This window comes from Streptomyces vulcanius, from assembly GCF_042653945.1.
GTDB classification, from domain to species: domain Bacteria; phylum Actinomycetota; class Actinomycetes; order Streptomycetales; family Streptomycetaceae; genus Streptomyces; species Streptomyces mangrovi.
This window is the reverse complement of record NZ_JBHSFK010000036.1, coordinates 56,229-113,645: the sequence shown is the minus strand read 5'-3', so window position 1 is coordinate 113,645 and position 57,417 is coordinate 56,229. Positions and strand designations below refer to the sequence as shown.

44 protein-coding genes, 9 tRNA genes and 1 riboswitch (2 of these 54 running past the window's edge) are annotated in these 57,417 nt (G+C 71.0%); of the genes, 25 read left to right on the top strand and 28 right to left on the bottom strand.

What is annotated here, in order from left to right:
- Both ACFPIH_RS40845 and ACFPIH_RS40840 read right to left on the bottom strand, forming a co-directional pair.
- A protein-coding gene (locus ACFPIH_RS40845; RefSeq protein WP_381171452.1) for an AfsR/SARP family transcriptional regulator crosses the window boundary here: on the bottom strand, positions 1-2,263 show its 5' portion. It extends 1,334 nt beyond the left edge of the window; 2,263 of the gene's 3,597 nt are visible here — the first part of the coding sequence; the start codon lies at positions 2,261-2,263; its stop codon lies beyond the left edge, outside the window.
- A 332-nt stretch (positions 2,264-2,595) separates the two neighbouring features.
- Positions 2,596-4,722, bottom strand: coding sequence for an asparagine synthase-related protein (locus ACFPIH_RS40840; RefSeq protein WP_381171450.1), 2,127 nt, complete (start codon positions 4,720-4,722; stop codon positions 2,596-2,598).
- Between the two features lie 705 nt (positions 4,723-5,427).
- On the opposite strand from ACFPIH_RS40840, the gene ACFPIH_RS40835 reads away from it, so the two are divergent.
- From ACFPIH_RS40835 to ACFPIH_RS40820, 4 genes are all read left to right on the top strand, one after another.
- Positions 5,428-6,852, top strand: coding sequence for an MFS transporter (locus ACFPIH_RS40835; RefSeq protein WP_381171448.1), 1,425 nt, complete (start codon positions 5,428-5,430; stop codon positions 6,850-6,852).
- Between the two features lie 161 nt (positions 6,853-7,013).
- Positions 7,014-8,231 (top strand): L-2-hydroxyglutarate oxidase, encoded by a 1,218-nt coding sequence (gene lhgO / locus ACFPIH_RS40830; RefSeq protein WP_385878632.1) that lies wholly within the window; start codon positions 7,014-7,016, stop codon positions 8,229-8,231.
- Positions 8,232-8,320: 89 nt separating this feature from the next.
- Entirely contained in the window at positions 8,321-9,151 is an 831-nt protein-coding gene (gene trmB, locus ACFPIH_RS40825) for a tRNA (guanosine(46)-N7)-methyltransferase TrmB (RefSeq protein ID WP_381171446.1), read from the top strand.
- Positions 9,152-9,217: 66 nt separating this feature from the next.
- Positions 9,218-10,639, top strand: a complete 1,422-nt coding sequence (locus ACFPIH_RS40820; RefSeq protein WP_381171444.1) for a PrsW family intramembrane metalloprotease — start codon at positions 9,218-9,220, stop codon at positions 10,637-10,639.
- 13 nt (positions 10,640-10,652) lie between these two features.
- Here ACFPIH_RS40820 and ACFPIH_RS40815 read toward each other — a convergent pair whose 3' ends face one another.
- The 4 genes from ACFPIH_RS40815 to ACFPIH_RS40800 form a co-directional block, all read right to left on the bottom strand.
- Positions 10,653-11,603 carry an aldo/keto reductase gene (locus ACFPIH_RS40815; protein WP_381171442.1) on the bottom strand — a complete coding sequence of 317 codons (951 nt, stop codon included), beginning with the start codon at positions 11,601-11,603 and terminating at the stop codon, positions 10,653-10,655.
- Between the two features lie 111 nt (positions 11,604-11,714).
- Positions 11,715-12,755: a M23 family metallopeptidase gene (locus tag ACFPIH_RS40810; protein ID WP_381171440.1), complete on the bottom strand. Its 1,041-nt coding sequence runs from the start codon at positions 12,753-12,755 to the stop codon at positions 11,715-11,717.
- A 9-nt stretch (positions 12,756-12,764) separates the two neighbouring features.
- Positions 12,765-12,936, bottom strand: a riboswitch (cyclic di-AMP (ydaO/yuaA leader).
- Positions 12,937-13,169: 233 nt separating this feature from the next.
- Positions 13,170-13,243 (bottom strand) — tRNA-Met (locus tag ACFPIH_RS40805).
- A 17-nt stretch (positions 13,244-13,260) separates the two neighbouring features.
- Positions 13,261-14,391: a dihydrofolate reductase family protein gene (locus ACFPIH_RS40800; RefSeq protein WP_381171438.1), complete on the bottom strand. Its 1,131-nt coding sequence runs from the start codon at positions 14,389-14,391 to the stop codon at positions 13,261-13,263.
- A gap of 99 nt (positions 14,392-14,490) precedes the next feature.
- On the opposite strand from ACFPIH_RS40800, the gene ACFPIH_RS40795 reads away from it, so the two are divergent.
- Entirely contained in the window at positions 14,491-15,012 is a 522-nt protein-coding gene (locus ACFPIH_RS40795) for a MarR family winged helix-turn-helix transcriptional regulator (RefSeq protein ID WP_381171436.1), read from the top strand.
- Positions 15,013-15,143: 131 nt separating this feature from the next.
- Positions 15,144-15,770, top strand: a complete 627-nt coding sequence (locus ACFPIH_RS40790) for a GTP cyclohydrolase II (RefSeq protein WP_381171434.1) — start codon at positions 15,144-15,146, stop codon at positions 15,768-15,770.
- Here the strand turns inward: ACFPIH_RS40790 and ACFPIH_RS40785 are convergent.
- The 10 genes from ACFPIH_RS40785 to ACFPIH_RS40740 all read right to left on the bottom strand — a co-directional run bounded on the left by ACFPIH_RS40785 (position 15,757) and on the right by ACFPIH_RS40740 (position 26,934).
- The gene (locus ACFPIH_RS40785; RefSeq protein WP_381171432.1) at positions 15,757-16,416 is read right to left on the bottom strand and encodes an NUDIX domain-containing protein; all 660 of its coding nucleotides are present in this window, start codon (positions 16,414-16,416) and stop codon (positions 15,757-15,759) included. The two genes, ACFPIH_RS40790 and ACFPIH_RS40785, sit on opposite strands and share 14 nt — an antisense overlap.
- Entirely contained in the window at positions 16,413-16,826 is a 414-nt protein-coding gene (locus ACFPIH_RS40780) for a DUF4406 domain-containing protein (RefSeq protein ID WP_381171490.1), read from the bottom strand. Before ACFPIH_RS40780 ends, ACFPIH_RS40785 begins: the two co-directional genes overlap by 4 nt.
- Before the next feature lie 37 nt (positions 16,827-16,863).
- Positions 16,864-17,658, bottom strand: a complete 795-nt coding sequence (locus tag ACFPIH_RS40775; protein WP_381171430.1) for a DeoR/GlpR family DNA-binding transcription regulator — start codon at positions 17,656-17,658, stop codon at positions 16,864-16,866.
- A gap of 45 nt (positions 17,659-17,703) precedes the next feature.
- Positions 17,704-18,216, bottom strand: coding sequence for a helix-turn-helix domain-containing protein (locus ACFPIH_RS40770; RefSeq protein WP_381171428.1), 513 nt, complete (start codon positions 18,214-18,216; stop codon positions 17,704-17,706).
- A 169-nt stretch (positions 18,217-18,385) separates the two neighbouring features.
- Positions 18,386-18,458 (bottom strand) — tRNA-Lys (locus tag ACFPIH_RS40765).
- Between the two features lie 83 nt (positions 18,459-18,541).
- The gene (locus ACFPIH_RS40760) at positions 18,542-20,083 is read right to left on the bottom strand and encodes an amino acid permease (protein WP_381171426.1); all 1,542 of its coding nucleotides are present in this window, start codon (positions 20,081-20,083) and stop codon (positions 18,542-18,544) included.
- Between the two features lie 48 nt (positions 20,084-20,131).
- Positions 20,132-23,230, bottom strand: coding sequence for an FG-GAP repeat domain-containing protein (locus ACFPIH_RS40755; protein WP_381171424.1), 3,099 nt, complete (start codon positions 23,228-23,230; stop codon positions 20,132-20,134).
- 214 nt (positions 23,231-23,444) lie between these two features.
- Positions 23,445-25,727 (bottom strand): DEAD/DEAH box helicase, encoded by a 2,283-nt coding sequence (locus tag ACFPIH_RS40750; RefSeq protein WP_381171422.1) that lies wholly within the window; start codon positions 25,725-25,727, stop codon positions 23,445-23,447.
- A 230-nt stretch (positions 25,728-25,957) separates the two neighbouring features.
- Positions 25,958-26,497, bottom strand: a complete 540-nt coding sequence (locus ACFPIH_RS40745) for a hypothetical protein (RefSeq protein WP_381171420.1) — start codon at positions 26,495-26,497, stop codon at positions 25,958-25,960.
- A gap of 86 nt (positions 26,498-26,583) precedes the next feature.
- A complete protein-coding gene (locus ACFPIH_RS40740; RefSeq protein ID WP_381171418.1) occupies positions 26,584-26,934 on the bottom strand; it encodes a metallopeptidase family protein in 351 nt (116 codons plus the stop codon).
- 136 nt (positions 26,935-27,070) lie between these two features.
- Between ACFPIH_RS40740 and ACFPIH_RS40735 the strand changes: the two genes are divergently transcribed.
- The 8 genes from ACFPIH_RS40735 to ACFPIH_RS40700 all read left to right on the top strand — a co-directional run bounded on the left by ACFPIH_RS40735 (position 27,071) and on the right by ACFPIH_RS40700 (position 33,991).
- Entirely contained in the window at positions 27,071-28,510 is a 1,440-nt protein-coding gene (locus tag ACFPIH_RS40735; protein WP_381171416.1) for a metallophosphoesterase family protein, read from the top strand.
- A 106-nt stretch (positions 28,511-28,616) separates the two neighbouring features.
- Positions 28,617-28,689 (top strand) — tRNA-Glu (locus ACFPIH_RS40730).
- A 38-nt stretch (positions 28,690-28,727) separates the two neighbouring features.
- A tRNA-Asp gene (locus tag ACFPIH_RS40725) sits at positions 28,728-28,802 on the top strand.
- Positions 28,803-28,826: 24 nt separating this feature from the next.
- Positions 28,827-28,900, top strand: a tRNA-Phe gene (locus tag ACFPIH_RS40720).
- 69 nt (positions 28,901-28,969) lie between these two features.
- On the top strand, positions 28,970-29,266 hold the full coding sequence (locus ACFPIH_RS40715) for a hypothetical protein (protein ID WP_381171414.1): 297 nt from the start codon (positions 28,970-28,972) through the stop codon (positions 29,264-29,266).
- A 68-nt stretch (positions 29,267-29,334) separates the two neighbouring features.
- On the top strand, positions 29,335-33,279 hold the full coding sequence (gene hrpA / locus ACFPIH_RS40710) for an ATP-dependent RNA helicase HrpA (RefSeq protein WP_381171412.1): 3,945 nt from the start codon (positions 29,335-29,337) through the stop codon (positions 33,277-33,279).
- 94 nt (positions 33,280-33,373) lie between these two features.
- Positions 33,374-33,448: transfer RNA gene (locus ACFPIH_RS40705), tRNA-Asp, on the top strand.
- Positions 33,449-33,775: 327 nt separating this feature from the next.
- Positions 33,776-33,991, top strand: coding sequence for a DUF6274 family protein (locus tag ACFPIH_RS40700; RefSeq protein WP_381171410.1), 216 nt, complete (start codon positions 33,776-33,778; stop codon positions 33,989-33,991).
- A gap of 482 nt (positions 33,992-34,473) precedes the next feature.
- Here ACFPIH_RS40700 and bldC read toward each other — a convergent pair whose 3' ends face one another.
- Together bldC and ACFPIH_RS40690 are read right to left on the bottom strand one after the other, a co-directional pair.
- Positions 34,474-34,680, bottom strand: coding sequence for a developmental transcriptional regulator BldC (gene bldC, locus ACFPIH_RS40695; RefSeq protein WP_003949541.1), 207 nt, complete (start codon positions 34,678-34,680; stop codon positions 34,474-34,476).
- A gap of 631 nt (positions 34,681-35,311) precedes the next feature.
- Positions 35,312-36,154, bottom strand: a complete 843-nt coding sequence (locus tag ACFPIH_RS40690) for a DUF8083 family protein (protein ID WP_381171408.1) — start codon at positions 36,152-36,154, stop codon at positions 35,312-35,314.
- Positions 36,155-36,457: 303 nt separating this feature from the next.
- Between ACFPIH_RS40690 and ACFPIH_RS40685 the strand changes: the two genes are divergently transcribed.
- Both ACFPIH_RS40685 and ACFPIH_RS40680 read left to right on the top strand, forming a co-directional pair.
- On the top strand, positions 36,458-37,549 hold the full coding sequence (locus ACFPIH_RS40685; RefSeq protein ID WP_381171406.1) for a Leu/Phe/Val dehydrogenase: 1,092 nt from the start codon (positions 36,458-36,460) through the stop codon (positions 37,547-37,549).
- A 310-nt stretch (positions 37,550-37,859) separates the two neighbouring features.
- The gene (locus ACFPIH_RS40680; RefSeq protein WP_381171404.1) at positions 37,860-38,117 is read left to right on the top strand and encodes a DUF3073 domain-containing protein; all 258 of its coding nucleotides are present in this window, start codon (positions 37,860-37,862) and stop codon (positions 38,115-38,117) included.
- Positions 38,118-38,184: 67 nt separating this feature from the next.
- On the opposite strand, the gene purM is transcribed toward ACFPIH_RS40680, so the two are convergent.
- The 4 genes from purM to ACFPIH_RS40660 form a co-directional block, all read right to left on the bottom strand.
- Positions 38,185-39,294: a phosphoribosylformylglycinamidine cyclo-ligase gene (gene purM / locus ACFPIH_RS40675; RefSeq protein WP_381171402.1), complete on the bottom strand. Its 1,110-nt coding sequence runs from the start codon at positions 39,292-39,294 to the stop codon at positions 38,185-38,187.
- Between the two features lie 43 nt (positions 39,295-39,337).
- On the bottom strand, positions 39,338-40,864 hold the full coding sequence (gene purF / locus ACFPIH_RS40670; RefSeq protein ID WP_381171400.1) for an amidophosphoribosyltransferase: 1,527 nt from the start codon (positions 40,862-40,864) through the stop codon (positions 39,338-39,340).
- A gap of 253 nt (positions 40,865-41,117) precedes the next feature.
- Entirely contained in the window at positions 41,118-41,915 is a 798-nt protein-coding gene (locus ACFPIH_RS40665; protein ID WP_381171398.1) for a maleylpyruvate isomerase family mycothiol-dependent enzyme, read from the bottom strand.
- 136 nt (positions 41,916-42,051) lie between these two features.
- On the bottom strand, positions 42,052-42,702 hold the full coding sequence (locus tag ACFPIH_RS40660) for a TetR/AcrR family transcriptional regulator (protein ID WP_381171396.1): 651 nt from the start codon (positions 42,700-42,702) through the stop codon (positions 42,052-42,054).
- Between the two features lie 112 nt (positions 42,703-42,814).
- On the opposite strand from ACFPIH_RS40660, the gene ACFPIH_RS40655 reads away from it, so the two are divergent.
- On the top strand, positions 42,815-44,278 hold the full coding sequence (locus ACFPIH_RS40655; protein WP_381171394.1) for an MFS transporter: 1,464 nt from the start codon (positions 42,815-42,817) through the stop codon (positions 44,276-44,278).
- 112 nt (positions 44,279-44,390) lie between these two features.
- Here the strand turns inward: ACFPIH_RS40655 and purL are convergent, their stop codons facing one another.
- Genes purL through purS form a run of 3 tightly spaced genes read right to left on the bottom strand, consistent with a single transcriptional unit; the run spans position 44,391 to position 47,586 of the window.
- Positions 44,391-46,649, bottom strand: coding sequence for a phosphoribosylformylglycinamidine synthase subunit PurL (purL, locus tag ACFPIH_RS40650; RefSeq protein WP_381171392.1), 2,259 nt, complete (start codon positions 46,647-46,649; stop codon positions 44,391-44,393).
- Complete coding sequence (gene purQ, locus ACFPIH_RS40645) at positions 46,646-47,326, bottom strand: phosphoribosylformylglycinamidine synthase subunit PurQ (protein WP_381171390.1); 681 nt, start codon at positions 47,324-47,326, stop codon at positions 46,646-46,648. Before purQ ends, purL begins: the two co-directional genes overlap by 4 nt.
- Entirely contained in the window at positions 47,323-47,586 is a 264-nt protein-coding gene (gene purS, locus ACFPIH_RS40640; protein WP_093501106.1) for a phosphoribosylformylglycinamidine synthase subunit PurS, read from the bottom strand. The genes purQ and purS overlap by 4 nt, the downstream gene beginning before the upstream one ends.
- Positions 47,587-47,949: 363 nt before the next feature.
- On the opposite strand from purS, the gene ACFPIH_RS40635 reads away from it, so the two are divergent.
- The 8 genes from ACFPIH_RS40635 (at position 47,950) to ACFPIH_RS40600 (ending at position 52,658) form a co-directional block, all read left to right on the top strand.
- Complete coding sequence (locus ACFPIH_RS40635) at positions 47,950-48,267, top strand: histone-like nucleoid-structuring protein Lsr2 (protein ID WP_381171388.1); 318 nt, start codon at positions 47,950-47,952, stop codon at positions 48,265-48,267.
- 139 nt (positions 48,268-48,406) lie between these two features.
- Positions 48,407-48,478, top strand: a tRNA-Gly gene (locus tag ACFPIH_RS40630).
- Between the two features lie 80 nt (positions 48,479-48,558).
- Positions 48,559-48,634: transfer RNA gene (locus ACFPIH_RS40625), tRNA-Gly, on the top strand.
- Between the two features lie 133 nt (positions 48,635-48,767).
- Positions 48,768-49,721: an ABC transporter ATP-binding protein gene (locus tag ACFPIH_RS40620; protein WP_381171386.1), complete on the top strand. Its 954-nt coding sequence runs from the start codon at positions 48,768-48,770 to the stop codon at positions 49,719-49,721.
- Between the two features lie 158 nt (positions 49,722-49,879).
- Positions 49,880-50,623: an ABC transporter permease gene (locus tag ACFPIH_RS40615; RefSeq protein WP_381171488.1), complete on the top strand. Its 744-nt coding sequence runs from the start codon at positions 49,880-49,882 to the stop codon at positions 50,621-50,623.
- 20 nt (positions 50,624-50,643) lie between these two features.
- The gene (locus ACFPIH_RS40610; RefSeq protein WP_381171384.1) at positions 50,644-51,954 is read left to right on the top strand and encodes a sensor histidine kinase; all 1,311 of its coding nucleotides are present in this window, start codon (positions 50,644-50,646) and stop codon (positions 51,952-51,954) included.
- On the top strand, positions 51,951-52,559 hold the full coding sequence (locus ACFPIH_RS40605) for a response regulator (protein ID WP_381171382.1): 609 nt from the start codon (positions 51,951-51,953) through the stop codon (positions 52,557-52,559). Before ACFPIH_RS40610 ends, ACFPIH_RS40605 begins: the two co-directional genes overlap by 4 nt.
- Before the next feature lie 23 nt (positions 52,560-52,582).
- Positions 52,583-52,658: transfer RNA gene (locus ACFPIH_RS40600), tRNA-Gly, on the top strand.
- Positions 52,659-52,733: 75 nt separating this feature from the next.
- Here the strand turns inward: ACFPIH_RS40600 and ACFPIH_RS40595 are convergent.
- The 3 genes from ACFPIH_RS40595 to ACFPIH_RS40585 form a co-directional block, all read right to left on the bottom strand.
- Complete coding sequence (locus ACFPIH_RS40595) at positions 52,734-53,633, bottom strand: phosphoribosylaminoimidazolesuccinocarboxamide synthase (RefSeq protein ID WP_381171380.1); 900 nt, start codon at positions 53,631-53,633, stop codon at positions 52,734-52,736.
- A gap of 68 nt (positions 53,634-53,701) precedes the next feature.
- Positions 53,702-55,228, bottom strand: a complete 1,527-nt coding sequence (locus ACFPIH_RS40590) for a N,N-dimethylformamidase beta subunit family domain-containing protein (protein ID WP_381171378.1) — start codon at positions 55,226-55,228, stop codon at positions 53,702-53,704.
- A gap of 172 nt (positions 55,229-55,400) precedes the next feature.
- Positions 55,401-57,417, bottom strand: the 3' portion of a protein-coding gene (locus ACFPIH_RS40585) for a hypothetical protein (RefSeq protein ID WP_381171376.1). It continues 413 nt past the right edge of the window; the window shows 2,017 of its 2,430 coding nt (coding positions 414-2,430); its start codon lies off the right edge, out of view; its stop codon occupies positions 55,401-55,403.

Here is a 57,417-nt window from a genome sequence, read left to right as displayed (position 1 = left end):
GGCAGGTGAGGGCGGGCGCCTCGGCGGAAGGGGGTGAAGTGTCCGCCGTCGGGGGCCGGAGTGTGTCCAGGACCGCGCCCAGGCGCAGGGTGCGGTCGGCCCATTCGGCGCCCTCGTGACGGTAGTTGCGCAGCCACCAGAACCAGCACATGGCCAGGCACAGGGCGGCGGCCTCCGCCTCGTCGGCCGCCGTGAGCGCTCGCGCGAGCGCCGCCCGGATGTTGTCCAGCTCGGTCTCCAGGCGGGAGATCCACGGGAGTTGCTCTGCCGAGCGGAGCAGGGGGTCGGCCCGCTCCACGAGCGCCCGTACCCACGCGCGGTGCCGCCGCTCCGTCGCGTCGCGCGCGTGCGGGAGCTCGGCGGCGCGCTCGGCCGCGTACTCGTGGATCGTCTCCAGCATGCGGTAGCGCATGTGGCCACCGTGAATGCCGTCACCGTGAGTGGCGTGGTGGTGGGTGGCGTCACCGTGAAGGCCGTTCCCATGGGTGCCGTACCCATCCGGGCCGTCGCTGTGAGGGCCGTCGCCGTGAGCGCACTCGCCGTGGCTCTCCGGCTCGTCCTGGGCGGCCACGACCAGGGACTTGTCGACGAGGGCGCCCATGAGGTCCGCGACCGGGCCGGTGCACACGGCCTCGGCTGCCTCCAGGTCCCAGCCGCCAGCGAAGACGGACAGCTCGCGCAGTGCCGTCCGCTCCGCCTCGTCGAGCAGGTCCCAGGACCAGTCGACGACGGCCCGCAGGGTCTGCTGGCGGGGCAGGGCCGTGCGGCTGCCGGAGGTGAGGAGGCGGAAGCGGTCGTCGAGGCGGTCGGCGATCTGCCGTGGGCTGAGCAGCCGGAGCCGGGCGGCGGCCAGCTCGATGGCCAGGGGCAGGCCGTCGAGTCGCCGGCAGATCTCCGCGACCGCCTCCTCGTCCCGCCCCAGCAGGGCGCCGGCCGCGTCGGGCCGGACGGCGGCGGCACGCTCCCTGAAGAGGCGGTGCGCCTGGTCGGGGAGGAGGGGCTCGACCGGGCGGACCGACTCGCCGGGGATGCCCAGGGGTTCACGGCTGGTGGCGAGGATCGTGAGCCCCGGGCAGTGGGTGAGGAGGGTCTCGGCGAGGGCGGCGGCCTCGCCGATGACATGTTCGCAGTTGTCAAGGATCAGGAGTTGGCTGCGCGGGGCGCAGTACTCGACGAGCAGGGCGACCGGGTCGTCCTGCGGGGTCGCCATATCGGTGGCCATCAGTACGGTCTCGCGCAGACCGAGGGCGCTGACCACTGCGCCCGGCACCGCCTCCGGCCGGTCGAGCCGCGCCAGCTCGACCAGCCACGCCTGCGGGTGCCCTGCGGCGGCCTCCTCGGCGAGACGGGTCTTTCCCGAGCCGCCCGGTCCGGTGAGAGTGACGAGGCGGGCCCTGTGCACTTCCGAACGGATGGCGTCGAGTTCGGGTTCCCGGCCCACGAAAGAGGTAAGCCGCGGACGGATGTTGCCGGAACGGTCGGGGTGGCGGGGTGGGGTGCCGGGCGTTGCCGCAGGGGCCGGGGCGCCGCTCGTGCGGGGCTGCTCCGGGCGGTTGAGGAGTTCGGTGTGGAGGGCGCGCAGGTCGGGGCCCGGGTCCGTGCCGAGCGCTTCGGCGAGGGTGCGGCGGGCCGTCTCGTACACGGCGAGGGCGTCGGCGTCACGGCCGGTGTCGCGCAGGGCGCGGATGAGGAGGACGTACAGCGTTTCGTCGTACGGGTGTTCGGCGGCGAGTTCTCTGAGGCGCGGTACGGCGTCGTGGGCACGGCCGAGGATCAGGTCGGCCTCGGCCCGGGCGCGGGTGGCGTCGAGGTGCAGGGCCTCGGCGCGGGCGGCCGGGGTGCGGTCGGGGAGGTCGGCGAGGGCGGGGCCGCGCCAGAGGGCGAGGGCGTCGTCCAGGGTGCGTGCCGCGCTCGCGGCGTCGCCCGCCCGGCGCCGGGCGGTGGCCTCGCGTACGAGCCGTTCGAAGACGTACAGGTCCACGTCGTCCTCGGTCGCGGCGAGACGGTAACCGCCGGGGGCCGAGGTGACGGTGTCCTTGCCGAGGGTGCGGCGGAGGCGGCCGATCAGTGCCTGGAGGGCGGCGGGGGCGTCCTGGGGCGGGGAGTCGGGCCAGACCTCGTCGATGAGGGTTTCCGGGGAGGTGAGGTGGCCGGGGCGGAGGGCCAGGGCGGTGAGGAGGGCGCGGAGGCGGGCGCCGGGGACGGGTATGGGGGTGCCCTGGCCGTCTGCTGTCTGGGTGACGCCCAGGATTCGGTACCGCACGGGTTCATTGTCGTCGGGGGTGGGGCGAACGGCTGTCTGTTTTCGCGGTGCGGCGGCGACGGGTCCGATGGGCACGGGATGCCGCTGCCGAAGGGGGCGCGGCCCGGCGCCGACGGGGAGCCGCTGCGCCCACCCGAGCCGCCTGAGGGTCGCCCCCCAGGCCCCCCAGGCCCTTGAGGCACTGGGGGAGCCACGATTGCCCGCAGTTGTGCGGAGACAGGCCCGGCACCGCCGCCGCCCGCAGCCGGGCCGGAGACCACCGAGCGCCACCACGCGCGCGGGTGGGTGACCGCGGTCCGGGCTGTCGTCGGCCGAAACGGGAGCGCGTGTCGCTACGCCCGGGAGGGCCAGCCCTCGCCGCCCGAGGAGACTGCTCGCCTCTGGGGGGCGATTCCCGCTGGTACCGCGCGGGCGCGGGCCGGGGTTCCCGTCCAGCAGGTGCCTCGGCGGGAGAGGAGGCGGCGGAGCCAGAGTTCCAGGGAGATGAGGTCGGCGAGGCCGTCGAGGGGCAGGGGTTCGCCGGAGGCGGCCGCTCGGACGGCCTTGCGGACGACCCTGGCCTCGATCAGGCCCGCCTCCGCGAGGAGGGGCGCGTCGAAGAGGGTGATGAGGGTATCGGTGGCGACACGGAGTCCGGTGCGGGCCGCCGCCGTGGTGGTGCCGTGGGTGGGTGTGCCCCAGCCGAGCGGGAGGTCGGTGATGCCGGCGCCCTTCAGGACGGTGCGCAGGATCGACGCGCGCGCCCCGGGCTGCACGCGCAGGGTCTCGGGGAGCGCGCGGCAGGCACGGACGACCTGGTTGTCGAGGAAGGGGGCGTGCAGCCGCTGGGAGCGGATCTCGGCGGCCTGTTCGAGGATGCGCAGGTCGGCCGCGTGCCGGGTGAGGGCGGCACGCGCGCGGTAGTCGCCGGGGCGCTGGCCGGGGCCGACGCCCGCACGATGGGCTGAATTCTGTAGAAGAACCGATACTTCAGCCAAGGCCTCCCCGGTGAGCCAACGTGCTGCGGGACCCGGCCCGCCCCAGGTCAGCGCCGCCAGCGAGGCGCCCACCGCACCGCCCGGGTCGTCGTCGAAGGTGCGGTGGAGGAGACGGTCGGCGAGGCCCTCGACGCCCGCGCGGTACGGCGTACGGGCGAGTCTTCGGGCGGCGCCGTACACGCGCGCGGGGACGAGCACCGAGCCGTCGGCCTTGGTCAGAGCGGCGACCGGGCGGACCAGGTGGCGGCGCTTGCGGTCCATCAGGAGGTCGGCCAGGCGGGCGGGGTGGGCGTCCAGGACCTGGCGCGCGCCGTAGCCGGTGAAGTGGTCCGCGCTGCCGGCGGCGAGGCGCGCGCGATGGCGGGCGGCGGTGACCAGGCTGGGGCCGGGCTCGTCGGTCAGCGGGCCGTCCAGGTCGGCGTACGGCAGGGTCTCCTCGCCGCCGGTCACGACGACGTGGTGCAGGCGCGGGTTGGCCGCGAGGGCGCCGGCCCGCTCGAGTTCCGCCTCGCGCCCGCCGACGGCGAGGTCGTTGAAGGTGACCGCGAGGAGCCGCTCCCCCGCGCCCGTGCCGTGGCCCAGGAGCGTGCCCGGCATGCCGGGCAGGCCGGCCGCGAGGAGCGCGAGCGTGCCGGAGGCCGGGCCGCCGGAGAGGTCGGCGCCGATGCCCGGGACCGGCATCCCGCGCGCGGCCCGCCGTTCGGCGGGGCCCATGCCGGGCACCGGGCCGGGGTCGATGTCGGGGACGTGCCTGGGCGCGGACAGACGCGCGCGTACCGCGTCGACGAGGGCGTCGCGTACACCGTCGACCGCGCTGTCCGGGTCGGCCGGCGGGGCCGCCACGGCGAGGGAGGCGACCGGGTCGTACCCGGCGATCTCACGGGCCCCGGCGCGAAGGATCAGCGCATGCCCCGGGGGCACACGTCGCACGCCGTCGTACGGCGTGGAGTCGTGCAGGGCGGCCGGTACGTCGGGGGCGGCCAGGAGGGCCGCGAGGTGGCCGAAGTCGAGGTTGGCCTCGATGAGGTCGGCCAGCGGCAGCGCGGCCGTCGCGTACGCCGTGCCGCCCGCCCACGGCACGTGGAACACCGGCCGCGCGCCCGCGAGGTCGCCGCAGACGGTGACCCGGCGGCCGACCTGGGCGACCGCCGTGTAGCTGCCCGGCCAGGCGGTCAGATGGCGGAGTGCGCCCCCGCGCGCGGCGAACAGTCCGACCCGCAGCTGCTCGTCGCTCGCCCCGCAGGTGCCGAGGACGGCGATCCGGGTCTGGGCGTCGGCCTTGACCACCCGCACCTCGTCGGGGCGCCAGTCGCCGACCGCCCACAGCGGATCGGGGTCGCCCCACAGGAGTTGGGAGCCGACCGGCTGCAAGGTCTCGCCGTCGTGGCCGACTTGGCCTCCGTATGGGGCCTCACGGCCGTCGACGACGGCTCCGCCCAGCGCGCCCGCGGCGGTGCTGCTCCATCCCACCAACCACCGCATCGTCGCCTCCACAGGCTGTGGACAACTCAGTGCACCGTACGAACGGTTCACATGCTGCCACGAAGAACGCGCCACAGAAGGAGGCGGCACCGCTTGTGATCCCCGGAACGCGCCCGCGTGAACGCGGCGGCGCCGGCTGGGGCACCTGTTTGCACCCCGGTGTCTGCGATGCGAATGCGCCCCCGGTACGCTCCCCAAGAACGCCCCGTGCGCCCTCGATTTCCATGGTCGGAGGCGTTGTCACCCATGGAACAGAGGGTCGGTTTTCGGCCAAATACCGGGCGTACGTCCAGTACTGACGATCTTTCGCGCAGGCTCCGCACACGCTCCGTGCACGCGCGCGTGCGTCAAAAGCGCCGCGCCGGTCCGGGAGGCGGACGACGCCCCCCGGACCGCTCCGCCGCCCGCGGGGATGAAGGCGGCGGTGTCCCCCAGCCCACTGGATCCAGTACAGCGGGCCGACCCACGCAGGACTCATGCAACCGTTCCGGGGGTGGCCGGAGAAGAGCGCACACGCAGGCGCACGGCCACACAGCGGGAGCACACCGCGACGGACCGTGCCGAAGGTCGCGCAGAAGTACGGACCACAATCCCGCCATCCGGCAGAATGCCCCTTAACGCTTGGGATGCGGCGAACTACGCTGGGTTTACGAATGCCGCGTGGTTATGCCAGCGCGGCAGCCGTCTGTGTCGAGGGGTGGCGCAATGTCCAGGGAGCAACGCGGGCCGAACGAAAAACTCGGCGCCGTTCTCGCCCTCGCGGGAATCAGCAACGCAGGACTCGCGCGTCGCGTCAACGATCTTGGCGCTCAACGCGGGTTGACACTTCGCTACGACAAGACGTCCGTGGCGCGCTGGGTGTCGAAGGGCATGGTGCCGCAGGGCGCCGCGCCGCACCTCATCGCGGCCGCCATCGGACAGAAGCTCGGCCGCCCGGTGCCGCTCCACGAGATCGGCCTGGCGGACGCGGACCCGGCGCCCGAGGTCGGCCTGGCGTTCCCCAGAGACGTCGGCCAGGCCGTGCGCTCGGCGACGGAGCTGTACCGACTCGACCTCGCCGGCCGCCGGGCCGGCTCCGGGGGCATCTGGCAGTCGCTGGCCGGATCATTCGCAGTAAGCGCATACGCAACGCCCGCCTCGCGCTGGCTGATAACCCCGGCCGACAGTTCGGTGGCGCGTGAGGCCCACTCCCTGGAGGGGTCCGGCGCACCGCTCAAAGTCGGCCACAGCGATGTGCAGAAGCTGCGGGAGGCCGCCGAGGACGCCAGGCGCTGGGACTCCAAGTACGGAGGCGGCGACTGGCGTTCGTCCATGGTGCCGGAGTGTCTGCGGGTGGAGGCGGCGCCGCTGCTGCTCGGGGCGTACTCCGACGAGGTCGGGCGCGCCCTGTTCGGAGCGAGCGCCGAACTGACCCGGCTGGCCGGGTGGATGGCCTTCGACACCGGCCAGCAGGAGGCCGCACAGCGGTACTACATCCAGGCGCTGCGCCTCGCCCGCGCGGCGGCGGACGTCCCCCTGGGGGGCTACGTCCTGGCATCGATGTCCCTGCAGGCGACCTACCGGGGCTTCGGCGACGAGGGCGTCGATCTCGCGCAGGCCGCGCTGGAGCGCAACCGGGGGCTGGCCACGGCCCGCACGATGAGCTTCTTCCGGCTCGTCGAGGCACGCGCGCATGCCCGCGCGGGTGACGCGCAGGCCGCGGGGGCGGCGCTGAAGGCCGCGGAGAGCTGGCTGGAGCGGGCCCGCGAAGGCGACCAGGACCCGTCCTGGCTCGGCTTCTACTCCTACGACCGCTTCGCCGCGGACGCCGCGGAGTGCTACCGCGATCTGAAGGCGCCCCGGCAGGTGCGGAGGTTCACCGAGCAGGCGCTGTCGCAGCCGACGGAGGAGTTCGTGCGCTCGCACGGGCTGCGGCTCGTCGTCTCGGCGGTCGCCGAACTGGAGTCGGGGAACCTCGACGCGGCGTGCGAGCAGGGGGTGCGGGCGGTGGAGGTCGCCGGGCGGATCTCTTCGGCTCGGACCACGGAGTACGTCAAGGATCTCTTGCATCGGCTGGAGCCGTACGGGGACGAGCCGCGGGTGGTGGAGCTGCGAGAGAGGGCTCGGCCCTTGTTGATGGCGCCTGCCTAGGCATCTGCGTGGTTGCGGCGTGTGCGCGAGTGCGGGGCCGTTGTGGCTTGTCGCGCCCACGCGGCGGAGCCGCAATATCGATACAGCTCCGCGCCCCTTTCGGGGCGCTGCTGCCTCCCCGCGTTTGAAGTGACTGTCAGTGGCGCAGTGCACTATCGAGGGTGGAGGTGGTGCACGTGGTGGCGTACGACTGTGACGTGCTCGTGGTCGGCGGCGGGATCGTCGGGCTGTCGACCGCGTACGCGATCACGCGCGCCGCGCCGGGGACCCGGGTGACCGTGCTGGAGAAGGAGCCGGGTCCCGCCCGGCACCAGACCGGGCGCAACAGCGGGGTCATCCACAGCGGGATCTACTACCGGCCGGGCTCGCTGAAGGCGCGGTACGCGGTGCGGGGCGCCGCCGAGATGACCAAGTTCTGCGCGGAGTACGGCATCCCGCACGCGGTCACCGGCAAGCTGATCGTCGCCACCGACCGCGCGGAGCTGCCCCGGCTGCACGCGCTCGTGCAGCGCGGCCGGGAGAACGGCATACCGGTGCGGGAACTGGGCGCCGCCCAGATCGCGGAGTACGAGCCGGAGGTCAGAGGACTCGCGGCGATCCACGTCGGCACGACCGGGATCTGCGACTACACGGAGGTCGCTCGCCGGCTCGGCGAGGCGTCCGGCGCGGAGATCCGCTACGGCGCTCAGGTCGTCCGTGTCGACCGGCGGCCCGACCGGGGCGTGGCCGTGCTCACCGCGCGCGGTGACATCGTTCGCGGCCGGGCGCTGGTGAACTGCGCCGGGCTGTACTGCGACGAGCTCGCGCGGCTCACCGGGGACGAGCCCGGGGTGCGGATCGTGCCGTTCCGCGGGGAGTACTACGAGCTGGCGCGGCCGGAGCTGGTGCGGGGGCTGGTGTATCCGGTGCCCGATCCGGCGTTCCCGTTCCTCGGGGTCCATCTGACCAGGGGAATCGACGGCGGCGTCCACATCGGGCCGAACGCGGTGCCGGCGCTGGCCCGCGAGGGGTACGGCTGGGGCGTCGTACGGCCCCGGGAGGCACTGGCGACGGCGGCCTGGCCCGGGGTGTGGCGGATGGGGCGCCGGCACTGGCGGTACGGGGCCGGGGAGCTGCGGCGGTCGGTGTCGAAGGGGGCGTTCACCGACGCGGTACGGCGGCTGCTGCCGGCGGCGGAGGAGCGGGACCTGGTGCGGGCGGCGGCCGGGGTGCGCGCGCAGGCCGTACTGCGGGACGGCGGCCTGGTGGACGACTTCCTGATACGCGAGGGGGCCCGCGCGGTGCATGTGCTGAACGCGCCCTCACCGGCGGCGACGGCCTCCCTGCCGATCGGCCGCGAGGTCGCCCGCAGGGCACTACAGGCACTCGACACCCGCTGACCACCCGGCCGACGGCCCCGCAGATCCCGTCTCACCCCGTGCCCGGCAGGCTCAGCCTCCTCTTCCCTCCCAGTAAAATCGTCACCACTGTGTCTGATTCTGTGAACACCCCCGAAGTCTCCCGGCCCGCCCCCGGTGGCGCGCACCGGCCCGGCGAGTCCGTTCGGCGTACCCGTGCCAAGGGGGAGCCGCGCTTCCCCGACGGGCCGATGGCGGACCCCGCCGGATCGCACTTCGAGCGGCGGATCAGAAGTTTCCAGCCCCGGCGCAGCAGGGTGACGGCCGGGCAGGCCGACGCGCTGCAGCGGCTGTGGGCGACGTGGGGGCTCGACATCGACGGGCACCCGGTCGACCTCGGGGAACTGTTCGGGGAGGACCGTCCCGTCGTGCTGGAGATCGGCTTCGGGATGGGCGAGGCCACCGCGCAGATGGCCGCCGCCGACCCGAGGACCGGCATCCTCGCCGTGGACGTGCACACCCCCGGCCAGGGCAATCTGCTGAACCTCGCCGAGCAGGGCGGCCTGACCAACGTGCGGGTGGCGAACGGCGACGCGATCATCCTGCTGCGGGAGATGCTGCCGGCCGGCTCGCTGGCCGGACTGCGCGTCTACTTCCCGGACCCCTGGCCCAAGAAGCGGCACCACAAGCGCCGCCTCATCCAGCCGGAGTTCCTGGACCTCGTCGCGACGCGGCTGAGACCGGGGGCGATCGTGCACTGCGCGACCGACTGGGAGCCGTACGCCGAGCAGATGCTCCAGGTGCTCACCACGCATCCCGCGTTCGAGAACACACAGGCCGAGGGCGGTTTCGCGCCCCGTCCCGGGTTCCGGCCGCTGACCCGTTTCGAGGGTCAGGGTCTTGAGAAGGGTCATGTCGTGAACGACCTGCTCTTCCGCCGCGTACAGCACGAGGATCGCTGACCGAACGACCGACCCGACCGCTCGCTCCCCGTCCGCCTCAGCCCCTCCCTCGTTAGGGTCGATGCCGTGGCCATCAGTCCCCCGTATCCGCCGTATCCGCCGCACCCCGGCGGCCCAGCCGAGGGCGTGCCGCTGCGGCACGCGCACTGGTGGCGGCGGAGATCAGTCAGGTACGGGGCGCTGATCACGCTGCTCACCCTCTCCGGGCTGGTCATTCTTGCGCTGGTGCGGGAGCAGACCGGCACCGAGGGGTTCCTGGTCGGGCTCGGGCTCGCGGTGCTGCCGGTGCCGCTGCTCCTCGCCGCCTTCCGCTGGCTCGACCGGGTCGAACCGGGCCCCTGGCGCAATCTGGTCTTCGCCTTCGCCTGGGGCGCGTGCGCGGCGGCGCTGATAGCGATCGTCGCCAACAGCTTCGCCACCCGCTGGATAGCCACCGCGACCGCCGACCCTGCCCACGCGGACACCCTCGGGGCGACCGTGATAGCGCCGGTGGTCGAGGAGTCCGCCAAGGCCGCCGCCGTGCTGCTGGTCTTCCTCTTCCGCAGACGGGACTTCACCGGGCTCGTGGACGGCGTGGTCGTCGCCGGGGTCACCGCGACCGGCTTCGCGTTCACCGAGAACATCCTCTACCTGGGCAACGCCTTCGGTACCGACCAGCTCACCGGCGACAGCGGCATCGCGTCCGTGACCGCCGCGACCTTCTTCGTACGCATCGTCATGTCGCCGTTCGCGCACCCCTTGTTCACCGTGCTGACCGGCATCGGCTTCGGCCTCTCCGCGCTCTCCGCGGACCGCCGGCATCTGTTGCGCGTGCTGTTCCCGCTGGGCGGACTGCTCTGCGCGATGGGCATGCACGCCCTGTGGAACGGCTCGTCGAGCTTCGGCGACTTTGGGTTCTTCACGGTGTACGCGGTGTTCATGGTGCCCGCGTTCGGGGTGCTGACCTGGCTGGTGGTGTGGACCCGGCAGCGGGAACTGCGCACCGTGCGCGAGGAGTTGCCCGCCTACACGGCCGCAGGCTGGCTCACCCCGGCAGAGCCGTACGCGCTCGGCTCGATGCGGGCCCGGCGGCTGGCCCGCGACCACGCCCGACGGCACCTGGGCAGGCCGGCAGCGCGGGCGGTCGCCGAGTACGAGGCGTACGCGACCTCGCTCGCGTTCCTGCGGCACCGGGGGCGCGTCGGACGCGCCGACGCCGACTTCGTCGTACGGGAGCGGGAGCTGCTGAACGAGCTGTGGCGCCGCAAGGACGTGGCCCGGCCCGCGCTGGACCACGCGGCCCGGCTGACGGCTCCCCCGCCGATGCCGGTGCCCGTACAGATGCCCGTGCCCATGCCCGTGCCCATGCCCGTACAGCTGCCGACGCAGGGGTACGGGCATGGATACGGCAGCCCGCAGAGCTACGGGTATGGCATCCCCCAGGGCTACGGGTATGGGTACGGGTATCCGGCGGGGCCGCGTCCCGCACCCAACCCCTATCAGCCGTAGCCCAGGGCGGGCGTCAGGCCGACGCCTGGTTCAGCCGGGTGATCTCCTCGTCCGTCAGCTCCAGTTCCGCCACGCCCAGCAGGGCCGGCAGCTGGTCGACCGTACGGGCGGAGGCGATCGGCGCGGCGACCGTCGGCCGGGCGGCGAGCCAGGCGAGGGCGACCGTGGCGACCTCGGTGTCATGGGCGCCGGCGATCTCGTCGAGGGCGGTGAGGACACGTATGCCCCGCTCGGAGTCGAGGTGCTTCGCGGCGCCTGCCGCCCGGGCGCTGTCCACCGTCGTACCGGGCCGGTACTTGCCGGTGAGGAAGCCGGACGCGAGCGCGTAGTAGGGGACCGCGGCGAGCCCGGCCTGGGAGGCGAGGTCCTGGAGTTCGCCCTCGTAGGTGTCGCGGGAGACCAGGTTGTAGTGGGGCTGGAGGGCGACGTAGCGGGCGAGGCCCTCGCGGTCGGAGAACTCCAGGGAGGCCCGGAGGCGTTCGGGGGAGATGTTGGAGGCGGCGATGTGCCGCACCTTGCCGGCCCGGACCAGTTCGTCGAGCGCGCCGATGATCTCCTCGACGGGGATCTCGGGCCTGTCGAAGTGGGTGTAGTAGAGGTCGATGCGGTCGGTGTCCAGGCGGCGCAGGGAGGCGTCGGCGGCGGCCTTGATGTTGGCGGCGCTCAGGCCCTGGTAGTCGGGGTGCTGGCTGACCTTGGTGGCGATGACGAGGTCGTCGCGGTTGCCGCGCGCCTTGGCCCACTTGCCGATGATGGTCTCGGACTCGCCGCCGCTGTTGCCCGGCACCCAGGCCGAGTAGCCGTCGGCGGAGTCGAGGAAGTTGCCGCCTGCCGCCGCGTAGGCGTCCAGGACGGCGAAGGAGGCGGTCTCGTCGGCGGTCCAGCCGAAGACGTTGCCGCCGAGGGCGAGCGGGAAGACCTCCAGGTCGGAGGCACCGAGCTTACGAAGCGCAGTAGTCGTCATGCTCTGCATCAACAACGGCTTCCGAGCGGCCCATTCCGGTGCTCACGCGAAGAACACGTGAACACCGAGCAGAGGGATTCTCCGGAGGCTCAGGGGGTTGTCAGGGGGTTCTCAGGGGTTGAGGCCCTTGCTGCGCAGCCAGGACATCGGGTCGATGCCGGTGGAGCTGCCGCCCGGGTGGACCTCGAGGTGGAGGTGGGCTCCGGTCACGTTGCCGGTGGCGCCCACGCGGCCGATCACATCACCGGTGGCGACCTTCTGGCCGACACTGACGCTGATCGACGACTGGTGGCAGAACCAGAGTTCGGTGCCGTCGTCCAGAGTGAGGATGGTGCGGTAGCCGTAGGAGCCGGCCCAGCCCGCCTCGGTGATGGTGCCGCTGTGGACGGCCTTGATGAGCGTGCCCGTGGGCGCGGCGAAGTCGAGGCCGGTGTGGTACCCGGAGGACCAGAGCGAGCCGGCCTGGCCGAAGGTCCCGGTGATGGTGTACGAGGAGGTCGGCAGCGTGTACTGCTTGGCCAGCTGGACGAGCCTCGCGGCCTCGACCTTCGCCTCGGCGGCCTCCTTGGCCTTCTGCTTCGCCTCGGCGGCCGTGGCCTTGGCCTCCTTCTCGGCCTTGGCGACGGCGGCTGCCTGCGCCTTGGCCTGGGCCGCCTCGGCGGCCTGCTGGGCCTTGGCGGCGACCTGGGTCTGCTGCGACTCGGCCTGCGCCATGATCCGGCTGCGCAGCGCCTCACCGGCGTCGGCTGCGCCGCCCTGGGGGGTGTCGTCGGCCTCGGTGCCGAAGTTGGCGAGGGCGGGTGCGGTGTCCGGCGCGTCCTCGCCGGAGACGAGGGAGCCCACGGAGGGCAGGTCCGGCATGGAGATGGCGACCGGCGGCTTGCCGGTGTTGGCGCTGGCCATGCCGCCCGCGCTGAAGGCGGCTATGACACCGACGCCGAGGACGGTGGAACTGCGGGCGAATCCGCCGCCGCCGCGCTGCTTGGCGACCCGGTGCTTGCCACGGACCGGGGAAACGGATTCCGCGGTGGGATTCCATTCCTCCCAGGGGCCCTCGTCGGTGCGGTAGCTGCCGTAGCCGAAGGTCTCGGTCTCAGGAGAGCGCTGGCTCGGCACGAACGGGGCTTCTGGGGCAGGCCGGTTGGACGCCACGCGGGCGTACTCCTTTCCTTCCGTCGCCTACCGGGTTAGCTGACGGGTTCGGAGCGGGAAGGTCTCCTACGCGCGTAAACCGTTCGTCACTCTGCGAGTTCGAGTTGACGACGGTTGCCGCGCGATTCACCCCAAGTTGGTGGTTCCCCGGTTCCCTTACGGGATTCGGCAGGTGCACACGGAGCCGTCTCTTGTGACGGCTGGGACGACCGTGCTGCGTTATCGAACGTTAATAGACCTGGGGGCGCGTTTCCAAGCTCTTCCGCCTGTTCGCACAACATTTTTGGCCAGGACTTTCGGTCCATCAGCGGTGAAAAACGGGCGAGTTGGCTGGAATGTACAGCTGGCGCACAGTCAATGGAGAGGAAACACCGAGGGCCGGAACCCTTTCGGATTCCGGCCCTCGGCCTTCAGTAGCGGGGACAGGATTTGAACCTGCGACCTCTGGGTTATGAGCCCAGCGAGCTACCGAGCTGCTCCACCCCGCGTCGTTGACTCAACTCTATCACCCGGTCAGGTGCCGGTTGACCACTCGCGCCCGCTCCACGTATTCGGGGAGTACGACGACGTCGACGCCCTCGGCCGCGAGGAGACCGTTGCCGTCCGCGGCCGTCACGAAGGTGTCGGGTTCCTGCCAGGCGGTGACCACCCGGCGGACGCCCGCGTCGAGGATGAGACGGGCGCAGGGGGCCGGGCGGGAGGCGCGGCGGGCACAGGGCTCCAGGCTGCTGTAGACGGTGGCCGTGGCCAGCCGGGGGTCGGCGGGGTCGATCTTGGCGAGGGCGGCCTCCTCGGCGTGCACCACCGGGTCGCCGGCCTCGCGGGAGTGACCGCGGGCGAGTTCCGTGCCGTCGGCGGCCACGACCACCGCGCCGACGCTGAACGCGGTCTGCGAGGGCGGGCACTCGGCGGCGAGGTCGCAGGCGAGCGCGAGCCAGCGGCGGTCGGCGGCGGAGGGGAGCGGGCCGGTGCCGGGGGCGGTGGGCTCGTAGCGCATGAGGACGACGTCCTGGATCCGCCGGGTGTCGGTGAGGCGCAGGCGTCCGCCCTGGTAGGCCCCGGGGCCGAAGAGACGGGGGGCGTCCGGGTCGCCCACGAGGAGGGGGGCGAGGACGAGCTGGAGTTCGTCGGCGAGGCCCTGCTGGAGCAGCTGGGTGTGGACGGTGCCGCCGCCCTCGACCATGAGCCGGCGTACGCCCCGCTCGTCGTGGAGATGGGTGAGGATCCGGCGCCAGTCGAGCTCGGGGCCGAGCGGGACGACGTCGGCCGCGATCCCGAGCGCGCGGGCCCGCTCCGCGCCCTTCTCGGTCGTGTAGACGGTCTTCTCCCCGCCCGTGTGCCAGAAGTTCGCCGCCGGGTCGAGGTCGCCGGAGCCGCTGACGGTGACCTTGAGGGGGTATTCCGGCTTTCCGGCCGCCACGCGCGCGGCGCGGCGGTCGGCGGAGTTCACCAGCAGACGGGGGTTGTCGGCGCGGATGGTGCCGGCGCCGATGAGGATGGCGTCCACGGAGGCCCGTACCTCGTCGACGCGGTCGAAGTCGGCGGGGCTGGAGAGCAGCAGGCGCTCGGAGGTGGTGTCGTCCAGGTAGCCGTCGAGGGAGACCGCGGCGGACAGCAGGACGTACGGGTACGACATCGGCGCGGCTCTCCTGGAGGACGAGTGGGGGCTTGGATCGCGTGGGGCTTGGATCGCGTGGGGCTTGGTTCAAGTTTGAAACAAACTTACACTGGGTGCATGACGACCCGCTGGCTCACTCCCGAGGAGCAGCGCGCCTGGCGCGCGTACATCGCCGCGACCCTGCTCGTCGAGGACGCGATCGACCGGCAGCTCCAGCGGGAGGCCGGCATGCCCCATCTGTACTACTCCATTCTGGCGAACCTCTCCGACGCGCCCGAGCGGCGGATGCGGATGACCGATCTCGCGGAGTCGCTGAAGATCACCCGCAGCCGGCTGACCTACGCGGTGACCCGGCTGGAGAAGGACGGGCTGCTGGGGCGCGAGGACTGCCGCTGGGACAAGCGCGGCAGCGTCGCGGTCCTGACGGACGAGGGCATGGCGGTCCTGGAACGCCTGGCCCCCGGCCATGTCGAGACGGTCCGCGCCACGCTCCTCGACCGGCTCACCCCCGAGCAGGTGGGACAGCTGGAGGAGATCTTCACGCAGGTCGCGCACGGTTTCCAGGGGGATGCCGGGGAGGCGGCGCCGGAGGAGCTGCCATGGCGCAGGCGTTCGTCTCCCTGTTCCGGATCTTCGTGAGCGGATCTTCGTGAAGCGGGCCACAATCCCGTTGCTTCAAATTTAAAGCATGGGGTAGGGTCTCACCCGGCACACTGCTTCAAATCTGAAGCAGCTGCCCGTACCGACCGCACACGGACCGGGAGACCCGCATGCCCGACACCCCCGCCGCCACCCAGCGCGCCCGCGTCCGGGTACCGCTGCGCTTCCCCGACGGCTACTCCGTCGACGCCGAACTGGTCACCTTCCACGGCCTGGCCGACGGACAGGAGCACATCGCCGTCGTGCTGGGCAAGCCGGGGCCCGTCCCGCTGGTCCGGCTGCACTCCGAGTGCCTCACGGGTGACGTCTTCGGCTCCGCCCGCTGCGACTGCGGTCCCCAGCTGCGCGAGGCCGTCGAGCGGATAGCCGAGCGCGGCGGCGTCCTGCTCTACCTCCGCCAGGAGGGCCGGGGCATCGGCCTCTACAACAAGCTCGACGCGTACGCCCTCCAGGACCAGGGCCTGGACACCTACGAGGCGAACTCAGCCCTCGGGCTGCCCGAGGACGGCCGGGACTACACCGCCGCCGCCCAGATGCTGCGCGCCCTCGGCGTCACCGAGCTGGACCTGCTGTCCAACAACCCCGACAAGGCGGACCAGCTGCGGACCCTGGGCATCGACGTCCACGACCGCGTCCCGACGGGCGTCTTCACCACCCCGCACAACGTCCGCTACCTGCGCGCGAAGGTGCTGCAGACCCAGCACACGCTGCCGCTGGCGGAACTCAGCGTCGGCTGAACGGCCCGTGCAGGGCGGCCCACTGGAGCAGCATGATGGTCTTCGCGTCGGCGATCCCGCCGTCGCGGACCAGCTCCAGGGCGTCCGCGAAGGGAATCTCGACGACGGCGATGTCCTCGCCCTCGGCCGCCACCCCTGCCGTCTCGACGCCGGGGGCCGAGCCGTCGTAGGGGGCGGCGAAGAAGGAGAGCCGCTCGGTGACCGATCCCGGGCTCATATACGCGTCGAACACGTGCTCGACATCATGGACGGTACGTCCGGTCTCCTCGGCGGCCTCGCGCCGGATCGCCTCCTGCGGGTCGTCGCCGTCCAGCAGCCCCGCCGCGGTCTCCAGGAGCATGCCGTCGGGGTGGCCGTTGACATAGGCGGGCAGCCGGAACTGACGGGTCAGCAGGACGGTACGGCGTACGGCGTCGTAGAGCAGGATCGTCGCGCCGTCACCGCGGTCGTACGTCTCGCGCCGCTCACGGCTGACGTGGCCGTCGCTGTGCCGGTAGTCGAAGGTGGTGCGGCGCAGCACCGCCCAGTCGCAGGCGAGGACCTCGACATCGAGGACCCGGACGCGCGGGTTGCCGGTCAGGTCCCGGCCCTGGAGATGCAGTCCGGTACGGCCACGGGCGTCGGGGGCGTCGACACCGGCGGTCATACGGGGTTCCCCTCGGGGGCCGGGATGTCGGCGAGGTCGGTGTAGACGTGCTTGCCCTGGGCGCGGGCCAGTTCGGCCATCCGGTCGGCGCCCGCCGAGGGTCCGCCGATGCGCAGCACCGCGTCGCAGCGGGCCAGGAGGCGCTCGGCGGCGGGGTGGAAGATCTCCTCGAACCTCTCCTCGAACGTCCCATCGGACGCCCCATCGGACGTCTCCTCGAACTGCGGGTCGCCGGGGCCGGTGCTCCCGGCGACCTCGAGGAGGGGCAGTGCGACCGCCTCGCCGGTGACGGGCAGATGCCCGGCCCGGAACAGCACGAGGGAGGTCTCCTGCATGGCACGCACGTTGGCGGCCAGCTTGGCCGGGTCGTCGCCGGTGCCGGAGCGGTAGGGGCCGGCCACCAGGATCATCAGCGGCGTCACGTAAGTCGTCTCCTCGCTCCGGGGTTCACACCAGATGGATCTCGACGCCCGCCTCACGCAGGGCGTCCAGGGTCTCGGGGCCGCGGGGGTGGGTGCCGGCGTCGGCCGCCGCGACGTCGGTGACGAAGACGTGCGCGGCGGCCGGCGGAGCGACCTGACTGAAGGCGCGGACGCCCAGCTTGGTGGCGTCGGCCACGGCGACCGTACGGACCGCCTGGGCGAGGCCGGCCTGCTTGACGGCCGCGTCGTCCAGGGAGAACTCCGACCAGCCGTGCGCCGCGTGCACCCCGCCGATCGACATCACGAAGACGTCGAAGGCGAGCGCTTCGAGGGTGCGCAGGGCGAGCGGCCCGACGAGGGAGCGCTCACCGGGGCGGGACCGCCCGCCGACGACCAGCAACTCGATCCCGGGCACGTCGGCGAGCCGCAGCGCGGCCTGCAGACTCAGCACCGCGACGGTCAACGGCCCCCGGGCGGCCAGGTGTTCGGCCACGTGCACGGTGGTCGTCCCGGCGTCGAGCAGTACTCGCGACCCCGGCTCGACGAGCCCGGCGACGGCGGCCCCGAGCCGGTCCTTGGTCGCCGCCTGCCAGGCATCCCGCGCGTCGAACCCCGCGCCCTCCTCCCGCGCCCGCCCGGCCACGGCCCCACCGTGCACCCGCCGGACCAGCCCCTGCCGCTCCAGCAGGTCCAGATCCCGGCGCACGGTCATCTCCGACACCCCGAGCCGCCGCGCGAGTTCGACGACGGGGACCCGCTCACCGGAGGGCTGCCCCTGGACGAGCCGCAGAGTCAGATCGAGACGGTTGGCGACACCCATGGGGGCATTTCTACCACACCGATGTGCGAACGAACACAACGATGTTCACCGGGTGGTCTGCCCAGCACTGGGGTTTGGAGGTCGCGTACCAGCCGCCCCACGTGTAGGTCGCGCCGTAGTCGTTGGCGGTACCCGAGTAGCCGAAACAGCTGACGGGCCCCGCGGCGGCCGCGGGCGAGGCGGACAGCCCCACGGCGCCTGCGGGACGCCGTCGAGCAGCAGCCGCAGGACACGCTGGAGCCGCACGACGCGGGCGACGGCCATCGGGGTGAGGCCGAGGTGGTGGCGGAAGGCGTTGCCCAGTCTGCGGGGGCTCCAGCCGACCTCGGCGGCGAGGTCGGGGACGGCCGGCCGGCCGCCCGAGACGGACAGACGGCGCCAGGCGTGGACGGCCTCCGGGGCCCAGGCGGGGCCGTCCCGCGGCCCGGACCAGCAGGGCGCGGTCCAGCAGGGCGAACCGGGCGGGCCAGCCTGGGCCTCGGCCAGCCGCTCGGTCACCCGGCTCCAGCCCCCGGGCAGGTCGCGGGCGTCGACGAGGTTGCGGGAGGCCTCGGCCATGTCGATGCCGAGGAGCGTGAAAGCGCCCCGCCGTGCCCCCCAAACCCCGGGGGGCACGGCAGGGGATGACTGGATTCACGGAGCCGGAAACGCCGCAGCGCCCGAGCCGACCGAAGCCGACCCGAGCGCTGCACCGCAGGCCTGAGGGGTTTCCCCCGCCCGCGAACCGTAGGCCGTGTGGGACTCGAACCCACAACCAATGGATTAAAAGTCCACTGCTCTGCCAATTGAGCTAACGGCCCAGGCGATGTTGCCTCCCCGAGCATAGCGGGACGCGGCCGTGTCTCCGATCGGGTATCGGGACACGGCCGCGTCGAGGGGTCGCTCAGGGGGTCTTCTGTGTCCGCGCCGCCTCCCGGGCCGCCGTGCGCGCGTGGTCGGGGTTGAGGAACCACTTCCGGGCCGACAACTGCCACCAGGCCCCCGCGAAGCCCAGGACGACGAGGACGGCCACCGGCGCGTAGTTGAACGTCTCCCAGGTGACCGGGGAGACCTGGGGCAGCATGAACAGCACGGTGATGACCGCCACCCACGCCACCGCCACCACGCCGATCACCCGGGACCAGCGGCCCAGGTGCCACGGCCCCCGCTCGAACGCCTCGCCCTTCCTGAGCCGCAGCAGCGTCGGGATGACGTACGCGATGTAGAGGCCGATCACGGCGATCGACGTCACCGCCGCGTAGGCCGTGACGTTGATCAGGTACGGCAGGCCGAGGACCAGGGCGCCGATCACGGCCAGCCAGACCGCGGCGACCGGGGTGCGGGTGCGCGGGCTGACCGTGTGCCAGAGGTCGGAGTACGGCAGCGCGCCGTCCCGCGAAAAGGCGTAGATCATGCGGCTGTTGGCCGTCACCGAGGCCATCCCGCAGAACAGCTGGGCGCCGATGACCACCAGCAGGAGCAGTTTGCCGGTGGTGGCGCCGAGCGCGTCGAGGAGGATCTGGGCGGGCGGCGCGCCCGTCGAGGAGCCGAGGGCGCCGTCGTAGGACTGGATGGCGAAGGTGAAGCCGAGGAGCAGCACGAAGCCGGCGATCCACGACGTCCAGATGGACCGCACGATGCCCTTCGGGCCCGCCGTGGAGGCGTCGTGCGTCTCCTCCGTCATATGGGCGGAGGCGTCGTAGCCGGTGAAGGTGTACTGGGCCATCAGCAGGCCGAGCAGGACGACGTACACCCCGCTGCCCCAGCCCGTGTTGTTCACGAACTCGCCGAACACGAAGGACGCGGACTGGTGGTGGTCGGGGACGAAGGTCAGCGCGCCGACGATCACCGCGACGCCCAGCACGTGCCACCACACGCTGATGTCGTTCAGCAGGGCGATGATCCGGACGCCGAAGGTGTTCAGCAGACCGTGCAGCAGCAGGATCGCGGCGAAGAGCAGGACCGTGCGGCCCGGGGTCACCTCGAAGCCGAACTGGAGGTTCAGGTACGCGCCCAGGAAGGACGCCGCGCCGAAGTCGATGCCCGCGGTCACGGCCACCTGGCCCAGCACGTTGAACCAGCCCGTGAACCAGGCCCAGGCCGCCGCCGAACGGGGCGGCGCGAGGCGGTGGGACCAGAAGTACAGGCCCGCGGAGGTCGGGTACGCCGAACAGATCTCGGCCATCGACAGGCCGACGAACAGCGTCATCAGGCCTACGGCGACCCAGCCCCAGGTGATCACGGCCGGTCCGCCCGTGTTCATGCCGAAGAGGTACAGGGTCAGACAGCCCGACAGGACCGAGATGATCGTGAAGGAGACCGCGTAGTTGGAGAACGCCGACATGCGGCGGGCAAGGACCTGCGTGTAGCCGAGCTGGGCAAGCCGTTCTTCGTCCGAGAGGCCCGAAAGGTCCGAGCGCCCGCTCGCTGTGACGTCATCTGTCATGCCCCCAGCAATTCCCTTGCCGGGGGCGTGACATGCCTCACAGGTTGGCTAAAAAATGCCCTTGTAGCCCTTCCAACCCGTACTGATCTTCACCCGGGCGCCGAAGGACCCCTTGCCGTTGCCGGGCAGCCGGTACAGCACACCCGCCGTGTCCCGCGCCACCAGGTCCGCCTTCGCGTCCCCGGTGATGTCCCCGACGCCGACGACCACGTTGTACGACGAACCCCACTTCGCGGCGATCTTCACGCGCGCGGCGAACGTGCCGTTGCCCTTCCCGTAGTACCGGTACAGGTTGTTGGCCTTGTCCTGCGCGACCAGGTCCCCGACACCGTCCCCGTTCAGATCCCCGACACCGACGACCTTCTTGTACGTCTTCCAGTTGGCGTACAGCTTCACCCGCGCGGAGAGCTTCCCGGCACTCGTGCCCTTGTAGAGGTACACGGCGCCGGTCTTGGTGTTGCGGGCGAGAAGGTCGGGGCGGCCGTCCTTGGTGACATCACCGGGCGAGGTGAGGACGTCGTACTGGTTCCAGCCGCTCGTGCCGACCGTGGTGTACGGCGTCGACGGTTCCAGCTGGTCGGCGCACTCGGGCTTGTAGAGGCGCAGGGCCCCACTTCTGGGCCGGATCAGGACGTCGTTGCAGCCGTCGCCACTCAGGTCGCCGAACGGCACCGGGGTGATGCCCGTCGACCAGCCGGTGCCGGTGGTCCTTCCGGAGAACGTGCCCTTGCCGTTCCCCTCGTGGAAGGTCAGCTCGTACCCGGACGGAGAGAGGGTCATCAGGTCGCCGATACCGTCCGGGTACGACAGGACCGGGCCACCCAGGTAGTCGTGGCGCACCACGCTGCCGCTCACCAGCTGCGCCGTCCCCTGGGTCGTCAGGGCAGCGCCCGCGCCGTCCGCCGGCGTGACCGACAGCGTCCAGTTGTACGAGCCGTTGGGAAGGACCTTCGCCCCGTTGACGCCGTCCCAGCCGACCTTCAGCTCGCCGCGCGCGGGGCCGCCGTTCGCGCTGTCCACGACCTTGCCGGTCGCCTTGTCGCGGACGGTGAGCTGCCAGCTCGCGGCCGGCTTCGACAACAGCACGGTGGCGAGGGGGTAGAGGGCCGGATCGGTCTCGCGCGTGTCGACCGCGCCCGCGCGCTGAACCGGCCCGAGCAGGCGCAACGGCTGCTGGGCCACACCTGACGGCACAAGGTGCACCTGCTCCTTGGCGTCCACGTAGGCCGCGTTGGCGCCCGACTCGTCCACCGTCCAGCGCACGTCGCGCTGCGAGACCCCGGTGTCGGGAAGGTCCCCGATCACCCGGCTCGCGGCGCTGCCGTCGGTGACCGTCGTCAGCGTCAGCTTCCCGGCCCGCCTGTCGTGCGTGACGACGTACCCGTCGCCGAGCTTGGCCTCGTCGGCCGGGACCGGCAGGGACTTCTTCGCCGTACGGTCGTAGACCCCGGCCTTGTCGCCGCAGTTCCAGTAGAGCCAGCGGCCCAGTGCCTGGAGTTCGGTGGGCGCGCAGCCGGCGTCCGTGGTGACGGTCTCGATGGTCTTCCGCTGCGTCAGGTCGTACGCGGTGACGGTCCCGGGTGTCGCACCCGCGGTCCACAGCACGTCGCCGGACAGGGCGGCGGGGCCCGGAGCGCGGGTGAGAACGGGGAGGAGGGTGTCGCTGAGGCCGATCTCGTAGACCGACTGCCGGTCGGGCGCCGTGTGGATCAGATACCTGCCGGAGACGTCGGTGATCTGTCCCCCGGCGGGAACCTTGCCCTCCCGTTTGCGGCCGGACCCGACGACCCGCATCACGTCGTACCCGCCCGAACCGCGCTGCAGCCACGCACTCTGCCCGTCGGGCGCGCCGAACAACTGGGAGCAGCCGAGGTCCGTCACCGGGCAGGAACCCAGCCGGGTGGTGATCCCGTCGATCGAAGTGCGCGCGCCGAACGTCGGCGCACCGGTCGCTGCGACGGTCCGCGCGTACGCGTCCCGGATGTTCGAGACACTCGGATCGGCGACGACGAGCCGCCCCTGGTCCAGGGACAGCCCCTGGATCTTGTACGTGGGCTTGGGCAGCGCCTTGACCTGGGTGACGACCGGGCTGCCGTCCGGGCCCGGCTGGATGCGCTGGACGCCCCAGTCGTCCTCCGTGGCGGCGGTACGGCCGACGGCCACGGCGGTGCCGTCGGGCGGGGCGGAGATGCCGGGATTCGACGCGGGCAGCAGGGCCTTCGACGGCCCGCCCGCGATGGGCTGGGCGCGCACCGCCGTACCGGGCCGGGTCAGCAGCCAGTCGCCGACGACGGCGAGGTCCTGCGCCGGGTTCGTGGCGCCGCTGTCGAGCGTGACCTCGACCGGGGTGGCGGACAGGTCGGAGCGGGAGAACACCTGGACGGTGGGGTCACCGACCGCGAAGAGGACGACGTGGTCGCCGGTCACCTGGGCGTTGGGATAGACCTTCGAACGCGGTGGGGTCCAGCCCCGCACCTCTCCCGTCCGCCGGTCCACCATGACCGACACGTACGGGCCGCCCGACCGGCCGGCGTGGAACAGCAGCCCATCAGCGTCTCCGCCCTTGGGCTGGCCGAGGATGAACCCCTCGGGTACCCCCGTCACCGGCATGTCACGCGTGCTGCCGTCGTTCTGCGGGAGCAGCAGATGCATCTCCCGGCCGACCGTCGCACCGCTCTCGTCCAGCACCGGCCGGAAGGCGACCGCCAGATCCCCGTAGACGGTGAGCAGCGTCAGCCCCTCGGGCGTCCGGACCGTGCGGGTGGTGCCGTCGGCCGCGTTCCACAGGTCGACCCGGCCGTCCGCGTAGCGGTACGCGAGGACATCGCCGCCGGCCGTCCCGTAGCTGGAATAACCCGTGGGGTGAACCACCTTCACGGTGGTGCCGTCCGCATAGCGCGTCCACACCAGCCCTGCGCCCTCCAGGCTATGGAACACGCCCTGCGCGCCGGCCCCGTCGCGGCCGTCGTACGACGACCCGCCGTAGACGGAGCCCGAGGTGTACGTGGAGCGCTGCGCCGCCGGCACCACCGTCTCCTGCGGGGTGTCCGCCGCGGCGGTCGACAACGGCAGCAGCGGGCTCAGGCCCGCCGCCAGGACGGCGCACGCGGCGACGAGACGCAGACGTGCGGAACCATGGCGAACCAAGAAAAGTCCCTCCCCGGGAACGCGGAGACGGGAAGGACGCCACGCACGGCGTCCACGGGCCCCCCGGCCTTCACATCCGTCTCACAAGTCGGCTGATTCTACAGGGAGTTCACAGCTGTGGAGAAAGCCTTTTCCAGCCCCTCGCGCATGAGAACGCCGTGGCCCCCACCGGTATGTCGGTGGGGGCCACGGCGTTCGTTCACATCACGGTGTGTCAGCCGTTGCGCTTCCAGCGCGGCTTGTCGTCGCGGCGGCCGAAGGAACCGGTGCCGGTGCCGGTGCCGGTGCCGGTGCCGCGGTGGTCGTCACGACGGCCGTACGGGCGGTCGTGAGCGGCCGGACGGAAGCCCGGGCGGTCGCCCTGGCGGTCGCGGTTGAAGGGACGGTCGCTGCCCCGGTGGCCGGCCGGACGGTCGTCGCGGCGGAAGCCGCCACGGTCGCCGCCGTCACGACGGTCGTCCCGACGGAAACCACCCGACGGACGCTCGTCACGACGCTCGAAAGTACGGCCACCGCGGTCACCGTCACGGCGGTCGTCGCGGCGGTCGTCACGACGGTCGTCGCGGCGGAAGCCACCGGACGGACGCTCGTCACGACGGTCGAAGGAGCGGGCACCGCGGTCGTCGCGGCGGTCGTCCCGGCGGAAGCCGCCCGACGGACGGTCGTCGCGGCGGAAGCCGCCACGGTCGCCACCGTCACGACGGTCGTCCCGACGGTCGTCCCGACGGAAACCACCCGACGGACGGTCATCGCGACGCTCGAAAGTACGGCCACCGCGGTCACCGTCACGACGGTCGTCGCGGCGGAAGCCACCGGACGGACGCTCGTCACGACGGTCGTCACGACGGTCACGGCGCTCGTAGTTGCCCCGCTCGTCACGCTGCTGACGCGGACGCTCGTACGAAGAGGACTCCTGGCGAGCCGGCGCCTCGGCGGCCGGCTGCACCGCCACCACGGCCTCGGCCTCGGCCTCGACCACGGCGGCGGCCTCGGCGATCGCCGTCTCCGGGTCCTCACCGCGCTCGCGGGCGGCGCGGGCGACCAGGCGGTCGGCCTCCTCGCGCAGCTCGGACGCGCGGCGGGTGGCCCGCTCCAGCTCCTTGGTGAGCTGGGAGACCTCGCGCTCGGCCTGCTGGGCCGCGTTGCCCGCGGACTCGGCCTGGACCTCGGTCATCGAACGGGCGCCGGTGATCTCGGCGACCTCGGGCTCGAAGGCCGTACCGGAGTTGATGATGTGACGGCCGGCGTCGACGCCCGCGTCCTCCATCAGCCGGAAGATCTGGCGGCGCTGGTGCGGCAGCGACAGGGAGACGACGGTTCCGGTACGACCGGCACGGGCCGTACGTCCGGCGCGGTGCAGGTAGTCCTTGTGGTCGCCGGCGGGGTCGACGTTCAGCACCAGGTCGATGCCGTCGACGTGGATGCCGCGGGCGGCGACGTCGGTCGCGACGAGCGCGTTGACGTAGCCGTCCTTGAAGTCGGCCAGCGTCCGGGTGCGGGCGCCCTGGGTCATGCCGCCGTGCAGCGCGTCGGCCTTCACACCGGAGTCGCGCAGCTGCTCGGCGATGCGGTCGGCGCCCAGCTGGGTGCGGACGAAGATGATCGTGCGGCCCTTGCGGGAGGCGATCGCGGCGGTGACCGGCGCCTTGTCCTTGGGCTTCACGATGAGGATGTGGTGGGACATCGTCGTGACGTTGCCCTGGGCGCTGTCGACCTCGTGCGTGACCGGGTTGCTCAGGTAGCGCTTGACCAGCGTGGAGATCTCGTTCTCCATCGTGGCCGAGAACAGCATGCGCTGGCCGTCGGCCGGGATCTGGTCGAGCAGTTCCGTCACCTCGGGCAGGAAGCCCAGGTCGGACATCTGGTCGGCCTCGTCGAGCACGGCGATCTGCACGTCCTCGAGGGAGCAGGCGCCGCGGTTGATGATGTCGCGCAGCCGGCCCGGGGTGGCGACGAGGATGTCGACGCCGCGCTCGAGGGCGTAGATCTGGTTGCCCATGGACGTACCGCCGCAGACGACCTTCATCTTCAGGCCGAGGACGTCGCCGTAGGGCTGGAGGGCGTCCGCGACCTGCATCGCCAGCTCACGCGTCGGCGTGAGGATGACGGCGCGGGGACGCTTCTTCTCGGTGCGCCCGCCGGCCAGCGTGGCCAGGGTCGGCAGACCGAAGGAGAGGGTCTTGCCGGAGCCGGTGCGGCCACGGCCGAGGATGTCCTTGCCGGCCAGGGCGTCCGGGATGGTCGCGGCCTGGATCGGGAAGGGGACCGTCACACCGTTCTGCGCGAGCTTGCGCACGACGCCCTCGGGGAGCCCGAGTTCGCTGAAGGTGAGCTCGGGGGTGTCGTCGCCGGCCTCGGTGGCGTCGGTGGCGTCGGCGTCGATGGCCTCCACGGAATCGACAACGACACTCTCGTCGAGCTCGACGAACTTGATGATCTCGTCGCCCGCCTCGGTGTTCTCGGGCAGGACGGTGTGATCAGTGCTGGAAATGGACATGCGTAAGCGAAACCTTCCGGAGTCTCTTCGGCACGCGCCCGTCAACTCCGTGTTCGCATTACGACCGCCTCTATGCGGTCCAGCCACGGCAAGGGAGAGTACGCGCCACACGGCGCGCTCTGCGGTGGCGCCGGGCTCATGGGATCAAACGATCTACCACCATACGCACCCTCCCCACCCCAAGGCAAATCCGCTCCCTGAGACGCCGATCACGACCCTCCGGGAACCCCCTACGCCGGTGCCCCCGCCTCAGGCGCCGGTTCCCGCTGGACCAGCTGCGGTGCCGTCCCGTCACCCTCCTCGTGGGCCGAGGAGGACGGCTCCGCGACCGTGGGCTCCGGTGTGGGCGACGGCGGCTCGGGCGTCGGTGCCGGCGGCTCCGGATCCGGCGAGCGGGTGGGCACCGGCGGCTGCGACCCCGTCGGGGTCGGCACCCCCGGCTTCTCCGTCCGCCCCGGCTGCACGGGCCCGGCCGAGGCCGACGCGCTCGGCCCCGCCGACGCCGGGGCCGAGGCACTCGCGGCCGGCGCGCTCGCCCCGCGCCTGCCCTTGCCGTGCCCGCGTTTGCCGTCCTCACCGCCGGCCGCGTCCAGATGGCCGCCGCCCGTGCCCGCGGGACCCTCGCCCGGCGCGTCGGCACCCTGCCGCCCCGCCGAGTGCGAGGGCTTGGCCTTGCCGCCCTCGTCATCCCCCACGCTCATGCAGCCGGCTGCCGCCGCGACGACCATGACGGTGGCGGCCAGGCGAACGGGTACGTACAAGGGGCGCACGAGGCCACCTCCGGTGCAGGCACAATGAGTCGACATCCCCAACTCCCGCCGCCCGCAAGAGGACACGCGGCCTCTTCGCGAAGGGGTCAGCCGTAGCCCAGGGCGTGCAACCGCGCGTCGTCGATCCCGAAGTGATGCGCGATCTCGTGCACCACGGTGACCTCGGTCTCCTCGACGACCTCCTCCCGCGTCTCGCACATCCGCAGCGTCGGCCCCCGGTAGATCGTGATCCGGTCGGGCAGCACGCCCGCGTACCACTCCCCCCGATCGGTCAGCGGAGTCCCCTCGTAGAGCCCGAGCAGCTCGGGATCGTCCGCCGACGGCTCGTCCTCCACGAACACCGCGACGTTGTCCATCAGCCGCGTCAACTCCGGCGGAATCCGGTCCAGCGCCTCGGCGACCAGTTCCTCGAACTGCTCACGCGTCATCTCCAGCACACGCCCATTGTCCGGTACGACGGCCGAGCCGGGAGGTCACGAACACTCACCGCGAGAACCGGCGAGGGCAGGCGAGGGCAGGCGAGGGCAGGCGAGGGTCCGCATACCCGTCCCCGCACCCGGGCATACGGCACCAATGGCCCGCGCCCGTCCCCTCGCCCTCCTGCCCGACCTCCACTCCCGCACCCGCCCCTGGCTCCGCGCCCTGGGGCTCGCCGCGGTCGTGCTCTTCGGCGCCTGGCTCGGCCTGCTGGCCGTCGGGAACGTACGCGTCCCGGTCGGCCCGATGAACACCACGATGACGCTGCGGCCCTCCCTCACCGGCGGCACGAAGATCAACGTCTCCCCGCTGGGCGCCCTCTCCCTGGACAGCCACACCGCGCCCGTCCGCCTCGACGTGAACGTCGACCAGCTCGACCCCGTCCGCTCCCAAGCCCTCGTCGACCACCCCGAGCGCCTCTCCGGCCTCCAGGACGAGGTCGCCCACGACGTCGAACACGGCACCCTCGACCTCGCCGTCCGCTCCGGCGTCGCCGTGGTCTCCGGCGCCACCGCCCTCGGCCTCGCCGTCTACCGCCGCCCCCGCCGCGCCCTCGCCGCCGGCGGCCTCGCGCTCACCCTGCTGGCCGCCTCGGGCGCCACGGCGTACGCCACCTGGAACCCCGAGTCCGTCCTGGAACCCCGCTACTCGGGACTGCTCTCCTCCGCCCCGTCCGTCGTCGGCAACGCCCGCAGCATCGTCACCGACTTCGACGTCTACCAGCAGGAACTCGCCCGACTGGTGACGAACGTGACCAAGCTGTACGACGTCACGTCCACGCTTCCGGCCTACCAGCCGGACCCCACCACCGTCCGCGTCCTGCACGTCTCCGACATCCACCTCAACCCCGCGAGCTGGAAGATCATCGCCTCGCTGGTGGAGCAGTACAAGGTGAACGTGATCGTCGACTCCGGCGACACCATGGACCACGGCACGGCCGCCGAGAACGGCTTTCTGGACCCCGTCGCCGACCTCGGGGCGCCGTACGTCTGGGTCCGCGGCAACCACGACTCCCGCAGCACCCAGAGCTACCTCGAACGCATGAAGAACGTTCACGTCCTGGACGACGGCCGCACCGTGAACGTCGCCGGGCTACGGTTCGCGGGCATCGGCGACCCCCAGTTCACCCCCGACCGCTCCGCCGCGCCCGGCGCCGACGCGACGCAGGAGTCGGCGGGCGACCACCTCGCCGCCGCCCTGCGCGCCCAGACCCGCGCGGACACCCCCGTCGACGTGGCCGTCGTCCACGAACCCTCCGCCGCCCGCCGCACCGACGGCACGGTCCCCCTCGTCCTGTCCGGCCACCTCCACCACGAGGAGATGGAAGTCCTGCCGAAGGGCACCCGCCTCCGCATCGAGGGCTCCACGGGCGGCAGCGGCCTGCGCGCCGTCGAGGGCAAGTACCCCGACCCGATCGAGGCGTCGATCCTCTACTTCGACCGCGACAGCCGGCGCCTCCAGGCCTGGGACGAGATCAAACTGGGCGGCCTGGGCCAGACGACGGCCGAGGTCAGCCGCCACCTCCCGAAGGACTGACGACTGCGTCGCGCGGGGCTCCGTAAACCGTTTTGGCGATCCCTCCCGCCATCCCATATGCTTCGGGTGTCCCCGACGCGCTGCGAAGCGCCCAGGCGGGCCGATAGCCCTCATCGTCTAGCGGCCTAGGACGCCGCCCTTTCAAGGCGGTAGCACGGGTTCGAATCCCGTTGGGGGCACGTAACACCGTGTGCGACACTGTCGTACGCAACAGCTTGGTCCTGTGGAGCAGTTTGGAGTGCTCGCCACCCTGTCAAGGTGGAGGCCGCGGGTTCAAATCCCGTCAGGACCGCTGAGGTTTCACGTGAAACCTCGTGGCTGGGTAGCTCAGTTGGTACGAGCGATCGCCTGAAAAGCGATAGGTCGCCGGTTCGACCCCGGCCCCAGCCACAGCGAAGGCCCCAATCCTCGGATTGGGGCCTTGTTGCATGTCGTACGGCCGACACAGGGTGGGACGGTATGGGCGGGGACATCGAGCTGGAGAAGGCTCGGGCGCGGTTCGGGCTGTTGGCGGTGGTGGTGAGCAATCTCGCGATCGCGGCGATCGCCGCCTTCGGGGTGTGGCAGCTGGACGGGGACAAGTCGGTGATCGTCGGCGTACTGACCGCGGCGTTCACGGCGGTGAGCGGTACGACGACCGCGTACCTGGGGATCAAGGCCGTCTCGAACACGGCGAAGTCGATGGCCATGAGCGAGTCGCAGCGCCGTGCGGAGTCGGCGGCTCCGGCGCAGCCCGCCTCTCCGCCGGGTCCGTAGCGCGCGTTGGGCATGTGGGTCAAAAGGGTTCGCCAGGAATTTCGGCGAGGTGAGATCCTGGTTCCCGTATGTCTACGCACCCTGCCCCCGCCCTCGGGGCCCTCGCCCCCCGCCTGACCGAGTTGTCCCTGCGTGACGCGCACCGGCTCGGGCGCAGGCTCGAAGGCGCGCGCAAGATCCGCAAGCCGGAGACGCGTGCCGCCGTCCTCGCCGAGATCGAGGCGGAGGTCGCCCAGGTCGAGGAGCGGATGGCGCTGCGGCGCGGCCGTGTTCCGGCCGTCACGTATCCCGAACAGCTCCCGGTAAGCCAGAAGAAGGACGACATCGCGGCGGCGATCCGCGATCACCAGGTCGTCATCGTCGCCGGTGAGACCGGGTCCGGCAAGACCACCCAGATCCCGAAGATCTGTATGGAACTGGGGCGCGGCGTCCGCGGGATGATCGGGCACACGCAGCCGCGTCGTATCGCGGCCCGTACGGTCGCCGAGCGGGTCGCGGAGGAGTTGCGCACGCCGCTGGGCGAGGCCGTCGGCTGGAAGGTGCGGTTCACCGACCAGGTGAACCCGGACGCCACCTTTGTGAAGCTGATGACGGACGGCATCCTGCTCGCGGAGATCCAGACCGACCGTGAGCTGCGCGCGTACGACACGATCATCATCGACGAGGCCCACGAGCGGTCCCTCAACATCGACTTCCTGCTGGGTTATCTGGCCCGGTTGCTGCCCCGCCGCCCGGACCTCAAGGTCGTCATCACCTCCGCGACCATCGATCCGGAGCGGTTCTCCCGGCACTTCGGCGAGGCCCCGATCATCGAGGTCAGCGGGCGGACGTATCCGGTGGAGGTGCGTTACCGGCCCCTTCTGGAGGAGGACGCCGAGGACGCCGACCGGGATCAGATCACCGCCATCTGTGACGCCGTCGAGGAGCTCCAGGCCGAAGGGCAGGGCGACATCCTCGTCTTTCTGTCCGGTGAGCGGGAGATCCGGGACACGGCCGACGCGCTGGAGAAGAAGAAGTACCGGTTCACCGAGGTGCTTCCGCTGTATGCCCGGCTCTCGCACGCCGAGCAGCATCGCGTCTTCCAGCCGCACACGGGCCGCAGGATCGTTCTGGCGACCAATGTCGCCGAGACCTCCCTCACCGTCCCCGGCATCAAGTACGTCATCGACCCCGGTTTCGCCCGGATCTCCCGCTACAGCCACCGGACCAAGGTCCAGCGGCTGCCGATCGAGGCGGTCTCGCAGGCCAGCGCCAACCAGCGCAAGGGCCGTTGCGGTCGTACGTCCGACGGCATCTGTGTCCGGCTGTACTCCGAGGACGACTTCCTGGCCCGTCCGGAGTTCACGGACGCGGAGATCCTGCGTACGAATCTCGCGTCCGTGATCCTGCAGATGACCGCGGCCGGTCTGGGCGACATCGAGAAGTTCCCGTTCATCGACCCGCCGGACCACCGCAACATCCGTGACGGTGTGCAGCTGCTCCAGGAGCTCGGTGCGCTCGACCCCACGCAGAAGGACCCGCGGAACCGGCTGACACAGACCGGCCGGAAGCTGGCCCAGCTGCCCGTGGACCCGCGGCTGGCGCGCATGGTGCTGGAGGCTGAGAAGAACGGCTGTGCGCGAGAGGTCATGGTCATAGCGGCAGCGCTGTCCATCCAGGACCCGCGCGAGCGCCCCGCGGACAAGCAGGCCCAGGCCGACCAGCAGCACGCCCGGTTCAAGGACGAGACCAGCGATTTCCTCGCGTACCTGAACCTGTGGCGGTACGTCCGTGAGCAGCAGAAGGAGCGGGGGTCGTCGTCGTTCCGGCGGATGTGCAAGCAGGAGTACCTCAACTTCCTGCGCATTCGCGAATGGCAGGACATCTACACGCAGCTGCGCACGGTCGCCAAGCAGATGGGGATCGACCTCAACGAGCAGGACGCCGGCGGGGACAGCATCCATGTCTCGCTGCTGGCGGGACTGCTGTCCCACATCGGTATGAAGGATGTGAAGGACGGCGCGAAGAACGAGTACCTGGGTGCGCGGAGTGCCAAGTTCGCGATCTTCCCGGGCTCGGCGCTGTTCAAGAAGACCCCGCGTTTCGTGATGTCCGCCGAGCTTGTCGAGACGAGCCGGCTCTGGGCGCGGGTCAACGCGAAGATCGAGCCCGAGTGGGTGGAGCCGCTCGCCGGTCATCTCCTGAAGCGGACGTACAGCGAACCGCACTGGGAGAAGGACCAGGCGGCGGTGATGGCCTTCGAGAAGGTCACGCTGTACGGCGTTCCGATCATCGCCCAGCGGAAGGTCAACTACGGCCGGATCGACCCGGAGGCGAGCCGCGAGCTTTTCATTCGCAACGCCCTGGTCGAGGGTGACTGGCGTACGCACCACAAGTTCTTCGCCGACAACCGCAGGCTGCTCAGCGAGGTCGAGGAGCTGGAGCACCGGGCCCGGCGCCGGGACATCGTCGTGGACGACGAGACGCTGTTCGACTTCTACGACCAGCGGGTGCCCGAGGATGTCGTGTCCGGGGCGCACTTCGACTCCTGGTGGAAGCGGAAGCGGCACGAGGAGCCGGAGTTCCTGGACTTCGAGCGGGCGATGCTCATCCGGGAGTCGGCGGAGGCGGTCACCAAGGACGACTATCCCGACTCGTGGCCGCAGGGTCAGCTGAAGTTCCGGGTGACGTACCAGTTCGAACCGGGTGCGGACGCGGACGGCGTCACGGTCCACATCCCGCTCCAGGTCCTCAACCAGGTCACGGACGACGGCTTCGAGTGGCAGATCCCCGGCCTGAGGGAAGAGGTCGTGACGGAGCTGATCCGTTCCCTGCCGAAGCCGATCCGCCGCAACTACGTGCCGGCGCCGAACTTCGCGAAGCGCTTCCTGGACCAGGTGGTGCCGCTTCAGGAGCCGTTGACGACGGCCATGGCGCGCGACCTGAAGCGGATGGTCGGTGTGCCGTTCGAGGCGGAGGACTTCGACTGGTCGAGGCTCCCGGACCATCTGAAGATCACCTTCCGGATCGTCGACGAGCGGCGCCGGAAGCTGGCCGAGGACAAGGATCTCGAGGCGCTGAAGCTGCGTCTGAAGCCGAAGGCGCGTCAGGCCCTCTCCCAGGCCGCGGCGGCGACGGCCGAGCGGCAGGGCGGCGAGTCCCTGGAGCGCAGGGGTCTGACGGACTGGACCATCGGCTCCCTCTCCCGTGTCTTCGAGGCGCGCCGCGCGGGCCAGCCGGTGAAGGCGTACCCGGCGCTGGTGGACGACGGCGACACGGTCTCCGTACGTCTCTTCGACACGGAGGCGGAGCAGGCGGAGGCCATGTGGAAGGGCACCCGGCGGCTGATCGTCCGCAACATCCCGGTGAACCCTGCGAAGTTCGCGTCCGAGAAGCTGACCAACGCGCAGAAGCTCGCGTTGTCGGCCAATCCGCACGGTTCGATACAGGGTCTGTTCGACGACTGTGCGATGGCCGCGGCGGACAAGCTGATCGGTGACTTCGGCGGGCCGGCCTGGGACGAGGAGTCGTACCGGAAGCTGTACGAGAAGGTGCGCGCGGAGATCGTCGACACGACGGTGCGTACGGTCGGGCAGGTGCAGCAGGTGCTGGCCGCCTGGCAGGCCTGTGAGCGCCGGCTGAAGACCGTGCGCAGCCCCACGCTGCTGGCGAACCTGACGGACGTGCGCAAGCAGTTGGACGCCCTGGTGAAGCCGGGCTTCGTGACCTGGGCGGGGCTGCGGCGGCTCCCTGACCTGATGCGTTACCTGGTCGCCGCCGACCGGCGGCTCCAGCAGATGCCGACGAACGTCCAGCGGGACACCACGCGCATGGAGAAGGTCCATGAGATGCAGGACGAGTACGCCTGGCTCCTGGAACAACTCCCCCAGGGTCGGCCGGTCCCCTCCTCGGTGCTGGACATCCGCTGGATGATCGAGGAGCTCCGGGTCAGCTATTTCGCCCACGCGCTGGGCACGGCGTACCCGGTGTCGGACAAGCGGATCGTGAAGGCGATCGACGCGGAGGTGCCGTAACGGGTCCGGTACGGAGGGTGAGTTCGACCAGCGGGCGCGCCCTCCTGTACAGTCCTTCTCGCAGCACAGCGCAGCACAAAATGCCGCAAAACCTGGTCCTGTGGAGCAGTTTGGAGTGCTCGCCACCCTGTCAAGGTGGAGGCCGCGGGTTCAAATCCCGTCAGGACCGCAGTAACGAAGGGCCCGTATCCCGGTGAGGATGCGGGCCCTTCGGCATGCCGCCGCCCGCACAGGCCAACCTGCCACCCTGTCAAGGTGGAGGCCGCGCCCGCGGCGCAGCCGCAATCGGGTACAGCAAATCCCGTCAGGACCGCAGTAAACGAAGGGCCCGTATCCCGGTTGAGGATGCGGGCCCTTCGGCATGCCATCGCCCGCGCGGCTCACACCGCAGGTTTCCAGGTGGTTGCATACCCGTCGGTTCCCTTGACGGCGTCACTTTCCCTCGGTACCCAGAACTCAGGGCCCGTTCCCCGCGTGGTCCGGCTGGAGGTGTCGTATGGCGGCGTCGGCTAGGCACGAGACGCGGGCGTTGCTCCGCGCGCATCTGTCGGCCGCGTCGTCGTATCGGCATCTGACCCGCCACTGCCCGATCTGCCACCGCTTACTGCGGCTGGCGACGGACGGGGCTCCCCTGCCCTCCCAGGCCCCCGTGGAAGGCTCCGCGCAGGTCTCCGGGAGTGAGAGCCGCCCGGCCGGCCCGCCGGCGAGCTGAGCTCGCGTGAGATCACCTGACCCTCACCCTCAACAGCCGTACGGGGCACGGGCGATGGATGCAAGCGCTCCCCCGCCATCCCCTTTAGCGCACCCAAGCCTTCGACGACAAGGACACTGGCATGTGACAGGTGTCACGGCATAAGTTTTGGAACCGGGCCTTCTTACCAGTCTCCTACAACTAGTCAATTTAATATGTGCAATTGCACCACTCTGGAGGATGCCCCCAGCAACCCTCCCAAGAGCCTCCCCAGAGCTTCCCCACACTCCGACAAGGACGCTCACAGAGCGACGCGAAACCCTCCCGGAACCGACTCCCAGCGCACAAAAAAGATCGCGCTGGACCCGGCGGAGTCCAGCGCGATCGACGACGTTCCATGTGGGCGAGGGACCTGTTGGGGCAGGACCCACGTCGCTTGGAGCTAGGTTTCGGGCGGCCCGACAGGTTGGGGGACCTGGCGTTTTGCCCTGTTATTCAGTTGTTCAGGCCTCGCTGCGCTGCTGCGGAATACCCGCCAGCAGGGCACGGACCTCTGCCTCGCGGTAACGGCGGTGTCCGCCGAGCGTGCGAATCGACGTGAGCTTGCCGGCCTTCGCCCACCGCGTGACCGTCTTGGGGTCGACGCGGAACATTGTGGCGACCTCAGCCGGGGTCAGCAGCGGCTCAGCATCAGGGGTGCGAGCGGTCATGAGCGGCCTCCTCGGGAGAACCGAACCTTCTCGGTTCTTTCCTCTAAATTCTGCACCTTGACCCGCGTTGCCCGAAATGGCGGACGCGAGTCGAGTCGGTTATAGGACGAACGGCTTGTCCTCGGCACTACAACTACACCATCTGTCCAGCCGCGTCGGCCAAACCGATGGAATTGCCCCCCAGGTGTTCATCGGCGACGGAAGCCGATGGACCATGCCATAGCGGACAGTCACGTCACTGTGACGATCAGTCACAGGGGCGCTCAGGAGTCACCAGACCCCCCAAAGCGTGCAATGCAGAGATTCCCCCCACCATGGAGCATAAGTAGGCGGATGGAGCCCTCCCCGGACTCCTTGTCCTATTTTGGCACGAGGAGGGGCAAGCGACGCAAGGGCCGTGTACGTGCGGTCCGTCACCCTTGGGACAAAAGCCCGGATCGGGACCTACGTCCCGTCAGTTCCGTGAAGTTCCGCCGACCGTACGCTGTTCGACCCATTTCGGCCGTGACGCACGTCACTTACGAAAGCGCTGTCACGTCTGCCACATCATCAGTTCACAGCATCAACATACCGGTCGGTCGGCCGACCGGTATGCCAGATCGGTCGGGGATCAGTGGGGGGCGGTCGGGGATCAGTTGGCGGACCGGCGGTCCCGGACCGACCGCCACCGTTCCACGAGCCGCTCGTACGCCTCGCCCGCCGCCGCCCCGTCCCCGGTCCGCAGCGCCTGGATGCCCGCGGCCACGTCGGCCGCCGAGTGGTCGTCCTCCAGATCGCCGGCCGGGAGGGTGTGCACCAGGCCGCCGTAATCCAGTTCCACAAGCGAACGCGGATGGAACTCCTCCAGCCACCGTCCGACGTCCAGCAGCCCGTCGATGAGCGGCCCCTCGTCCATGGCCTCCTTGAGCGCGCGCAGCCCCCGGGCCACCCGGCGCCGCGCCTGCACCATCGGCGTGCGGTAGCGCAGCACCGGCGCCACCTCGGCCGTGCCCTTCTCGTACGCCCGTTCGTCGTCCGAGACCAGCACGAACCAGTCCAGCGGCACCTGCCAGGTCGCCGTGCGGATCCAGGGGCGGGCGTCGGGGTTGCGCTCGCGCCAGCGCTCGTAGTCCTTGGCGGCCTGCGCCCGGACGACCTCGGGCAGCACCGCCTCCAGGACCGGCCGGGGCAGTTCGTCGCCCAGCTCGGCCAGGGCCTGCCAGCCGCGCAGCCGGGTGCGCCAGGGGCACACGCACAGCACGCCGTCCACGTCGAGCACGAACGCGTCGCTGCTCTCGTGCACCGGGACCGCGACCGGCGGGATGGGCAGCAGGTCGGCCAGCGAGCGGCGCAGTTCGTCCTGGTAGGAGGGTTGGTCGGGGCGGCGGGCGTAGCGCGCCCAGTGGCTGCGCTCGGGCTCCGGGAAGGCGGCCAGTGGCTCGTACACGCGCAGGTACGACGCGTACGGGACGATCACCGAGGACACCTTGGGCACGCCTGCTCCCTCCCCCGCCACCGGGCCGGGAAACCTGATCACTCGGGCGACCGATCCAGCCGGAGGAGCACGACCGATCCATGCCGGAAGGCCACGAAACCGATCCACGCCGGAAGACGCGGCCACCCAGGGAAAATCAGGGAAATCGTCGCATGGGCGCCATGCGGGCGTACTCCGGTAGGAGGTGATCCCGAACACTGCCGGTTCGTCCGGCCGTCCAGGGCCTACGCTCGTCCCACAGGCCCCCGCCACCCCTTGGGAGCCTGTGTCCCGACCGCCGCAAGTTACCCAGGAGTCACCACCGTGACCGTCGTAGACAACGGCGTCCTGCACTCCCTGTTCCACTCGGACCAGGGCGGTCATGAGCAAGTCGTGCTCTGCCAGGACCGTGCCAGCGGCCTCAAGGCCGTCATCGCCCTCCACTCCACCGCCTTGGGCCCCGCGCTCGGAGGCACCCGCTTCTACCCGTACGCGACCGAGGCGGAGGCCGTCGACGACGCGCTGAACCTTGCGCGCGGGATGTCGTACAAGAACGCCATGGCCGGGCTGGATCACGGCGGCGGGAAGGCCGTGATCATCGGGGATCCCGAAGGGATCAAAACCGAACAGCTGTTGCTCGCCTACGGCCGTTTCGTGGCCTCGCTGGGCGGGCGGTACGTGACCGCCTGCGATGTCGGCACCTATGTCGCCGACATGGACGTCGTGGCCCGTGAGTGCCGCTGGACGACGGGGCGGTCCCCGGAGAACGGGGGCGCGGGCGACTCCTCGGTCCTGACCGCCTTCGGTGTCTACCAGGGCATGCGGGCCAGCGCGCGGCACCTGTGGGGCGACCCGTCGCTGCGCGGCCGTACGGTCGGCGTCGCGGGGGTCGGCAAGGTCGGCCACCACCTCGTGGAACACCTGCTGGCGGAGAACGCCCGGGTCGTGATCACCGACGTGCGCGAGGACGCCGTACGGCGGATCGCCGACCGGCACCCGTCCGTGGCCGTCGTCGCGGACACCGAGGCGCTGATCCGGGTCGACGGGCTCGACATCTACGCCCCCTGCGCACTGGGCGGAGCGCTGAACGGCGAGTCGGTGCCCGCGCTGACGGCGCGCATCGTGTGCGGCGCGGCCAACAACCAGCTCGCCCACCCGGGTGTCGAGAAGGACCTCGCGGACCGCGGGATCCTCTACGCGCCGGACTACGTGGTGAACGCCGGCGGGGTCATCCAGGTCGCCGACGAACTGCACGGCTTCGACTTCGAGCGGTGCCGGGCGAAGGCCGCGAAGATCTTCGACACCACGCTCGAGATCTTCGCACGTGCGAAGGAGGACGGGATTCCGCCGGCCGCGGCGGCCGACCGGATCGCCGAACTCCGGATGCACGAGGCGGCACGCGCGCGTGGATGGTGAGATTCCGGTGGCGGCCCCGCGCGGGGCCGCCCCGGGTTTGGTCGGTACCGCCGGGTGGAAAGTTAGAGAGAACTCTCACTCTTCCCGGCGGGTCGTCCGCCGATAAGTGGTTAAAATCGCCACTGACCAGCGAGGACGGGGCGTCTCAAAGGTCCTGCGCACACGCGCTTCGTACGGGCGACGTACCGTACGGGCGTGGGCTCAGGTACCGTGGGAGCCCTACGGCGGGCTCTCCGAGGAGAGACCGTTCTGGATCATGAACGCGTGTCAACCTGGGGCCAGCGAGCCCCGTCGTTGAGGGGGTCGAGCCATGGGGCGCGGCCGGGCCAAGGCCAAGCAAGCGAAGGTCGCCCGCCAGCTGAAGTACAACAGCGGCGGGACAGATCTCTCACGCCTGGCCGAAGAGCTGGGCGCATCGCCATCGAACATGCCGCCGAATGGCGAACCGTTCGAGGACGATGACGATGAGCAAGACGACGACCCGTACGCACGGTACGCCGAGTTGTACGGGGACGATGACGACGAGGACGAGGACTCCTCGCACCAACAACACCGTCGCGGCGCTTGACCTTGTTTGAGCATTCACCCGGTCGGTGACTTCGGTCACCGACCGGGTCTTGTGCTGTCCACAGGACTCAGCCGGCGTAGTCACCGACCAGTTCGGCTCCGGTGGTGTGCTCGCCGCGCTCGGTGATCTCGCCGGCGATCCAGGCCTCGACGCCTCGGTCGGCGAGTGTGGCCAGGGCCACGTCCGCCGACTCCTCGGGCACGATCGCGATCATGCCGACGCCCATGTTCAGGGTCTTCTCCAGCTCCAGCCGCTCGACCTTGCCGGTCCTTCCGACGAGGTCGAAGACCGGCGCCGGGGTCCAGGTGGAGCGGTCGACAATCGCGTGCAGCCCGTCGGGGACGACCCGGGCCAGGTTGGCCGCGAGTCCGCCGCCGGTGATGTGCGAGAAGGCGTGCACGTCCGTCGTACGGGTGAGGGCGAGGCAGTCCAGCGAGTAGATCTTGGTGGGCTCCAGGAGCTCCTCGCCGAGCGTGCGGCCGAAGTCCTCCACGCGCGCGTCCAGCGACAGTCCGGCCTGGTTCAGCAGCACGTGCCGGACCAGGGAGTACCCGTTGGAGTGAAGGCCGGAGGCCGCCATGGCGATCACCGCGTCACCCGTACGGATGCGATCCGCGCCGAGCAGCCGGTCGGCCTCCACGACGCCCGTACCGGCGCCGGCGACGTCGAAGTCGTCCTCGCCGAGCAGGCCGGGGTGTTCGGCCGTCTCGCCGCCGACGAGGGCGCAGCCGGCCAGCACACAGCCTTCGGCGATGCCCTTGACGATGGCGGCGACCCGCTCCGGGTGGACCTTGCCGACGCAGATGTAGTCGGTCATGAACAGCGGCTCGGCGCCGCACACCACGATGTCGTCCATGACCATGGCGACCAGGTCGTGGCCGATGGTGTCGTAGACGCCCAGCTGCCGGGCGATGTCGACCTTCGTGCCGACGCCGTCCGTGGCGGAGGCGAGGAGCGGACGCTCGTAGCGCTTGAGGGCGGAGGCGTCGAAGAGGCCGGCGAAGCCGCCGAGGCCGCCGAGGACCTCGGGGCGCTGCGTCTTCTTCACCCACTCCTTCATCAGCTCCACCGCGCGGTCGCCCGCTTCGATGTCGACGCCGGCGGCCGCGTAGGAGGCACCGGATACACCGGATGCACCAGATGTACCGGAAACGCCGGATACGTGGGTCTCAGACATTGCCTGGGATCTTTCGGGTTGGTTTCTGGGAGGCCTACGAGGCTTACGGGCGACGGATCGCGTCGGCCGCGGCCGTGGCTGCCGGACCGGCCGCCAGTTCGGTCTCCAGGAGCTGCTTGCCGAGCAGTTCGGGGTCCGGGAGCTCCATCGGGTACTCGCCGTCGAAGCAGGCGCGGCAGAGGTTCGGCTTGGCGATGGTGGTCGCCTCGATCATGCCGTCGAGGGAGATGTACGCCAGGGAGTCGGCGCCGAGCGAGGTGCCGATCTCGTCGGTGGTCATGCCGTTGGCGATGAGCTCCGCGCGCGTGGCGAAGTCGATGCCGAAGAAGCAGGGCCACTTGACGGGGGGCGAGGAGATCCGGATGTGGACCTCCGCCGCGCCCGCCTCGCGGAGCATCCGCACCAGGGCGCGCTGCGTGTTGCCACGCACGATCGAGTCGTCGACGACGACCAGGCGCTTGCCCTTGATGACTTCCTTGAGCGGGTTCAGCTTCAGACGGATGCCGAGCTGGCGGATGGTCTGCGAGGGCTGGATGAAGGTCCGGCCGACGTAGGCGTTCTTGACCAGGCCGTTGCCGAAGGGGATGCCCGAGGCCTCCGCGTAGCCGACGGCGGCGGGGGTGCCGGACTCCGGGGTCGCTATGACCAGATCGGCGTCGACGGGTGCTTCCTTGGCGAGCTTGCGGCCCATCTCCACGCGGGAGAGGTACACGTTCCGGCCGGCGATGTCGGTGTCGGGCCGGGCCAGGTACACGTACTCGAAGATGCAGCCCTTGGGCTTCGCTTCCGCGAATCGAGAGGCGCGGAGGCCGTTCTCGTCGATGGCGATGAACTCGCCCGGCTCGATCTCCCGGACGAAGCTGGCGCCGGTGATGTCGAGGGCGGCGGTCTCGGAGGCGACGACCCAGCCGCGCTCCAGGCGGCCGAGGACCAGCGGACGGATGCCCTGCGGGTCGCGGGCCGCGTAAAGGGTGTGCTCGTCCATGAAGGCGAGCGAGAAGGCGCCCGCGACCTGCGGGAGCACCGCGTGGGCGGCCTCCTCGATGGTCAGCGGATTGCCGTCCTTGTCGACCTGGGCGGCCAGGAGGGCCGTGAGCAGGTCGGTGTCGTTGGTCGCCGCGACGCGCGGGGTGCGGCCGTCCTGCTTGGGCAGGTCGGCGACCATCTCGGCGAGCTGGGCGGTGTTGACGAGATTGCCGTTGTGGCCGAGCGCGATCGAGCCGTGCGCGGTGGCGCGGAACGTCGGCTGGGCGTTCTCCCACACGGAGGCGCCGGTGGTCGAGTAGCGGGCGTGTCCGACCGCGATATGACCCTGGAGCGAACCGAGCGAGGTCTCGTCGAAGACCTGGGAGACGAGGCCCATGTCCTTGAAGACAAGGATCTGTGAGCCGTTGCTGACCGCGATTCCCGCGGATTCCTGGCCTCGATGCTGGAGGGCGTAGAGCCCGAAGTAAGTGAGCTTGGCGACCTCTTCACCGGGAGCCCAGACTCCGAAGACGCCGCAAGCGTCCTGGGGGCCTTTCTCGCCGGGGAGCAGATCATGACTGAGTCGACCGTCACCACGTGGCACGCTTCCGAGTGTAGGCGAGGTCGACCACTGGTCCGAATTGGGGATACCTGCCGGTAACTGGATCATCGTCCGGTGGACACGTCCATGATCGACTGATTTCCGCAGGTCACATGCGCTATACGGCAATCCGTCGGCGGTCGGCCCGACAACGCGGACGCGCGTGGACGGTCGCGTTCTGTATTCACGAGTGAGGTGTCGCACACCAATCGGCGGACTGCGGGGCGGGAGATGGGCGGATTGCGGCTGCCGCCGCTCAGGACATGACGGGCAGGAGTCCTTCCAGGTCGGCTCGTTCGCCGCTCGCGGTCACCTTCCCCTCGGCCACGGCCTCCCGCCAGGTCAGCCGGCCGGTGGCCAGCCGGACCCAGGTGAGCGGGTCGGTCTCGACGACGTTGGGCGGGGTGCCACGGGTGTGCCTCGGCCCCTCGACGCACTGCACGACGGCGTACGGCGGCACCCGCACCTCGGTCGCGCCGCCGGGCGCCGCCGCGGCGAGGGTGTCGGCGAGGAGGCGGGTGGCGGCGGCCAGTGCCTGACGGTCGAGGGGGACGTCGAGTCCGGGGACGGCGGCGTTCAGGTCGTCGGTGTGGACGACGAGTTCGACGGTGCGGGTGACGACGTAGTCGTCGAGCGGGAGGGGACCCGCGTTGGTGTCGAGCAGCCGGGTGCCGGGGTGTTCGGCGAGGGCGGCGGTGAAGTGCCGCTCGGTGTCGGCGAGATGGGCCACCGGGTCCGGGTGGTGCTCGGCGAGGTCGCGGGCGCGGTCGGCGATGGCCGGGGCCTCCGGGCCGATCGCGGGCGGCCAGTCGACCAGCGCACCGGCCTTGCCTTGCGGCTCGGGCCGGCCGAGCAGCAGGGTGACGGCGCCGAGGGCCATCCCGAAGTGCGCGACCAGATCCCGTACGGTCCACTCCCCGAGCCGCGTCGGCAGCGCGAGCTGCGCGGGGGTGAGGCCGCCGACGGCCTCCCGAACGTTCCCGAACTGCGCCAGGACCGCGGCCCTGGTCCTACCGGGGTCATAGGTACGCGCACGCTTCTTGACCGGAGGCATGACGGGGAGCCTAGTGGGCGGGGGTGCGGGGCCGAGAGGTGGGCGCGGGGAGCCGGGGCGCGTAGATGATCGGGGCGCGGCAGGCAGCTCGGTCGGGCGGGCCAAGGCGAGCCGGTGAGTCCCGTCGGCCTCCCACTCACTGCCGACGGGCGAAGTCCCGCAGGCCGTTCTCCACCAGGGCGAAGGCGTCGCGGGCGCGATCCGCGGCGTCGCGGGCGACCTCATCGACGGTCTCGCCGGCGTCGATGCGGCGGTGATGTTCCTCGACCAGGGCATTGCGGGCCGCGCTGAGGGTGGCGGCGGCGATGAGGGCGAGCGTGGCGTCGCCGGTCTCCTCCGTGAGCTGGTCGGCGAGCGCGCGGGCGCCCTTCTCGGAGGTGAGGTACGCACGCTCCATCAGTACGGGTGTGTCGATGATGAGCTGGCGGATCCGGCGGGCGTACGGCTCGGCGTGCAGGCCGACCGAGGGGTCCCGGGTCTCGACCATCTCCAGGAACTGGCGCCGCACGGCGGCCACCGCGGACTCGCCGGGCGCACGGTCGCGCACGGCGCGGGCGGCGTCGGAGAAGTGCTCCTCGATGGGCCGGAAGACCAGATCTTCTTTGCTCCCGAAGTAGTTGAACACGGTCATCTTCGAGACCTCGGCGGCGTCCGCGATCTCCTGCACCGAGACCGCGTCGAAGCTCTTCTCCAGGAACAGCTCCACCGCGGTCCGGTAGATCCGCAGCGCGGTCTGCAGCTTCTTGCGCTCGCGCAGCCCCATCGTCGCCTCAGCCCCAGCAGCCATGACACTACTGTACCAAGACGAAATTTAAGCCCAGGCTATTTTTCATCGTGGATCAAAAGTCATACCGGATAAAACATTGACCCAGTCCACCATTGGCGGTCATCGTGGTGCCATGACCGAGACCCAACGCCGGATCGGCTTCCTCGTCTGCCTCGTGACGATCGTGCTGGCCGTCCTGGACATGCAGATCGTGTCCGCGGCCACCGTCCCGATCGTCCGCGACCTGGACCCCGATCACGGCATCGACAAGATTCCCTGGCTGGTCAGTGCCTTCGCGCTGGCCTCGGCCGCGGTGCTCCCGCTGTACGGCAAGTTCTGCGACGTCCTCGGCGCGAAGCGGGTGTTCCTGGGCGCCGTCGGCACGTTCCTGCTCGGCTCGGCGCTGTGCGGGGCAGCCCAGTCGATAGGCCAGCTGGTCGCCGCGCGGGCCGTGCAGGGCGTCGGCGCCGGAGGTCTGATGAGTGTCACGATGGTGGTGATCGCCCAGCTCAGAGGCCCCGGCGAGAAGGACGCCAAAGGCGCCGGCATGGGCGGGATCGTCTCCGGCGGCGGCATGGCGCTCGGCCCGTGGATCGGCGGGCTGCTCGCCGACCACGCGAGCTGGCGCTGGATCTTCTACGTCAACCTGCCGCTCGGCCTCGCCGTCCTGGTCCTCGGCGGCCTGGTCCTGAAACTGCCCCGGCACACCGAGCGCCGGCGCATCGACTTCCTCGGCGCGGCCCTGGCCGCCGCGTTCTCCACGACCCTGCTGCTGGTCACCGAGTGGGGAGGCAAGCAGTACGCCTGGTCGTCACCGCAGATCGTGTCCCTGGCCCTGGCCTCACTGGCAGCCCTGGGGCTGTTCCTGTGGCGCCAGGTCACCGCCGCGGAGCCGATCCTCCCGCTGTCCATGTTCCGGGTGCCGGAGCTGCGGTGGGGCTTCGCGATCCAGGGACTGATGGGCGCGGCCATGGTGGGCGCCATGTACTACGTGATGGTCTATCTGCAGGTCGCCCGAGGCATCGAGAGCTCCTCGGCGGGGCTGTATCTCATCCCCATGGCCATCGGTATGACAGCCGTCGGCATCGGCTCCGCAAAGCTCGCCGAACGGGGCTGGCCCGAGCGGACCTTCACCGTCGCAGGCTCGGCGATCGCCGCGGTCGCCTTCCTCCTCCTGTCCACACTCGGCGCCGACACCTCCCTGTGGCTGCTGCGGGCCTATCTGCTCCTCGTCGGCATGGGCTTCGGCACCCTGATCGGCCAGCTCATCCAACTGGTCCAGGAGGCGGCACCCCGCCACCAGCTCGGCGTCGCGACCACCGCCATCCGCTTCTTCCAGACCCTGGGCACAGCACTGGGCGCGGCCCTCTTCGGCACCCTGACAACCCGCCTGTACGACGGCCCGGGCCCCCTCGCCTCCCTTTCGGGCGCGGCCAGGACCACGGGACTGGAGTCGTACGTGTCCGCCCTCGACACGGTGTTCCTCTGCGGGGCCGCCGTCATGACCCTCTGCCTGATACTCGGCCTCCTGCTGCCCCGCCCCCGCCCGGCCCGGAACACTCCGGAACCGACAAGGGAACGGGTGACAGCGGCGTAGGCGAGAGGAACCAGGGAACGGCTGGAAACGGCGAAGGCCCCGGCCGGTTCGGTGGGCGGCGGGGCCTCGGTCGTCGTACGACTCACCTGCTACTAACTACTGCTACTGCTGGTTACGCGAGCAGCGCCGGGATCGTCTGCTCGTGGATCTCACGCAGTTCCTCCAGGGAGAGGGTGAACTCGCCCTGGACGTCCACGGTGTCGCCGTCGACGACACCGATGCGGGTGACCGGGAGGCCCCGGGCGCCGCACATGTCGTTGAAGCGGAGCTCCTCCGAGCGCGGGATGGCGACGACGGCGCGGCCGGCGGACTCGGAGAGGAGAAAGGTGAAGGCGTCGAGCCCGTCCGGTACGACCAGTCGCGCGCCCTTGCCGCCGAGCAGCGCGGACTCCACGACCGCCTGGATCAGACCGCCGTCGGACAGGTCGTGCGCGGAGTCGATCATGCCGTCGCGGGACGCGGAGATCAGGATCTCGGCCAGCAGGCGCTCGCGTTCCAGGTCGACCTTGGGGGGCAGTCCGCCGAGGTGGTCGTGGACGACCTGCGACCAGGCCGAGCCGCCGAACTCCTCGCGGGTGTCGCCGAGGAGGTAGAGCAGCTGGCCCTCCTCCTGGAAGGCGACCGGGGTGCGGCGTGCGACGTCGTCGATGACACCGAGGACCGCGACCACGGGGGTCGGGTGGATGGCGATCTCGCCCGTCTGGTTGTAGAGGGAGACATTGCCGCCGGTGACGGGCGTGCCGAGCTGGAGGCAGGCGTCGGCGAGACCGCGGACGGCCTCGGCGAACTGCCACATGACCGCGGGGTCCTCGGGGGAGCCGAAGTTCAGGCAGTCGGAGACGGCGAGCGGCTTGGCACCGGTCGTGGCGACGTTGCGGTAGGCCTCGGCGAGGGCCAGCTGGGCGCCGTGGTAGGGGTCGAGCTTGGCGTACCGGCCGTTGCCGTCCGTGGCGATGGCGACGCCGAGGCCGGACTCCTCGTCGATCCGGATCATGCCGGAGTCCTCGGGCTGGGCGAGGACGGTGTTGCCCTGCACGAAGTGGTCGTACTGGGAGGTGATCCACCGCTTGGAGGCCTGGTTGGGCGAGCCGACCAGCTTGAGAACCTGCTGCTTCAGCTCGTCCGAGGTCGCCGGCCTGGGCAGCTTGTTCGCGTCGTCGGCCTGGAGGGCGTCCTGCCAGGACGGGCGGGCGTAGGGGCGCTCGTAGACCGGGCCGTCGTGGGCGACGGTGCGCGGGTCGACGTCGACGATCTTGCCGCCGTGCCAGTAGATCTCCAGCCGGTCGCCGTCGGTGACCTCACCGATGACGGTGGCGATGACGTCCCACTTGTCGCAGATCTCGAGGAAGCGGTCGACCTTCTCGGGCTCGACGACCGCGCACATGCGTTCCTGCGACTCGCTCATGAGGATTTCCTCGGGCGAGAGGGTGGAGTCGCGGAGCGGGACGTCGTCGAGGGTGACGCGCATGCCGCCGGAGCCGTTGGACGCCAGCTCACTCGTCGCGCAGGACAGGCCGGCCGCGCCGAGGTCCTGGATGCCGACGACCAGCTTCTCCTTGAAGGCCTCCAGGGTGCACTCGATGAGGAGCTTCTCCTGGAAGGGGTCGCCGACCTGGACGGCGGGGCGCTTGGAGGGCTTGGCGTCGTCGAAGGTCTCGGAGGCGAGGATCGACGCGCCGCCGATGCCGTCGCCGCCGGTGCGGGCGCCGTACAGGATGACCTTGTTGCCCGCGCCGGAGGCCTTCGCGAGGTGGATGTCCTCGTGCCGCATGACGCCGATGGCGCCGGCGTTGACCAGCGGGTTGCCCTGGTAGCAGGCGTCGAAGACGACCTCGCCGCCGATGTTGGGCAGGCCCAGGCAGTTGCCGTAGCCGCCGATGCCGGCGACGACGCCCGGCAGGACGCGCTTGGTGTCGGGGTGGTCGGCGGCGCCGAAGCGCAGCGGGTCGACGACGGCGACCGGGCGGGCACCCATGGCGATGATGTCGCGGACGATGCCGCCGACGCCGGTGGCCGCGCCCTGGTAGGGCTCGACATAGGAGGGGTGGTTGTGCGACTCGACCTTGAAGGTCACGGCGTAGCCCTGGCCGACGTCGACCACGCCCGCGTTCTCGCCGATGCCGACGAGCAGGGCGTCGCTCTGCGGGGCCTTCTCGCCGAACTGGCGCAGATGGACCTTGGAGGACTTGTACGAGCAGTGCTCGGACCACATGACGGAGTACATGGCGAGTTCGGCGCCGGTCGGGCGGCGGCCGAGGATCTCCACCACCCGCTCGTACTCGTCCTTCTTCAGGCCGAGTTCGGCCCAGGGCAGCTCGACGTCGGGGGTCGCGGCCGCGTGCTCGACCGTGTCCAGAGGCGTCCGGCTCATACGTTGACCAGCTTCTTGAGGATCGAGGTGAAGAACGGCAGACCGTCGGTGCGGCCGGAGCCGATGAGGGGCTCGACGGCGTGCTCCGGGTGCGGCATCAGGCCGACGACGTTCCCGGCCGCGTTGGTGATGCCGGCGATGTCGTTGAGCGAGCCGTTGGGATTGAAGTCCAGGTAGCGGAAGGCGACGCGGCCCTCCGCCTCCAGCTCGTCGAGCGTGTGCTGGTCGGCGACGTAGCGGCCGTCCATGTTCTTCAGCGGGATGTGGATCTCCTGGCCGGACTCGTAGTCGGCGGTCCAGGCGGTGTCCGCGTTCTCCACCCGCAGCTTCTGGTCGCGGCAGATGAAGTGGAGGTGGTCGTTGCCGAGCATCCCGCCCGGAAGCAGATGGGCCTCGGTGAGGATCTGGAAGCCGTTGCAGATACCGAGGACCGGCAGGCCGGCCTTCGCCTGCTCGATGACGGTCTCCATCACCGGGGAGAAGCGGGAGATGGCGCCGGCGCGAAGATAGTCGCCGTAGGAGAAACCACCGGGGAGGACGACGGCGTCGGCCTGATGGAGGTTCTTGTCCTTGTGCCAGAGAGCGACCGGTTCGGCGCCCGCGAGACGGATCGCGCGCTGAGTGTCACGGTCGTCGAGGCTGCCCGGGAAAGTGACGACGCCAATACGAGCGGTCACTTCGCTGCCTCCGCGACTTCATCAACGCGGACCGTGAAGTCCTCGATCACGGTGTTGGCGAGGAAGGATTCCGCAAGATCATGGATGCGGGCGAGGGCGGCCTCGTCGACCGGACCGTCAACTTCCAGTTCGAATCGCTTTCCCTGACGTACGTCGGAGATGCCTTCGAAACCCAGCCGCGGCAGTGCGCGCTGCACCGCCTGGCCCTGGGGGTCGAGGATCTCCGGCTTGAGCATGACGTCGACTACGACGCGTGCCACTGGCACTCCCGGTGGTGTGGTGCTGAGCAGGCTCCTGCGGTGTCTCCGACAGGTACCTTCAGACTACCCGTACAAAATTTCTACGCGAGTAGAGTTGTAGGAAGGTACGTGAGCGCCATCACGATCAGGTATCGGACCAGTGCCTTCACGAAAAGTTCAGGGAAAGATCCGGGGGTAGATCCCGGCCGGGTATTGCGCCGGGACACGCGGGGAGATTTAGTCGGGCTTCACATTCGATTGCCGGGCACTGTACAAATGAATTGGCAATAGCCGATACTTTGCCCCGTTACTGGCGAACAGCCGACATCTCCGTGACGTCCTGGCACGTCATCGCAGAGCTGTCGCACGAAGGGACCGATATTCGTGGCGCAGAAGGTCGTGGTCACTCTCTTTGACGACATCGACGGCTCGGAAGCGGCGGAAACGATCGCCTTCGGACTCGACGGCAAGTCGTACGAGATCGACCTGAATGAAGCCAATGCCAAGAAACTGCGTAAGGCGCTCGCGCCCTACGTGGACGCCGGCCGCAAGCGGTCGCGGTCCGGCAAGGCGTACAAGCAGACGGAGATCGCCCCCGACCCGGCGGCGGTCCGCGCCTGGGCGCAGGCGAACAAGATGGAGGTGCCCGCCCGCGGGCGCATCCCCAAGAAGGTCTACGAGGCGTTCTCCGAGGCGCAGTGAGCCGTAGGCTCCTCCGGTTGCCCCCCGGGTCCGTCAGCGGGCCCTGGGGACAACCGACTTGCGTTACCCCCCACATGGTCGGCTAATGTCTGGAGCACGCCGCCGGGCAGGGCCGAAAAGCCCAGCTCACGGAGGCCACGCGGGTGTAGTTCAGTAGCAGAACATCCCCCTTCCAGGGGGAAGGCGCAGTGTGCGATTCCTGTCACCCGCTCTGCATCGCCGTCCTGACCACGGTTGTGGATCAGGTAGGCTGGTGCTCGCGCCGGTCGGTGAAAGCCGGTCGGATGCAATGCGGACGTAGCTCAGTTGGTAGAGCGCAACCTTGCCAAGGTTGAGGTCGCGAGTTCGAGCCTCGTCGTCCGCTCCAGTGAAGACCCCGGTCCTGCAGGACCGGGGTCTTTTCGTGTGTGCCCTATGTCGGTTGTCCGTCTGACATTTGTCATGGGGAGTGGTGACACCTCGCACTGCCGCCAGACCTCGTCTGCCGGGAGCCTTGAGGCATGGACACGAATGAACACGTGATTGAGGTCACCGACCTCCGGCGTGTGTACGGGGGCGGGTTCGAAGCGGTCCGTGGGATCTCCTTCCACGTCGGCCGCGGCGAGGTCTTCGCGCTGCTCGGTACCAACGGCGCCGGAAAGACATCGACCGTGGAGCTTCTCGAGGGGCTCGCGCGCCCCGACGGCGGGCGGATCCGCGTCCTCGGCCACGATCCGTACGCCGAGCGGGCCGCCGTACGGCCGCGCACCGGCGTGATGCTCCAGGAGGGCGGTTTCCCGTCCGAGCTGACCGTCGCCGAGACCGCGCGGATGTGGGCGGGCTGCGTGAGCGGAGCACGGCCGGTCGGGGAGGCGCTGGCCCTGGTCGGGCTCGCCGCGCGGGCCGCCGTACGCGTCAAGCAGCTGTCCGGGGGTGAGCGGCGGCGCCTCGACCTGGCGCTCGCACTGCTCGGCGATCCCGAGGTGCTGTTCCTGGACGAGCCGACCACCGGCCTGGACGCCGAGGGCCGCCGCGCTACCTGGGACCTGGTCCGCACTCTGCGCGACTCCGGTACGACCGTGCTGCTGACCACCCATTACCTGGAGGAGGCCGAGCAGCTCGCCGACCGGCTGGCCATCCTGCACGAAGGGCGGGTCGCGGCCACCGGGACTCCCGCCGAGGTGACGGCCGCCCAGCCGTCCCGGATCACGTTCGAGCTGCCCCAGGGGTACTTCGTGGGCGACCTGCCCCCGTTGAACACCCTCGGGGTGTCCGGTCACGAGGTCGAGGGGCGCGTCATACGGCTGCGCACGCGGGAGTTGCAGCGGGCGGCCACCGGGCTGCTCGTGTGGGCCGAGGAAGCCGGGGTCGAGCTGCGCGGGCTGGACGTGCGGTCGGCCTCGCTGGAGGAGGCGTTCCTGGGGATCGCCCGGGAGGCGTCGCAACGTACGGCGGTCGAGGGGGTCGCGGCATGAGCGGGGACACGGCAGGCGGGAACACCGTCGGCGGGAAGTCCGCCGGTGATAAGTCCGTCAGTGGGAACACCGTCGGCGGGAAGTCCGTCAGTGGGAACACCGTCGGCGGGAAGTCCGTCGCCCGGGAAGCGACCGCGGTGACCACACCGGCCGGTCGGATGGCCGCCCTCGCGCGGGCCGAGCTGACCCTGCTCGGGCGGAGCAGAAGCACCCTCCTGACGGCGGTGCTGGTGCCGCTCGTGCTGCCGGTCAGCCTGACCTCGGTGGTCGACGACATGGACGTGGCGGACGCCGGTCTCACCACCGGTCTGGTGCTGCTGCCCGCGGCGATCGGCTTCTCGCTGCTGTTCGGGGTGTACTCGGCGCTGGCCGCCATCTACACAGCACGGCGCGAGGAACTCGTGCTGAAGCGGCTGCGCACCGGCGAGCTGCGGGACGCCGAGATCCTGTCCGGCACGGCGCTGCCCGTCCTCACCACGGGCCTGGTGCAGTCCCTGGTGCTGGTCGCGGGATCCACCGTCCTGCTCGACATACCCGCGCCCGAGGCGCCCCAGCTCGCCGTCCTGGGGCTGCTGTTCGGGCTGGTGCTGTGCGCGGCGCTGGCGGCGGTCACCGCGGCCTTGACCCGGACCGTGGAGAGCGCCCAGGTCACCACCATGCCGATGGTGTTCGTCTCGATGATCGGCTCCGGGGTGACCGTCCCCCTGGAACTGCTGCCAGACAACCTGGCGTCCGCCTGCGAACTGCTGCCACTGACACCGGTGATCACCCTCGTGCGCGGTGGCTGGACCGGCGACCTGGGCGTGCACGACGCTCTGGGAGCCATCGGCACCGCGCTGGCCTGGACCGCACTGGCGGTGTTTGCTGTACGACGGTGGTTCCGGTGGGAGCCCAGGCGCTGAGAACGGGGGGCGACGGGAACATGCGCGGTCCGGGGGGCTGGTGGCGGCGGAAGAGCACGCCGGAGAAGTTCGAGACGTACACGCGAGGGTCGTTCCACTTCTTCGGCGTGAGCGAGGTCGCGGGGATCGGGCTGCCGTCCCTCGGCGCGCTGGGACCGGGGCTCGGCGGAACGCTGCTGGCCCTCGTGGCACTGCACGCCACGGTCTCCATGCTCACGGCGTCCCGGGCGCTGGACTGGACCCGGGGGCGGCGGGCGCGGCCCGTGCGGCTGCTGTGGACGCTCGCCACCCTGACCATCGCCATAGCCGTCCTGGCCATCGGAATCGCCGAGCACGGGCCGGACCACGACAGCGTCGCCGCCACCGCGGGCGGGGTCTTCGCAATCGTCATGATCGTCGGGCCCGGGGTCATCACGCTCGGCGTGCGCGAACGACGGCACGTGTACGCGATCGTGGGCGGATTCGCCGTCGGCACGGGAGCGGTCTCGTTCCCGCTGGGAGTCCCCGCGCCGGCCGTCGCGCTCAGCGTGCTCGGCATCTTCCTCGGTTGCGGGCTGCTCGCCTTCACCGCCGTCTTCTCCGTCTGGCTGCTCGACGCCGTCTACGAGCTCGACGAGGCCCGGGATACTCGTGCGCGGCTCGCGGTCGCCGAGGAGCGGCTGCGGTTCGGGCGGGATCTGCACGATGTGATGGGGCGCAACCTCGCGGTGATCGCCCTCAAGAGCGAGCTGGCCGTGCAGCTGGCCCGGCGTGGGCGGCCGGAGGCCGTGGAGCAGATGATCGAGGTGCAGCGGATAGCGCAGGAGTCGCAGCGAGAGGTACGGGCCGTCGTACGGGGCTATCGGGACGCCGATCTGGGCGTCGAACTCGCCGGTGCACAGGGGGTGTTGACGGCTGCCGGGATCGTCTGCGAGGTGCGTGGGGAGGCCGGGGGGCTGCCCGGTGAGGTGCAGTCGGCACTCGGGTGGGTGGTACGGGAGACGACGACGAACGTGCTGCGGCACGGGGATGCCGGGCACTGTTCGGTGGGGCTGCGGGTGACGGAGGAGCGCGTGGTGCTGACGGTGGAGAACGACGGCGCGGAGGCCACCGGAAGCGGGGGCGGGGGTTCCGGGCTCGCCGGGCTGCGGGAGCGGTTGCGGCAGGTCGACGGGACGCTCCAGGCCGGCTTCGCCGGGGCGGGGCTGTTCCGGGTGGTGGCCGAGGTGCCGCTGAGCGGGAGAAACGAGAAGAGCGGGAGGAACGAGACGAGCGGGAGGAACGAGACGAGCGGGGAGTCCGAGACTGGCGGGAAGAGCGTGCAGAACGTGGTGGGTGAGGTCGCTTCATGACGGTTCGGGTGCTGCTGGCCGACGACGAGCACCTCATCCGGGGTGCGCTGGCCGCGCTGCTGTCCCTGGAGGACGACCTGGTGGTCGTCGCCGAGGCGGCCACCGGGCCGGAGGCGCTCGCGATGGCGCGGGCCCATTCACCGGACGTGGCGGTGCTCGATCTCCAGATGCCGGGCGCGGACGGTGTGAAGGTCGCCACATCGCTGCGGGCCGAACTGCCCGCATGCCGCGTGCTGATCGTCACGAGTCACGGCAGGCCGGGGCATCTGAAGCGGGCGCTGGCGGCTGGGGTGCGGGGATTCGTCCCGAAGACGGTGAGCGCCCAGCGGATCGCGGAGATCATCCGGACCGTGCACGCGGGAAACCGGTACGTCGATCCCGAGTTGGCCGCCGACGCGATCGCCGCCGGGGATTCCCCGCTGACCTTGCGCGAGGCGGAGGTACTCGAACTCGCCGCCGACGGGGCGCCGGTCACGGAGATCGCCGAACGGGCCGCGCTGTCACCGGGGACGGTACGGAACTATCTCTCGTCGGCCGCCTCCAAACTCGGGGCGGAGAACCGTCACGCGGCAGTACGTCTCGCCCGCGAGCGGGGTTGGGTATAGTTGGCTTCGCGCTTCGGCGCACTGCGGACGTAGCTCAGTTGGTAGAGCGCAACCTTGCCAAGGTTGAGGTCGCGAGTTCGAACCTCGTCGTCCGCTCCAGTTCGAGAGTGCAACTCCAGTGAGGCCCCCGGTTCCCCGGGGGCTTTTCGCGTTGCGCCCAACGCGTTGAAGGCGTTACGCCCAGGTGGTGCTTGTCAGGCGTTCGTATGCCTCGACGTACTTCGCGCGGGTCGCCTCGACGATGGGCTCGGGCAGCGGCGGCGGGGGCTGCTCGCTCGCGCGGTCCCAGCCCGACTCGGCCGAGGTCAGCCAGTCCCGGACGAACTGCTTGTCGTACGACTGCTGCGCGCGGCCCGGCTGCCACTGGTCGGCCGGCCAGAAGCGGGAGGAGTCCGGGGTGAGGACCTCGTCGGCGAGGACAAGGCCGTCGTCCTCGAAGCCGAACTCGAACTTGGTGTCCGCGAGGATGATGCCCCGGTCGCGGGCGATGTCCCGGGCCCGGCCGTAGACGGCGAGGGTCGCCTGGCGGAGCTGGGCGGCGGTCTCGGCGCCGACCTGGCGGGCGACCTCCTCGTAGGAGACGTTCTCGTCGTGCTCGCCGACGGCGGCCTTGGTGGCCGGGGTGAAGATCGGGGCGGGGAGTTCGCTGCCGTCGACCAGGCCCTCGGGGAGGGCGAGGCCGCAGACCGTGCGGGACGCGTCGTACTCGACCAGGCCGGAGCCGGTGAGGTAGCCGCGGGCCACACACTCGACGGGGACCATCCGCAGCGACTTGCAGACGAGCGTGCGGCCGGCCCAGTCGGCGGGGGCGTCGGCCGGGAGTTCCGTGCTGAGGACGTGGTTCGGGACCAGGTCGGCGAGCTGGTCGAACCACCACAGGGAGAGCTGGGTGAGGATGCGGCCCTTGTCGGGGATCTCGGTCGGCAGCACCCAGTCGAAGGCGGACGTGCGGTCGCTGGCGACCATCACGAGGTCGCCCGCCTCGTTCTGGTACAGCTCGCGCACCTTGCCGGTGTGCAGATGCACCAGGCCCGGCACCTCGAGGGGCTCGGGCTTTTCTACGAATCCGGACACGGTTCCTCCCCGTGATTCTGTCCTGGGGCTTGATTGTCCCGTATGGGAAACCAAGCGGAGGCAGCGGGTCAGTCGCGTTTGCAGATGCGGTCGAGGAGGTTGGCGGTGGCGCGCTGGATGCGGGGGTCGACGTGGCCGGGGCGGTCCAGGGCCGGGGACCAGGCGAAGGTGCCGGAGGCGAAGACCAGGGCGCCGGAGGGGGCGCGGTAGAGGGAGGTCTCCTGGTGGCGCGGACTTCCGTCGGCGTCGGAATAGGGGGAGTGGGCGAGGAGGATGCGTTCCTCGTGGGGCGGGAGCGGGGTGCGCGGGAAGTAGCGGTCGGCCTCGCCCGCGACCAGGCCCTCGATGCGCTCACCCTCGTGCGCCCCGGTCGCCTCCCACAGCCAGTGGTCCGCGTTGCGCACGATCAGCGGGTGCGGCTCCGGGACCCGGCCGGCGTACTGGATGCCGACCAGCTGCTGCTCGGCGCGGTCGATCTCGCGCCAGAGCACGGACTTTCCGGGCCCCCTGCGCTTGCGGCAGGTGAGCAGCCGGCCGGGGACACCGGACGGCGAGGGGCCCAGCTCCACCTGCCAGTACAGGGTGTTGGCGGAGAGGAAGACGAGGGAGGTGCCGCTGTCGCGGGCGAGTTCGACGGTCCGGCGCATGGTCGTCGACCAGTACTCGTCGTGGCCGGGGAAGACCAGGCCGCGGTAGCGGGTGGGGTCGATGTGCCCCGCGTGCAGGTCGCGGGCGTCGGCGTAGGCGAGGTCGTAGCCGTAGCGCTCGGCCCAGCGGATGAAGTCGTAGGCGTGGCCGACGTGGAGGGGGAGGCCGGCACCCGCGTACGGGCGGTCGAAGGAGACCGTGGTCGCGGCGTCGGCCTCGCCGAGGAGCCGGCCCTGCGCGTCCCAGGCGTGGTAGAGGCTGGCGCCGGTGCGGCCGTCCTCGGGGTAGAGGTTGTAGGCCTGCCAGGTGACGTCGGGGAGGAGTAGGAGCAGGTCGGCGGGCCGGTCCTCGCGGACCGTGAAGGGGATGTGGGAGCGGTAGCCGTCGGCGGTGGTGAGGACGGCGACGTATGCGCCCGCGTTCCAGTACGACGGGATCTGCAGCCGCCAGGAGAGCCACCAGTGGTGGCAGGAGACCGTGCGGTCGGCGGTCAGGGGCGGGGGCTGGACTATGCCGGAGAGTCGCGGGCTGGTGGTGATCTTGGCGGCGCCGTCGCCGTCGTAGTGGCCGATGCGGTAGATGTCGACGCCGAACTCCTGGGGCGGGTCGACGGTGATGTGGAAGTCGGCGGCCTCGCCGGGGGCGACCGCGCCCGTGGAGACGAAGCCCTTGATCTGACGGCGGACGTCGTCGGCGGAGCGGGGGACGCTAGCGTCGGGTGCGGGGGTGTTGCGGGTGCGGGCGGTGCGGGGGCCCGGGATGCGGGGGGCGCCCCCGGTCGGGGCGGGCGCCGGGTCGACGTACCAGGGGACTACGTGGCCGGTGTCGTCGAAGTACGTCTCGCTGCCGCGCAGCCAGGGGACAGGACCTTGGCCGAAGGGGTCCGATACGGCATGGGCCAGTGCTCCCGACTCCCAACGGCGGATGTGCTCCGGTCCCGGTGCCATGGCGCTCCCCTCCCTGGTGCCCCCGTGGTCGGCTGTCGGTACCTGACCTGTCCTATGTCGTACGCCCATGCCATGGGCGTGAGCCAGTACCAGCACATCACATAACGCGCGCAGACAGTCACTATTCGTTGCGAATTGGCCGAAAGTGGAACCAGGGGGTCCGTTTCGGGCTTCAGCCAAGCCGTACGGGCTTCTCGGGGCGTATGCCGAGTTCCACCAGCCAGGCGCGGAGCGGACGCGCGTCGCCGTCCTCGACCAGGCTCAGGACGCGGGGCCCCAGGTCGGCCACGCGCTCGCCGTCGACGAGGAGGATCGGGCCGTCCAGCCAGTCCAGGCCGGGCGCCGCGCCGACGGTGTCCATCGCGGCGCAGCACACCATCGCCGTGACGTGGTCGGCGAGGAGTTCGCGGTCGGTGCGCGGGGGCTGGAGGGGGAAGAGGGGCAGCGTGCCGTCGTCCCAGAAGGGGTTGTCGGGGCCGCCGCTCTGACCTCCGGTGGGCGCGGGGGGCGGGGCCGCGGCCTCCTCACGGGCGAGCTCCGTGCCCAGGCCGGCGGCGAGGGCGGTGCTGCGGGGGTTGGGGGCGGGGAGGGCGTCTTCGCCGTCGCGGTCACCGTCGCCGTTCCCGTCGTCGCCGTCGTCGCCGTCGTCGCCGCTGCGGTTGCTCTGGTTCTCGACGGCGTACGGGGTGAGGGCGAGGGGTGCGAGTTCAGCAACGCTCTCCGGCGCTGCGGCGCCCCCGGGTTCCTGAGCGTCCCGCGACGCCTTGGCGGTCTTCGGCTCCCTGACGGCCTCCGAATCCCCGGCAGGTTCCGGCTCCCCGGCAGCGACGGGCTCCTCGCCGGCGCGCGGCTCCCTCGCGGCCTCAGGCGCCTGAGCGCCCTCCAGCTCCCCGGTGGCCTCCGGCTCCCCGGCAGCGACGGGCTCCTCGTCGGCACGCGGCTCCCTCGCGGCCTCAGGCGCCTGAGCGCCCTCCAGCTCCCCGGTGGCCTCCGGCTCCCCGGCAGGTTCCGGCTCCCCCGCAGCGACGGGCTCCTCGTCGGCGCGCGGCTCCCTCGCGGCCTCAGGCGCCTGAGCGCCCTCCAACTCCCCGGTGGCCTCCGGCTCCCCGGCAGGTTCCGGCTCCCCGGCAGGTTCCGGCTCCCCCGCAGCGACGGGCTCCTCGCCGACACGCGGCTCCCTCGCGGCCTCAGGCGCCTGAGCGCCCTCCAGCTCCCCGGTGGCCTCCGAATCCCCGGCGGCGCCCGGCTCCCCCGTGACCGTCAGGTGGTCCAGTACCCGGGCCAGCGTGGGGCCGGTGGAGTGGTGGGACGTGAGGGCCGCTGAGGCGGGGGCCCCGAGGTGTGGAGGTGCGGCGTGGGGGGTCGCGCGTTCCGGGGTCGGGCAGACGCCGAGGGTGTCGAGGACGCGGTGGAGACGGGCGGCGTCGGTGCGCCACTTCCGGTCCACGACCTCGTACGGGTACTCCTGCCAGTCCACCGGCGCCCAGTCCGGGCCGGCCTCCGCCGGGCCGCCGTGGAAGAGGCGGGCGGCGAGCAGGGAGGCGGCCTCGTCCACGGCGCCGGGCTCTTCGAGCAGGTCGCAGGCGGGACGCTCGCCGAGCCGGGACGCGAAGCCCTCGGCCAGGCGGTCGCGCCGGGACAGTTCGGTGAGGGCGGCGACGACACCCGCGTCCAGCCGGGACGGCCAGCGGCCCATCCGCCAGGCGGGCAGCGCCACCCGGGTGAGCAGCCGGTCCCAGCCCGCGTACGCGAGCCCCACCTGTTCCTGGGCGACGATCCGCAGCCCGTAGTCCACAGCCTGTGCACGCTCGGCAGCCGCCGCGGCCACGCCCCGCTCCATCTCGGCGGCATGCACCTGGCAGCCGCGCAGCATCAGCCGCGCGACCCAGCCGATGCCCACGCAGACCAGACGGACGCCGGGACAGCTTCCGCGGCCGTCGGACACGGCCACCGCGGCGTCCAGCCCCCGCACGAAGCGCCGGGCCGCGGCTATGTCGGGGTGCGCGGAAGGGCCCGTACCCGCGACGACCGGGGCGAGGACGGCGCGCAGCTCGCCGACACGCATCCACCACAGGAACGGGGAGCCGATGACGAGGACCGGCGCGGTCGCCGTACGACGGTGGAGGTGGTGGCCGGAGCCGGAGCCCGCGCCGGCTATCTCGTCGCCGGAAAGGGGCGGGGGCGGGCCG

What these genes read in the sequence shown, in the direction of transcription:
- ACFPIH_RS40770 (WP_381171428.1), bottom strand. Translation starts at nt 18,216, where the DNA reads ATGGCCGAGGCCTCCCGCAACCTCGTCGACGCCCGCGACCTGCCCGGG.
- ACFPIH_RS40700 (WP_381171410.1), top strand. Translation starts at nt 33,776, where the DNA reads ATGGCGGCGTCGGCTAGGCACGAGACGCGGGCGTTGCTCCGCGCGCAT.
- ACFPIH_RS40840 (WP_381171450.1), bottom strand. Translation starts at nt 4,722, where the DNA reads ATGCGGTGGTTGGTGGGATGGAGCAGCACCGCCGCGGGCGCGCTGGGC.
- ACFPIH_RS40605 (WP_381171382.1), top strand. Translation starts at nt 51,951, where the DNA reads ATGACGGTTCGGGTGCTGCTGGCCGACGACGAGCACCTCATCCGGGGT.
- ACFPIH_RS40615 (WP_381171488.1), top strand. Translation starts at nt 49,880, where the DNA reads ATGGCCGCCCTCGCGCGGGCCGAGCTGACCCTGCTCGGGCGGAGCAGA.
- ACFPIH_RS40680 (WP_381171404.1), top strand. Translation starts at nt 37,860, where the DNA reads ATGGGGCGCGGCCGGGCCAAGGCCAAGCAAGCGAAGGTCGCCCGCCAG.
- ACFPIH_RS40750 (WP_381171422.1), bottom strand. Translation starts at nt 25,727, where the DNA reads ATGTCCATTTCCAGCACTGATCACACCGTCCTGCCCGAGAACACCGAG.
- ACFPIH_RS40660 (WP_381171396.1), bottom strand. Translation starts at nt 42,702, where the DNA reads ATGGCTGCTGGGGCTGAGGCGACGATGGGGCTGCGCGAGCGCAAGAAG.
- ACFPIH_RS40715 (WP_381171414.1), top strand. Translation starts at nt 28,970, where the DNA reads ATGGGCGGGGACATCGAGCTGGAGAAGGCTCGGGCGCGGTTCGGGCTG.
- ACFPIH_RS40795 (WP_381171436.1), top strand. Translation starts at nt 14,491, where the DNA reads ATGACGACCCGCTGGCTCACTCCCGAGGAGCAGCGCGCCTGGCGCGCG.
- ACFPIH_RS40735 (WP_381171416.1), top strand. Translation starts at nt 27,071, where the DNA reads ATGGCCCGCGCCCGTCCCCTCGCCCTCCTGCCCGACCTCCACTCCCGC.
- bldC (WP_003949541.1), bottom strand. Translation starts at nt 34,680, where the DNA reads ATGACCGCTCGCACCCCTGATGCTGAGCCGCTGCTGACCCCGGCTGAG.
- ACFPIH_RS40785 (WP_381171432.1), bottom strand. Translation starts at nt 16,416, where the DNA reads ATGACCGCCGGTGTCGACGCCCCCGACGCCCGTGGCCGTACCGGACTG.
- ACFPIH_RS40665 (WP_381171398.1), bottom strand. Translation starts at nt 41,915, where the DNA reads ATGCCTCCGGTCAAGAAGCGTGCGCGTACCTATGACCCCGGTAGGACC.
- ACFPIH_RS40780 (WP_381171490.1), bottom strand. Translation starts at nt 16,826, where the DNA reads ATGATCCTGGTGGCCGGCCCCTACCGCTCCGGCACCGGCGACGACCCG.
- purM (WP_381171402.1), bottom strand. Translation starts at nt 39,294, where the DNA reads ATGTCTGAGACCCACGTATCCGGCGTTTCCGGTACATCTGGTGCATCC.
- ACFPIH_RS40620 (WP_381171386.1), top strand. Translation starts at nt 48,768, where the DNA reads ATGGACACGAATGAACACGTGATTGAGGTCACCGACCTCCGGCGTGTG.
- ACFPIH_RS40775 (WP_381171430.1), bottom strand. Translation starts at nt 17,658, where the DNA reads ATGGGTGTCGCCAACCGTCTCGATCTGACTCTGCGGCTCGTCCAGGGG.
- ACFPIH_RS40815 (WP_381171442.1), bottom strand. Translation starts at nt 11,603, where the DNA reads ATGACGACTACTGCGCTTCGTAAGCTCGGTGCCTCCGACCTGGAGGTC.
- ACFPIH_RS40590 (WP_381171378.1), bottom strand. Translation starts at nt 55,228, where the DNA reads ATGGCACCGGGACCGGAGCACATCCGCCGTTGGGAGTCGGGAGCACTG.
- ACFPIH_RS40655 (WP_381171394.1), top strand. Translation starts at nt 42,815, where the DNA reads ATGACCGAGACCCAACGCCGGATCGGCTTCCTCGTCTGCCTCGTGACG.
- ACFPIH_RS40800 (WP_381171438.1), bottom strand. Translation starts at nt 14,391, where the DNA reads ATGTCGTACCCGTACGTCCTGCTGTCCGCCGCGGTCTCCCTCGACGGC.
- ACFPIH_RS40835 (WP_381171448.1), top strand. Translation starts at nt 5,428, where the DNA reads ATGTCCAGGGAGCAACGCGGGCCGAACGAAAAACTCGGCGCCGTTCTC.
- ACFPIH_RS40760 (WP_381171426.1), bottom strand. Translation starts at nt 20,083, where the DNA reads ATGACAGATGACGTCACAGCGAGCGGGCGCTCGGACCTTTCGGGCCTC.
- hrpA (WP_381171412.1), top strand. Translation starts at nt 29,335, where the DNA reads ATGTCTACGCACCCTGCCCCCGCCCTCGGGGCCCTCGCCCCCCGCCTG.
- purL (WP_381171392.1), bottom strand. Translation starts at nt 46,649, where the DNA reads ATGAGCCGGACGCCTCTGGACACGGTCGAGCACGCGGCCGCGACCCCC.
- ACFPIH_RS40790 (WP_381171434.1), top strand. Translation starts at nt 15,144, where the DNA reads ATGCCCGACACCCCCGCCGCCACCCAGCGCGCCCGCGTCCGGGTACCG.
- ACFPIH_RS40610 (WP_381171384.1), top strand. Translation starts at nt 50,644, where the DNA reads ATGCGCGGTCCGGGGGGCTGGTGGCGGCGGAAGAGCACGCCGGAGAAG.